A 56,401-nucleotide genomic window follows, 5' to 3' on the forward strand; every position below is an offset into this window, starting at 1 on the left:
AAGGCGAAATGCGTGTGGGTGGAGAACGCGTTCGACGGCTTGATCCCCGCGTTGCAGGCCCGCAAGTTCGATGCCATCGATTCGGCGTTGAACATCAACGCGAAGCGGGCCGAACTCGTGGATTTCACGGTGCCGCTGTATCTGACGCCGGCCCAGCTCGTCGCCCGCAAGGGCAGCGCGCTGCGGCCGACGCCCGAGGCACTCGCGGGGCATAGCGTCGGCGTGTTGCAGGGGTCGATCCAGGAACAGTATGCGAAGCAGATGTGGGCGTCGAAGCATGTGAACGTCCAGAGCTATCAGACCCAGGACGAGGCGTATGCGGACCTCGCGATGGGGCGGATCGATGCAACGTTCGTGGACGCGACGTCGGCGAGCCTCGGTTTCCTGAGCAAGCCGAACGGAAAGGATTTCGCCTTCGCCGGGAACCCCGTCAATGATGCGAAAATCATCGGCACGGGTGTCGGCATTGCGGTGCGCAAGGGCGACAACCAGCTTCGCGAGGCGCTCAATGGTGCATTTGCCGAACTCAAACGCAACGGCACCTATCGGCAGCTTCTGAACAAGTACTTTACGGTGGACCTGGCCGTGCATTGACCGGCGACGGACGTGTACTGCGTCAGGTCTGCATCGATTCGGAAAAACAGACATGAGCAGAGCACACACGCCCGCCACCAGCGCCACGGGCAAGACCGGCGATCGGACCAAGGCGAGCCCGACGAAGCGCGGCAAGCGACAGGCGGGTATGGGGCAGGTTGCCCCGCACCGCGCGGTTGCCGATGCGATCGCACTGCTGTTCCAGCCTTACACGGAAGTCGTGCTTCACGATCTCGCGACGCAAACGGTCGCCTATGTGGCGAACAATCTGTCGAAGCGGGAGGTCGGCGACGATTCGGCGCTCGAGGAAATCGGGTTCGACGAGCGGGAGAACGTGATCGGCCCGTACGAAAAGCTGGGCTGGGACGGCCGCAAGATCCGCTCGATCAGTGCGGTGTTGCGGACCGAGGCGGGTGAGCCCGTTGGGGTCATGTGCATCAATTTTCACCAGGCCGCGCTCGATCAGGCCAAGCAGGCCCTGGAATTGTTGTTGTCGAGCGCGGTGCTGCAGCCGCAGCCGGAGAAGCTGTTCCGCGACGATTGGCAGGATCGGGTGAATGTCTTCCTCGATCACTGGCTGCAGGAGCGCAAGCTCGCGCTGTCGATGCTGACACGGGAGCATAAGCGCGAACTCGTGGCGGCCTTGTATGCGGAAGGCGCGTTCAACGGAAAGAGCGCCGCGAACTATGTCGCCAAGGTCCTGGCGTTGGGGCGTGCGACGATTTTCAACTATCTGAAAGAGCTAAGAGGTGAAGGGTGACGGAAGATTTGTTTGACCGGATCGAGGAAGCGCATCGCGCGATTCGTCCTCAGGTGGCCGTGACGCCGCTGACGTTCAGCCCGATGCTGTCCGCGGCTTCCGGGTGCCAGGTGTATCTGAAGTGCGAGCACCTGCAACATACCGGCTCGTTCAAGTTTCGCGGCGCGACGAACAAGGTGCGGCTCCTGGATCCGCAGACGCGGCGCAACGGTATCCTGACCGTGTCGAGCGGAAATCATGGCCAGGGCGTGGCGCTGGCGGGCAAGCTGGCGGGTGTCCCGGTCACGGTCTACGCGGCGAGCACGGCCTCTCCGGTCAAGCTCGAGGCCATCCGTGCGCTCGGCGCCGAGGTCGTGACCCTCGACGACTCGAATCTCGGCGTCGAACTGGAAGCCGCCCGCCAGGCGCAACTGAAGGGGATGAAGTTCGTTTCCCCTTACAACGATCTCGACGTGATTGCCGGTCAAGGCACGATCGGCATCGAGATACATGAGCAGGCGCGCGCGGAACACGTGCAACTGGCCGCGGTGTTTGCGTCGGTGGGCGGCGGCGGGCTGATTTCCGGCGTCGGCACGGCCGTCCGCCGCCTGATTCCGGGCGCGGCAGTCGTCGGATGCTGGCCGGCCAATTCGACGGCACTCTACAGCTCGTTGAAAGCGGGGAAGATTGTCGAGAGCGAAGAGCTCGACACGATTTCGGACGGCACCGCGGGCGGGATCGAACCGGACACCATCACGTTCGACATCGGCCGGAACGTGATCTCGGATACGACGCTCGTCACCGAAGAAGAAATCAAGGCCGCCATGAAGCGTGTCGCGCAGACCGACCGCTGGATGGTGGAGGGCGCGGCGGGCGTCGCGTTGGCGTCGATGCTGAAGCGCGCGCCCGAATACCAGGGGCGTGCGGTGGCCGTGATTCTGTGCGGCCGGAACATCGTGCTGGAAAAATTCATCGAGGCGGTGCAATGAAGATCTGGAGCAAAGACGAGATCGTTGCGCGCTTCGACGCCGATCGCGCGGTGCGGATGATCGAGCAGGGGTTCATCGCCTATTCGCGGAAGGCGGTGCTCGTTCCGCCGATTCAGAACTTCTATTTCGCCGCGGCCAACGGCGATTGCTGCGTCAAGTCGGCGTATGTCGAAGGCGCGGAGACTTTCGCCGTCAAGGTGTCGGCCGGTTTCTACAACAATCCCGCCGCGGGTTTGCCGACGAACAGCGGCCTCGTGATGATTTTCTCCGCGAAAACGGGCGAGCCTGTCGGCTTGCTCCAGGATGGCGGATGGCTGACATCGGTGCGCACGGCGATCGCCGGCCAGCTGGCCGCCCGGGTATTGGCGCCACGCGAGGTGCGCGGCATCGGCATCATCGGGACGGGCGATCAGGCGCGGTTCCAGCTCGAATACCTGAAGCCCGTCACGACCTGCCGCGACGTCCACGCGTGGGGGCCGAACGCCGGACGGGGCGAGCGCTTCGTGGCCGATATGTCGGCGCAAGGTTTCCACGTCACGTTGCACGACAGCCCTGAGTCGGTTGCGCGACACGCGAACCTGATCGTGACGACGACGCCGTCGCGCGAAGCCCTGCTGAAGTCCGAATGGATTGCCGCAGGCACCCACATCACCGCGGTCGGTGCCGACGGCCCGGGAAAACAGGAGCTGGATGCGCGGATCGTCGCGAGCGCGCATGCGATCGTCGTCGATTCGATCGCGCAATGCAGCAAGTACGGCGAGATTTCGCATGCGTTGTCCGCCGGGTTGATTCAGGAAAGCGCGCTGCTGGAACTGGGCGATGTGCTCGCGCGAGGCGGGCGTGCGCGAGATGACCGGGATACCACGCAAATCACCGTTGCCGACCTGACGGGCGTCGCGGTGCAGGACGCTCAGATCGCGGATAGTGTCGTCAGCCACGGCAATTGAGTGCCCCGATTTTCCGGCGCAAGGTGTCCTCCGCACCTCTCGCCGGAAAGCCCCGTATTTCCGCGTGACGCGATGCGCGACACCATTTCGTTATCCTGGATGACGAGCGTCGCGACGTCCGCTATGCGGATCGATCGGAGGATCGCGCGCACCACTTCAACGCGGTCTCGTTATCCGCTGCTGGCGTCGTCGGGCAAAGCGGCCGCCTGATAGCGGAAACGGCCGCGACTTGATCGGAGAGTGCGGAAGCCGCACGGCGCTTCCGCACACGATTGAATGACATGTCGATGAAATACACCCTTCCCGACAGAAACATTCCATCGTAATTATTTGATTGAAAAGCGATTTTGATAAAAATCAAAAATATATCGCACGAATGATCTGGTGTATTGAAACCCTCAATACAATGATTCGCGACTGCACATGCGTGCGGACTGCTCCTCCTGTTTATTGGCTCGCGGCAGAAAGGTAAATCGACCTTTCTATAGTTTCGCGCAGTGAAAAAATACGACCCGAGGTTTCGCGATGACGAATCACGACGTGCGCGAGTCGCACGTGTCCGGCAATGGCATGCGGCCCCTTGAAGGCAAAAGGGGAATCGTCGTCGGCATGGCGAACGAGCAGAGCATCGCGTGGGGATGTGCGCGAGCTTTTCACGCAGCAGGCGCCGAGCTGGCCGTGACCTGGCAATCCGACCGGGCGTTGCCGTTTGTCGAGCCGCTGCTGGAACAGCTGAAGCCGGCGATTGCGATGCCCGTCGACGTGAGCCGGGCCGACCAGATGCACGCGGTGTTCGACATGATCGGCGAGCAGTGGGGCGGCCTCGATTTTCTGCTGCATGCCGTTGCCTATGCACCGAAGGCCGATCTGCACGGGCGGGTTGTCGACAGCTCGCCGGAAGGGTTCGCGCTCGCGATGGATACCTCCTGCCACTCGTTCATCAGGATGGCAAAGCTTGCCGAGCCGTTGATGACGTTCGGCGGCAGCCTGATGGCGATGACCTATATCGGCGCCGACCAGGTCATCGCGGAGTACGGCGTGATGGGGCCGGTCAAGGCGGCGCTGGAGGCCACCGTCCGCTATCTGGCGGTCGAACTGGGGCCGGCCGGCATCCGCGTGCATGCGGTTTCGCCCGGCGCGTTGCCTACGCGGGCGGCCTCCGGGCTGCCGAACTTCGATCACCTGCTTGACGACACCGCACGGCGCGCGCCGTTGCGCCGGCCGCTCGACATCGACGACGTCGGCGCGTTGTGTACCTTTCTTGCCAGCGATGCCGCACGTGCGATGACCGGCGGCGTTCACTACATCGACGCGGGGATGCACGTGCTCGGCTGACGCGAGGCGGCCGCTCCCGGAATGCGTCGAGACTTACCTTGCCCCTCTGGAGAACAGTGTTATGGATGCTGCCACGCAACTGGCGCGCAGTCATGAGATCGCCACGGAGATTGCCCACGTCCTGCAAAAGCGCACGCAGCACGCGCTGGAACAATACGGGAAACGGTTGGGCGAAGCGCTCGACGGCAGCGAGGGCCCAAGTCACGACTCGGGCACTGCCCCCTTTGCCACGCCTTTCTCGCCGCTCAGCGCGTGGCATTACGCGGTCGACGCCGTACAGCGCTCGCTGCTGTTCTGGGACACGCTGCGCGAGCGCGGCACGCAATACGTCGAGCGCACGGCCCAGGGGCTCAAGCCGGTGCTTCATTTCGACTACGAAGTCGTGCTCGACGGCCGGCAGTTCGAACGGCCCGTCAATTACGCGCTCGTTCACATCCAGCCGCCGGACGGCGTGATCGTCGACGCCAGCAAGCGGCCTTACCTGATCATCGATCCGCGCGCGGGGCATGGCCCGGGTATCGGCGGCTTCAAGGACGATTCGCAAGTCGGCGTGGCGTTGCGCGCGGGGCATCCCGTGTACTTCGTCGTGTTCTTCCAGGAGCCCGAACCCGGCCAGACGCTGCTCGACGTGTGTGCGGCGGAACAGGCGTTCGTCCGGAAAGTGCGGGCGCTGCATCCGGACAGCCTCAAGCCGGCCATCGTCGGCAATTGCCAGGGCGGGTGGGCCGCGATGATGCTCGCGAGTTCGTCGGCGGACGATACGGGCCCGATCGTCATCAACGGCGCCCCGATGTCGTACTGGAGCGGTGCGTGGAGCGACGGGCCCGGCGACAATCCGATGCGCTATGCCGGCGGCCTGCTCGGCGGTACCTGGCTCGCGTCGTTCTCGTCGGACCTGGGCAACGGCAAGTTCGACGGCGCCTATCTCGTGCAGAACTTCGAGAACCTGAACCCGGCGAACACGTTGTGGGACAAGTATTACCACGTGTACGACAACATCGACACCGAGCCGCCGCGCTTCCTCGAATTCGAGCGCTGGTGGGGCGGCTACTACCTGATGAACCGCGAAGAGATCGAGTGGATCACGCGCAACCTGTTCATCGGCAACAAGCTCTGGTCCGGCGAGGTGCGGGACGGGGCAGGCAAAGCGTTCGACCTGCGCGAGATCCGCTCGCCGATCATCCTGTTCGCGTCGATGGGGGACAACATCACGCCACCGCAGCAGGCGTTCAACTGGGTCGCGGACATCTACGGCAGCACGGAGGAGATCAAGTCGCGCGGGCAGGTCATCATCGGGTTGATGGAGGAGGATGTGGGGCATCTCGGCATCTTCGTGTCGGGCAAGGTCGCGAAGAAGGAGCACGCGCAGATCGTCAGCGTGCTGGATGCCGTCGAAACGCTGCCGCCCGGCCTCTATGCGATGTCGATCGAGGAGGTGAAAGGCGCCGACGGGAAGATCGCTTACGAGGTCACCTTCGCCGAGCACCGTCTCGAAGAGATCGCGCAACACTTCAACCGCTTCGGGCGCAAGGACGAACATGCGTTCGAGGCTGTCGCCGAGCTGTCCGAATTCACGCAGCGCGCCTATGAACTGTTCATGCAGCCGTTCGTGCAGCAGGCATCGAACGAGACCACGGCACGCCTGTTGCGCGATTTTCATCCGCTGCGCTATCAGCGCTGGGCGTTTTCGGATCTGAATCCGTGGCTTGGCTGGCTGAAGCCGGCCGCCGACACGGTCAGGGCTCACCGCCAGCCGGCCGACGATATCGAGCCGTGGCGCAAGCTCGAACATCGCGGCTCCGATATCGTCAGCGCGTCGCTCGATTTTTTCCGCGCGATGCGCGATGCGAGTACCGAGTCGCTGTTTTTTACGCTGTACACGCAGCCCTTCATGCTGCATTTCGCTGAGCAGTATCGTGACCATCATGCCGCTTCGCCGGTGGCGACGGATCCCCGCGATCTGCCGTTCGTGAAGGAGGCGCTCGCATCGATCGACCGGGGCGGCTACACCGAAGCGGTGGCGCGCGCAGCGTTTCTGCTCGAACGCAGCGGCGAACCGTTTCCGCTGGCGCAGCTGGCGACCGAGCGCGAACTCGCGGAAACCTACGCCGAGTATCTGCCGGACCTGCCGGCCGATCAGTGGCGGCGCATCTATGGCGAGCAGGAGATCATCGCGACTTACGAGCCGCAGCAGGCCGTCGCCACGCTGCCGGCACTGCTTGCCAGGCCCGAGGACCGCCAGCGGCTACTGACGTTGCTCGACAAGCTGCTCGGCGATCCGCGCGTGCAAAGCGCGTCGGTGAGCGAGCAGCAGTGGGCGGCCCTGCAACGCATCCGCGCGGTGCTGGGCGCACCGCCCGCGAAGCGGCCGGCCAAGGGGCCGGTCGCGGCCCCCGATCGTGTGCAGTGACAGCCGGCAAGGAACCGAGATGGAAAACAGACACGAGAAATATCAGCGCCTCATCGAACACTGCCAGACGCTGGCGCCGATGCCGACCGCCGTCGCGCATCCGTGCGATCGAAGCTCGCTCGAGGGGGCGCTGGAGGCGGCGCGCAAGGGGCTGATCGACCCGATCCTGGTCGGCCCGCGTGCACGTATCGAAGCGACCGCCGCGGAATTCGGGCTGTCGATCCGCGCGCACGAGATCGTCGATACGCCGTACAGCGAGGCGTCGGCAGCGGCGGCGGTGCGACTCGTACGCGATGGCCGGGCGTCCGCGCTGATGAAGGGCAGCCTGCACACCGACGAACTCATGGCCGAAGTGGTCCGGCACGATGCCGGGCTGCGCACGGGCCGGCGCATCAGCCATTGCTTCGTGATGGACGTGCCCGCCCACGCCGATCCGCTGATCGTGACCGACGCGGCGATCAATATCGCGCCGACGCTCGAGGAAAAGGTCGACATCCTGCAGAACGCCATCGATCTCGCGCATGCGCTGGCGTTTCCGCAGGTGTACGTGGCGATCCTCTCGGCGATGGAGACGGTCAACCCGAAAGTGCCGTCGACGCTCGAAGCCGCCGCGCTGTGCAAGATGGTGGATCGGCGGCAGATTACCGGCGCGCTCGTCGACGGCCCCCTTGCACTCGACAACGCGATCGATCCCGAGGCCGCGCGCATCAAGCAGATCGATTCGCCGGTGGCCGGGCACGCGAACGTGCTGATGGTGCCGGATCTCGAAGCCGGCAACATGCTCGCCAAGAGCCTGTCGTTCCTGGCCGGCGCGGACGCGGCGGGGATCGTGCTCGGCGCGCGCGTGCCGGTCATCCTCACGAGTCGCGCCGATTCGTTGATCACCCGGCTGGCTTCCTGTGCGGTCGCGATGCTCGTCGCGAACGGGCAGCGTGAAGCGGCCAGACGCGCAGGGTGACGCCATGGCAGACGTGATTCTGGTGTTGAATGCCGGCTCGTCGAGCATCAAGTTTTCCGCATTCGACGTGCAGGGCGACACGCTCGGGCTGATCGTGCACGGCCAGGTCGATGGCCTGTACACGGCCACCGCGCACTTCAGCGCGGTCGACCATCACGCGGAACGTCACGAGCGGCAATGGGCCGGCGGCGAGTCGTTCGGCCATCACGAAGGGCTCGCGCAGATCGCCGCGTTCCTGGAGGATCATCAGGAAGGGCACCGTCTCGCCGCGGTGGGCCATCGCGTCGTGCACGGCGGGCAACGCTTCAGCGGCCCGGTGCGGGTCACGCCCGAGATCGTCGCCGAGCTGGAAAAACTCACCCCGCTCGCGCCGTTGCATCAACCGCACAACCTCACGCCGATTCGCATCCTCGAAGCGGTGCAGCCCGGTATCGAGCAGGTGGCCTGCTTCGATACGGCGTTCCACAGCACGCAGCCCGCGGTGACCCAGGCGTTCGCGCTGCCCGCGTCGATCACCAGCCGGGGCGTGCGACGTTACGGTTTCCATGGGCTCTCGTACGAGTACATCGCGAGCGTGCTGCCCGACGTCGCGCCGCAGGCGGCGCGCGGGCGCACGGTCGTCGCCCACCTCGGCAACGGCGCGAGCATGTGTGCGCTCGTGGCAGGCAAAAGCGTCGCGAGCACGATGGGGTTCACGGCGGTCGACGGATTGCCGATGGGCACGCGTTGCGGCAACCTCGATCCGGGCGTCGTGCTCTTCCTGATGGACGAACTCGGGATGGACGTGCGCGCCGTCGAGGATCTGTTCTATCGGCGCTCCGGGCTGCTCGGCGTGTCCGGCCTGTCGAGCGACATGCGGACCTTGCTCGAGAGCGACGATCCGCACGCGCGCTTCGCGATCGAACTGTACATCTACCGCATCGCGCGCGAACTCGGTTCGCTGGCCGCCGCGATGGAGGGCATCGACGCCATCGTTTTCACGGCGGGGATCGGCGAGCACGCGGCGGCGATTCGCGAAGGTGTGCTGCGCCGCGCGGCCTGGCTCGGCGTCGAGATCGACGTCGAAGCGAACCGCGCGGACGGGCCGCTGATCGCGACGGCGTCGAGTCGCGTACCGGCCTGGGTGATCCCGACCAACGAGGAACTGATGATCGCGCAACATACGCGCCGGTTGATCCGGTGACGAACGAACAAGAAAAGGAGCCGTCATGGCCGAACTTTTGCTGGTCAATGTCGAAGAACACGCACGCGACGACGAAGTCGGCGCGTTCCTGAAGCGGCACGGGTTCCCGCTGTTCGATGCGATCGAGCGCGTGCCGGCCGGGATTGGCGATCCCATTGCGTTGCTCAGGTTCAATACGCTGACGTCGGTGGGGCTTTACACGCTGCGGGCGCGGATCGACCACATATCGTGGCGGGGGCGGTCGATTCGGGCGCACATCCTGCCGGATCGGAAGGCGTGAATGGCTTCGTGCATCGGCGTGGTGCTCGCGGTGACGGCGGGCCGGCCGTCAGGTGGCCCGCGTTCACTGGCGATGCCTGACGGCATCACGCATCCGCGATGTTGCCGGCGGACGTCAGGTAGCGCAGTCGCGCCGATACGTGCGGTCATCCTGCATGACCTTGCGCGTCAGAGAACGCGGCAGTCGCTGTGTGAACTCCCCAGCCAGGCGAGCAGTGCCGTGGCGCCATAGACACAAAGCAGCGCAATCAGAAATCGAAGCCACGTGACCCTGAAGCGCTGAAGTCGCCGGACGACCTCGGCGAGCGCGATGCAGGCAACCAGTCCGACCGGCAAGACATCCCGATAGAGCTTGAAGACGCTATAAATGGCGGCGGCCGTGTAGAGCACGACCCAGACCACGGCACCGCCGAGGTCATTGCAATACCCGGTGGAGAAACCGAAGAACGACGCAAGCGAAAGCGCTGCCAGTCCGAACACGGTCAGGATGGTCGCGAGCCAGAGCGGCGGCCTGTTCGGGCTTGCCCGTTGGACGGGGACGCGTTGTTCATTGGCATGGGTCAAACCGATCACCTGAAGTCGAATGGGATGTCACCCCGGTACCCGGAGTATCGCCGCAATCTTGCATGGGCGGCGCACGCGTTTCCGGTCACGCCTTTTCAAGGCGCGAGCATGTGCCCGCGATCGCCGGGTAGTTTCGGCGCGGGCGCCAACGGCGGCGCCACGGGGCCGATGGCGCCTTGAGGCGGGCCGAAAGAGTCGTTCTCCCCGCAATTTTTGAATCCCCGTGTGTCGTATTCGCACACAGATACGTTGGGATACAAAGCCTCCGGATGGATCGGATATAAATCCGGTGAAGCGATTCACACGGCGGCGCAGTGCCAGCGCCGCCACCGCGAACGACGCTTCCCGAGCACCCGCACGTGCCGCGGGGCCCCTTTCTTAGCGATCGACCATGGAGAACGAGTCATGCCTGACACCGTGAACACCCGCCGCCGCCTGATCCTGGGTACGACACTCGCGAGCCTGAGCCTCGCCGACCTCGGCTTCAGCGCCCTCGCGCATGCGCAGTCGGCGCCCGATGCGCCGGCGGCGAAGCGCTCGGCCGGCGTCGCGTCGCTGGGCACGATTCACCAGATCGACGCGGGCGTGCTCAACGTCGGGTATGCGGACCTCGGGCCGAAGAACGGCCCCGTCGTGTTCCTGCTGCACGGCTGGCCGTACGACATCTACAGCTATGCGGAAGTCGCGCCGCTGCTCGTCTCGGCCGGCTATCGCGTGATCGTGCCGTACCTGCGCGGCTACGGCTCGACGACGTTCCGCTCGGCCGACACGGTGCGCAACGGCCAGCAGGCCGTGACGGCCGTCGACGTCGTCGCGCTGATGGATGCGCTGAAGATCGACCGCGCGGTGTTCGGCGGCTACGACTGGGGCGCACGCACGGCCGACATCATCGCGGCGCTGTGGCCGCAGCGCGTGAAGGCGCTGGTGTCGGTGAGCGGCTACCTGATCGGCAGCCAGGAGGCGAACCGCAAGCCGTTGCCGCCGCAGGCCGAATTCCAGTGGTGGTATCAGTTCTATTTCACGACTGAGCGCGGCGAGCTTGGCTACGCGGCGAACCGCGACGCGTTCAACAAGCTGATCTGGCAACTCGCGTCGCCGAAGTGGCAGTTCTCCGACGAAACCTATGCGCGCTCGGCCGCGTCGTTCCAGAACCCCGATCACGTGGCCGTTGTGATCCACAACTATCGCTGGCGCCTCGGGCTCGCGAAGGGCGAGGCGCAGTACGACGACATCGAGCGGCGTCTGGCGGCCGGGCCCGCGATCACGGTGCCGACGATCACGATGGAAGGCGACGCGAACGGCGCGCCGCATCCGGAGCCGGCCGCGTATGCGAAGAAGTTCACGGGCAAGTACCAGCACCGGACGATCACCGGCGGGATTGGCCACAATCTGCCGCAGGAAGCGCCGCAGGCGTTCGCGGATGCGATCCTGCACGTGGAGCATCTGTGAGGCGGGCTCGCGTTGGGGCGGTGCGTCGCGGCGCGCGGCGTGCGTTGGTCGCGGGCGTGCTGCTGGCTGGCGCGCTGTCGGCGAGCGGCCCGGCCGCGTTCGCGGAGCAGCCGAAGCCGGCCGCTGCCGCGTCGCCGATCTACGGCGTGACGATTCCGCCCGGCTACCGGAAGTGGGAAGTGGTTGCGCCGGCCGAGGAAGCCGCTCCCCTCGATGAACTACGCGTGGTGCTCGGCAATCCCGTCGCGATCCGTGCGCTCGAACAGGCGACGCTGCCGTTTCCGGACGGCACGATCCTCGTGAAGCTCGCGTACAAGCGCAAGCAGTCCGACGAGTTCGCGCCGGCCACGGTGCCCGGCCAGGCGACGACCGTGCAGGTGATGGTGAAGGACTCGCGCCGCTATGCATCGACGGGCGGCTGGGGTTTCGGGCGCTTCGTCAACGGCGTGCCGGCCGATATCGGCCAGCATCAGACGTGCTTTGCGTGCCACCAGGCGCGTGTGAAGAATCACGACTACGTGTTCACGCGGCTCGCGCCGTGACGTCCGCGGTGTGATGGGTTCGACGGAAGGCGTGCCGTGCGTGGCACGCCTTTTTTCATGGCGGGTGTGCTTGAGGGGGAGCACTTCAGCAGACAGCGTAAACGAACGATGCGGCAGCCGGGTTTGTATCGCACTGTATCTGCGGCCGCTCCTGAAAAACTGGCATGCAGAAAGCACCGGTTCTGGAAACATGGCAGATACGTGCGCGGGTTCTACTGTCGACATGCAGGAAACGTTCGATGCCAGACGAACTGGATCGGATGCCGAATGATCGACTGACTACCTTCCTTCAAGGAGAACCCTCATGAAAGCCGCTCGACTCGTCGCCGTTGCAGTCCTCGCCGCTATCCCCGCATTGTCGTTCGCCGATACCGGCCACGGCCTCACGCGTGCCGACGTGCGCGCCGAACTCGTCCGTCTGGAACAGGCCGGCTACAACCCGGCCCGCAGCGAACCGCATTACCCGGAAGACATCGCCGCCGCGCTGCAGGTCGCGCGTTCCAACCAGAACGGACCGTCGAAGTCGCAAGGCGACAACGTGGCTGACGCGTCGACGCCTGCCGGTCATCGCGATGCAGCGCAATCGCGCTCTGCACGGAATGCTGCGGACGACCTGTACGCGCATTCGTAATCCGGTGCCGCGCCTGCTGCATGGAGGCGCGGTCGCCAATGCGGCACTTCATTTGAACAACACGACAGAGAAAGGAGCATGACGATGGCCGGTTCGATGAAACGCGTTCTGGTATCCGCCGCTGTGATCGGCGGACTGTTCGGTGCAGTCGCCGCGCAGGCCGCGCCGAAGGAAGACCTGAAGGGGACGAACGTCGTGCTCGTGCACGGCGCATTCGCCGACGGGTCGAGCTGGAACCGCGTGATTCCGCTGCTCGAGGCGCGCGGGCTGCACGTGGTGTCGGTGCAGAATCCGCTGAGCTCGCTCGCCGACGATGCGGCCGCGACCAGGCGCACGATCGACGAGCAGAAGGGGCCGGTCGTGCTGGTCGGCCATTCGTGGGCCGGCGTCGTGATCAGCGATGCGGGCAACGACGACAAGGTGAAGTCGCTGGTGTACGTCGCGGCATTCGCGCCCGACAACGGCGAGTCGATTGCCGACGTCACGCAGGGACTGCCGGCGCCGTCGTGGGCGGGCGAGCTGCGCAAGGACGCGGACGGTTTCGCGCGGTTGTCGAACAAGGCGATCGCGCAGGATTTCGCACCGGACCTGCCGCCTGCGCAGCAGCGCATCGTTGCGGCGACCCAGGGGCCGTGGTATAGCGGTTGCATCTCGGAGAAGGTCACGCAGGCCGCGTGGCATGCGAAGCCGTCGACGTTCGTCGTCGCCACGCAGGACAGGATGATCGACCCGAAGGTGCAGGAAACGATGGCGAAGCGGATCGGTGCGACGGTCGCACGCGTGAACGGTAGCCATGTCGCGATGTTGAGCCAGCCGAAAGCCGTGGCCGACGCGATCATCGCGGCCGCCGAGCGCGCGAAGCAGGATACGCAGTGAGTGAACGGGGCGCCGCGTCTTCGTGAAGAAGCGTGGCGCCGTGAGGGATTGTGATGTCTTTCCACCAGGAGAGGTCATGACCGAAATCTGGCAACTGTCGGCCACCGAACTGGCGAAACGTGTGCGGCAACGTGAAGTGTCCGCGCGCGAAGTGGCGAACGCCGTGCTCGATCGCCTCGACGCCGTGAATCCGGCGATCAACGCGGTGGTCGAGCACCGCCCAGACGACGTGCGGCGGCAGGCCGACGAAGTCGACCGCGCAATTGCGCGCGGCGACGATCCGGGCCCGCTTGCAGGCGTGCCCGTCACCGTGAAGATCAACATCGATCAGGCGGAATTTGCGACGACCAACGGCACGCGCCTGCAGGAAAACCTGATCGCGCACGCCGACAGTCCGGTGGTCGCCAACATCCGGAAGGCCGGTGGCATCGTGCTCGGCCGCACCAATTCGCCGGCGTTCGCATTGCGCTGGTTCACGTCGAATCTCGTGCATGGCCACACGCGTAATCCGCGCAATCCGTCGCTGACGCCGGGCGGATCGAGCGGCGGCGCGGCCGCGGCCGTGGCGGCCGGGATCGGCCTGCTTGCAGTAGGCACCGACATCGGCGGCTCGGTGCGTTACCCGGCCTATGCGTGCGGCGTGCACGGCATCCGTCCGTCGCTCGGTCGTGTGCCGGCGTTCAATGCGTCATCGCCCGAGCGGGCGATCGGCGCGCAGCTGATGTCGACGGCGGGGCCGGTCGCACGCACGATCGACGATCTCTCGCTTGCGTTGCGTGCGTTCGCCGCGCCGAACCCGCGCGATCCGTGGCACGTGGCGGTGCCGTTCGACGGGCGCGAGGTGCCGAAGCGCGCGGCGCTGTGCGTGCGGCCGGGCGGGCTGCAGGTCGTGCCCGAGGTCGAAGCCGCGTTGCGCGATGCCGCACGGCGATTGCTCGATGCGGGCTGGAGCGTCGACGAGATCGACGATACGCCGCCGATGCGCGAGGCGGCACTGTTGCAGGAGCAACTCTGGCTCGGCGATGGATTCGACGCGTTGACGAGCGCGGTCGTGAAGGACGGCGATCCGGGTGCGGCAGCCGTGGTCGAGGCGGTGCGCGGCAAGGTGCGCGATCTGCCGGCCGACGTGATCAGCCGCGCGCTTGTCCGGCGCACGACGTTGACGCGGCAGTGGCGGCTGTTTCTCGACGAGTATGCGGTCGTGTTGCTGCCGGTGTCGTCGGAGTTGCCGTTCCCGGACGATCTCGACCGGCAGGGGCAGGACGGGTTCGATCGCGTGTGGGAGGCGCAGCTCACGTTGCGCGCGCTGCCGGCGATGGGGCTGCCGGGGCTGGCTGTTACGACTTCGCTCGTGAACGGCATACCGGTCGGTGTGCAGGTGGTTGCCTCGCATCATCGCGAGGATCTGTGCCTGCTCGCGGGGCGCGATATCGAGGCGCGCGGCGTGCCGGTCGCGCCAGTCGACCCTGTGCAGTAACCGGTTGACGGACCCGCGAATGCATCGGCAATGCCTGTCCGGCATCGTGCGGATGCATTCCGCCAGCCAGCCGGATTTCATCAGTCGTCGACGCATGCGCATCCGCGCATGCGTTCCATTTCGGATTCCGTCATAACGCGCCGAACGCCGCGTTGATCGGCTCCCGCAATGCCTTTCAAAGTCCTTCGATGCGAGACATCGAACGGTCACCCTCCCGCCTGTCCTGCTCGCCAGCGACCCCGCCCCGATAGCGCACGTCTGCTATTGCATTCCCCGCGCCGCTGATTAGGAAATGAATTTTTATTGGTTCTGCTTCCCCCGCCGCACTCGCATAGTGGCGCTGACGGCTATAGACAGCACGCAAGCTGCGACGGCCGAATTCCCGGTGTTTTTGTTCATACGAATCTACGAAAACAAGGAAGTGTCATGACGGTTGCATTGGAAGAACGAACCGCTGCACAGCAGGCGCTCGAAGACGCGCGCGCGGCGGCAGCGGCGGCCGGTACGCCCTATGCGGGCGGCGTCGCGCCGCAAGCCGCGTGGGCGTTGTTCTTGGCTGGAGACGCATTGCTGGTGGACGTACGCACGGCGGAGGAACGGAAATTCGTCGGCCGCGTGCCGGAGTCGCTGCACGTACCGTGGGCGACCGGCACGAGCCTGACGCGCAACCCCCGCTTCGTGCGCGAGCTGGAAGCGAAGACGGGTAAAGAGGCCGTCGTGCTGCTGTTGTGCCGCAGCGGCAACCGCTCGGCACAGGCAGCCGAAGCCGCGACGAAGGGCGGCTTCACACAGGTATTCAACGTGCTCGAAGGTTTCGAGGGCGACCTCGACGAGCGGCAGCATCGCGGTAGCCACAACGGTTGGCGCTTCCGCGGCCTGCCGTGGGCGCAGGACTGATTGATTCACGGCCGTTACAGGGAGAAAGCAGCATGGCCGCATTCGACATCGACGACATCGTTCAATCGCTGCAGACGGTGCGCCGCGCATGGCGCGAGAAGCAGCGGCGCTCGCTTGAACCGGGCGGGCGCGATTTGCCGGCGCGCGAGGCGCTCGCGCAGATCATCGGCGCGCTGAAGGGCGTGCTGTTCCCGATGCGGCTCGGACCGCCGGATTTGCGGCAGGAGAGCGAGAACTTCCACGTGGCTCATGCGCTCGATGCGGCGCTGAATGCGCTGCTCGCGCAGGTGACGCTCGAATTGCGTTACGCGGCGCGCCAGCGAAATGAGGACGGGCCGCCGCTCGATAGCGTCGACGAAGTCGCGTCGAAAGCCGTGCAGGCGTTCGCCGCGCGTTTGCCCGAGATTCGCCGGCTGCTCGACAGCGACGTGCTGGCCGCATTTCACGGCGATCCGGCGGCCGGCAGCGTCGACGAGGTGCTGCTGTGCTACCCGGGCATTCTCGCGATGATCCATCACCGGCTCGCACACGAGCTGTACGGGCTCGGCCTGCCGCTGCTCGCGCGGATCATCGCCGAGCAGGCGCATGCGGAAACGGGCATCGACATTCATCCGGGCGCGCGCATCGGCGCGGGTTTCTTCATCGACCACGGCACGGGCGTCGTGATCGGCGAGACGGCGATCATCGGCGAGCGCGTGCGCGTGTACCAGGCCGTCACGCTCGGCGCAAAACGCTTCCCGCGCGATGCGGCCGGCCATCTGGAGAAAGGGCTCGCACGCCATCCGATCGTCGAGGACGACGTCGTGATCTATGCGGGCGCAACGATCCTCGGCCGCGTGACGATCGGGCGCGGCGCGGTGATCGGCGGCAACGTGTGGCTCACGCAGGACGTGCCGGCCGGCGCAAACATCACGCAGGCGGTACTGCGCAGCGAAGCGAACGCCGCGCCGCGCGCGGCGGCGCGTGTCGCCTAGGAGGCGCGATGAGCGACCTCATCCATCACTTCGGCGCCAACGTGCGCAAGCTGCGCGAAGCGCGCACGTGGTCGCAGGAGCAGTTGGCCGAACACGCGGGGCTGAACCGCTCGTATGTCGGCGAGATCGAGCGCGGCGAGGCGATCGCATCGATCGTCACGGCCGACAAGATCGCGCGCGCGTTCGACGTGTCGATCTCGACGCTGCTGCCGGGCATGTACGTCACCTGAGGCCGCCCCGTTTCGTTTCCCTTTCGGTTGCACGCGACATGACGGCTATAGCATGTTGAGCCGGCAGGTGTGTGCTTCCGATAATCACCGAGCGTCATAAGCAATCCCGTTTTTCATCTTAAGAACCCGGAGCCACACATGTCGACCGTTGCAAGCGGCACGGCCGCGCTGAGCGATCACGCCGCCCGCCAACTAGCGAACGCTACCAAGACCGTCCCCCAGCTTTCCACGATCACGCCGCGCTGGCTGACCCATCTGCTGCAATGGGTGCCGGTCGAGGCCGGCATCTATCGGCTGAACCAGGTGAAGAACCCGGAGGCCGTGCGCGCCGCGTGCACGCAGCTCGAGGACGAAAGCGTGCTGCCGCAGACCTTCGTGCCGTACGAGGAACAGCCGCGCGAATACTTCCTGAACGCGGTGAGCACGGTGCTCGATGTGCATACGCGGATCTCCGATCTTTACAGCAGTCCTCACGACCAGATCAAGGAACAGCTGCGCCTGACGATCGAGACGATCAAGGAGCTGCAGGAAAGCCAGCTGATCAACAACCCCGACTACGGGCTGCTGGCCAACGTGACCGACGACCAGCGGATCTTCCCGCTGACGGGCGCGCCGACGCCGGACGATCTCGACGAGCTGTTGACCAAGGTGTGGAAGGAACCCGCGTTCTTCCTCACGCACCCGCTCGCGATCGCCGCGTTCGGCCGCGAATGCACGCGTCGCGGCGTGCCGCCGCCGACGGTCAGCCTGTTCGGCTCGCAGTTCCTCACGTGGCGCGGCATTCCACTGATCCCGTCGGACAAGGTGCCGGTCGCGGACGGCAAGACCAAGATCCTGCTGCTGCGCGTCGGCGACAAACGGCAGGGCGTGGTCGGCCTGTATCAGCCGGGTGTCGCGGGCGAGCAGGGCCCGGGCCTGTCGGTGCGCTTCATGGGGATCAACAACCAGGCGATCGCGTCGTACCTGATCTCGCTGTATTGCTCGCTCGCGGTCCATTCGCCGGATGCGCTGGCTGTCCTCGATGACGTCGAAATCGCCAAGTTCCATGACTATCCCGACACCTACCGTTAATTCCGGCCTGGCCGGCGGCGACGCGCACGCGTTGCCGCACGCGCCGCTGCCGGCCGGCTTGCCCGATCCCGTGACGCTTGCGCGGCTCGCGTCCGAGTTCTTCGCGACGCCACCCGGGCAGGCCACCGCGCCCGGGCTGTCGGCGGGCAGTGGCGCGGTTGGCGGCGTGCCGTCGGCGTTGCCGGCCGCCGCGCCGATCCTCGCGTCGGTGAGCAACCCGGTACCGGGCGGCTCGCCTCTCGCGGGGCCGGGCGGCGCGGGCACCGGCGTGCCGGGCCTCGCGCTTCCGCAAGGGAAAGTGCCCGGCGCGAACCTCGCGCCGTCCGCCCCGACCCACGTGCTGTCGCTCGGCAACCGCGCACCGGCGCTCGCGCCGCATGCGGCCGCGCAGAACGGGCTGCCCGACAACGTCGTGTCGATCGCGCCCGCGCTCGAACCGCGCGTCGGCGGTGCAGCGCTCGGCGTGCCGCAAGTGAGTGCGCCGGCACCGGAGCGCGCGGCAAAGGCATCGCCGTACTACTTCACCGACGGTTCGCTGCAGGGCTGGCAGGCGACGCCGCAGGATATCGTCGTGCCGTCGAACGGCCGCGCATCGCCGGAAGCATTCGGGTTGCCGGGTGACGATGCGCTGCGCGAGTTGCTCGCCGTGCATCGCGACGTGCCGGTGTCGCGCGCATCGGGTGCCGACGTGCCGCGTTACTTCATCGACGATGCGCACGCAGCCGAGCCGCAAGGCCCGCTGCATCGCGGCGCGCATCCGCCGTTCGACGTGAATGCGATCCGCCGTGATTTTCCGATCCTGCAGGAGCGCGTGAACGGCAAGCAGCTCGTGTGGTTCGACAACGCGGCGACGACGCACAAGCCGCAGGCCGTAATCGACCGCCTCGCGTACTTCTACGCGCACGAGAACTCGAACATCCATCGCGCGGCTCACGCATTGGCCGGCCGCGCGACGGATGCGTACGAGCATGCACGGGAAACTGTGCAGCGCTTCATCGGCGCATCGTCGCCGGACGAGATCGTGTTCGTGCGCGGCACCACCGAGGCGATCAACCTGATCGCGAAGACGTGGGGCGTGCAGAACGTCGGCGAAGGCGACGAGATCGTCGTGTCGCATCTCGAGCATCACGCGAACATCGTGCCGTGGCAGCAGCTTGCCGCGCTCAAGGGCGCAAAGCTGCGCGTGATTCCGGTCGACGATTCGGGGCAGGTGCTGCTCGACGAATACCGGAAGCTGCTCAACGACCGCACCAGGATCGTGTCCGTCACGCAGGTGTCGAACGCGCTCGGCACGGTCGTGCCGGTGCAGGAGATCGTCGAGCTTGCCCATCGTGCCGGCGCGAAGGCGCTGGTCGACGGTGCGCAGTCGATTTCGCACATGCGCGTGGACGTGCAGGCGCTCGATGCGGATTTCTTCGTGTTCTCGGGGCACAAGATCTACGGGCCGACCGGGATCGGCGTCGTGTACGGCAAGCGCGCGATCCTCGACGACATGCCGCCGTGGCAAGGCGGCGGCAACATGATCGCGGACGTGACGTTCGAGCGCACGGTGTTCCAGCCGCCGCCGAACCGGTTCGAAGCCGGCACCGGCAACATCGCGGATGCGGTGGGGCTCGGTGCTGCGCTCGACTACGTGAGCCGGGTCGGCATCGAGAATATCGCGCGCTACGAGCACGACCTGCTCGCGTATGCGACGAGCGTGCTCGCGCCGGTGCCGGGTGTGAGGCTCGTCGGTACCGCGCGGGACAAGGCGAGCGTGCTGTCGTTCGTGCTGAAGGGCTATGAGACCGAGGAAGTCGGGCAGGCGCTGAACGAAGAGGGCATCGCGGTGCGCTCGGGGCATCACTGCGCGCAGCCGATCCTGCGGCGGTTCGGGCTCGAGGCAACGGTGCGGCCGTCGCTCGCGTTCTACAACACGTGCGACGAGGTCGATGCACTGGTGAGCGTCGTGCGGCGGCTTGCGACGCGGCGTTGACGTCATTCGCTTGCGGCGGCCCGTGCGGGTCGCCGCAAGCGCTTGATCGCTACACAAGTCAGAACCGCACGACCTGCTTCTGCTCGACGCTGAAGCCGTCACGCAGCACGCTTGCCGAATCCGCGAAGTAGCGGCGGGTTTCCGACAGCAGATCGGTGTTGCCGCGACGGCAGAACACCACGCCCGATCCTTCTTCCGTCAGCAGTTCGTCGATCAGCGATTCGGGTTGCCCGATATCGGCGAGATGGACGTTCTGCACGCCATGCGCGAGCGCGTCGAGCGCTTCGCGCACGCAGGGTGCTGCGGTGGCGGCCGGATGCTCGGCCAGCCATTGCTCGAGTTCCGCGATGCCGTAGAGCCCGGCGAGCTCGCCGAGTTCGTGCAACAGCGTGCTGTCGACCATCATCACCAGCGTCACGGCGCCCGTGCGCTGCGCGAAGAGGCTGCCGAGCCGTTCCGGGGGCAGCAGGTGATCATGGCCGGCGTCGTCCGGGGCGACCGGCATCACGACGGGCACCAGCCCGTTCGCGAGAAACGCGTTCAGCGCGGCGCCGTCGAACCGTGCGACCGCGCTCGTGCCGATGCGGTCGGAATCCGCGCTCGCGACCAGCAGGCCGCCGTCGTGACCGTCGATGCCGATTGCCTTGGCGCCGTGACTGCCGATCAGGCGCACCAGTTCGTGATTGACGCCCGCCATCGCCGCGTGAACGACGTGGACCGATTGCGTACCGGACGCGGCCGGACCACCCTGGACGACGATCGGGCGAACGCCGGTGAGGGCGAGCAGCGCGACATCCTGCGCGAATGCCTGACGGGCGCGCGCGTCGCGCGCGGCGCCGCCCTCGACGATGACGACGGTTTGCCCATGCAGGGCCTGCATGAACGGCAGCGAGCGGGCCAGGCCGGCCACGCGACGGGACGTAAGGGTGGGACTTTCAGGGTCTGGGAACATGGGAATCCGAATGGATGAAGGGAGTGCCAGTCGCCGCACGGTGCGGCATCAATGCGGGCGTTGCATCAGCTGGTGAATGTCGTCGGGCGTCTGCGCGTCGCGCGATGCCTGCCGGAACGCGCGCTCGCTGAAACACCGCGCCGCGTCGGCGAGCAGTTCGAGGTGGGCGCGATCGTCTTCTTTCGGCAGGACCAGCACGATGAATTCGCGCACGGGCTTGCTGTCCGGTGCGTTGAAGGTGAACGGATACTGCGCGCGAACGAACAGCGCGATGGCCGAGCGAAGACCGTCGACACGCGCATGCGGAATCGCGACGCCCTGGCCGAGGCCGGTCGAGCCGAGTTGTTCGCGCTTGATCAGTTCAGTCCTGATCCGTTCCGCGGTTACTCCACTGCTGTGCTCGATATATCGCGCGACAAGATCGAACAACTGGATCGCGCTTTCGACCGGCACGTCGAGCAGGATGTTGTCCGGTGGGCAGGCGTCGGCCAGCCGGGTCGCGGCGGGCATGCCGCCGCGTCGGCGGGGAAGGTCGGGTTGGCCGCCGATGGCGGCCTGCTGCGTTTGCATGCGGATCTCTCCGTGTCGGGATGACAGGGAAATCCTAGACAAAAGCGCGTAAAGACGGTGTCAGATACGCGGGGGGCCGGCATTAAAATTGTGTATCGATGGCGTCGCGGCGTGCGCGACGCGTTCGATACGTACCGTTTCAGGTACCCGACAGGACGAACGGCAGCGTCGTCAGCAGAAAGACCGAAATGCCGATGACCGGTGCACCGAACGCGATCGCCGCGAACGCCACCGCGGCGCTGGTCAGCACGAGCGTCCTCGACACCCGTCGGTGCCGGTCGTGTGCAGCCGCCCTGTCATCGCGGATTGCATCGGTCCGCGCGCCGATCACGTGTTTCCAGAACGTCAGGCCAAGCATGATTGCTCCTGTATGAAAGATGACCGGAACGGGGCGCGCGAGGCGCCTGTCAAGCGGGTCAGCAGCGCTTGAGCTTGAGGACGCGCGAGATCTGTCCTGACGTGAAGCTGCTGTTGCGCACGTAAGGCGCGCAGTCGAGCGGTGCGGTGAGCGATTCGCTGACGACGTACTGGCCGACGAAGCGGTACGCGTCGGTTGCCATGCGGATGAACACCGGAATCGCGTCGCGTTGCGCGGCGAGCGTCCTGCCGGCCGCCCGCGCGGACGCGCTGCCGTCGCAGAGGATCACGTCGGGCGCGTGCGGGTTGAGGTCCGTGCGCAGGCAGGCGGCCACGACCTTGCCGTTTTTCGTCGGCAGGAACGCCTGCTTGCTGCCGCCGCAGGCGGTGTGGATGAATTCGCGGGTGTACTGCTTGTCGATCTCGAACATGACCGGGCTCCGGTATCGGAAACTTCCGTTGGTTAAATCAGGTATGCGAAGTAACTGGGCTGGATCGACATGCGGGATGCGAGGCATGCCAGTCGATCATTGCCGGGGCGGCGGATCGATGACGCGTCGTGATTCGATAATTCCGCACGAACACGCTTGCCGGCACGATGCGCGATCAACGCATCGACGTCGTGTTCAAGCGTGCACGGGAAGGACTACGGCGCGCACCGTCCGCCTGCTGGCAGGACGGTGGCTCGGGAACAGAGAGACGCAGGCGTCCTGCCTGTCAGGCAGAAAAGCAACTCGGGGGGCGAGGACTTCGGATGCGCATGTGCGTACTCGGTGATGGATGGATTGCGAACACATTCTAGTGAACGCAAGCGCGGGCGCAAGTAAAAAGGTCGTAAAGGTTACGCGGCCCGTGCGGGATCGCGCCGTGTGCTACGTGCACTGCCAGAGATGCGCGCTGGTGCGGCACGGCGCGCACCAGAACGTGTAGTTTGCGCCCCCGCTGCCCCACAGCCATTCGCCGCCGTCCGTTTGCGGAAGCTCGGAATCGAGCTGCATGACGAACGACATCTTGCGGCCGCAATCCGGACAATCGGGATACTGCGCCGACTGTACCCACGACGGCGCGCCGCCGACACGACTCAGGTTCTGCCGGCTGTTCGACAGGCCCCATTCCTGCCGCGTCCAGCGTGCGGGTGCGGCGAAGAGTGCAACGTCGGCCTCCACGAACGGGGCCGCCGTATATTCCGGCTGGATGGCGGCGTCGCGTTGCTGAGACGGGTGCGCACAGGCGTTGCCGGCGTCGTCGTGGCGGTGGAATATCGGGCCGTCGCTCTCCCAGCCGACACACGACAGGCAGGTGTCGAACGACACGGGCGTTGAGCTGTCGATGCCCGCTTCAGCGGGTTGCGGCAGTGTCAGCAACCGATGCAGCGGTGCGTGACACAGGCCGCATCGATGCGACGATACGCCGCCAAAGCGCGCGTCCAATCGATGCGAATCGCCGGCGCGCCAGGTTGCATGATGCGCGAGAACCCCGCGTTGCCATTTCGGCTGGGCGCGGAGTATCGGTGCGCCCAGCGTCGGCCCGAAGTCGATGTGCAGCGGCGTTTCGCCGTGCAATGCGCGCAATGTGTCGTGTTCCTGAACGTAGCCGGCGGACATGAGCCAGTTGGCGCGCGTCCCGGGATCGTCCGGAAACAACCACGCTGCCGCGTCGCGAACGGCCGCAGGCTGTCGCGAATGGAGCAGCGCGACGGCACGTGCATGCTCTACCTTGCTACCGGAAGGGACGTCGGCAAGCCGGCCGCGCCATCGTTCGACCGTCGCCGGATCGAGCATCCGCCACACGTTGTCCTCGACGTACAGGCGCGGCGACTGCTTCGTGGTGCAAATGTCGACGAGCATGTCCCAGTGACCGGAAAACACCTGCGGCATCTGCGTTGCCACGCTCGACAACACGCTCGCGAGCCGATCGTTCCATGCGCCGTTGCGGACGTCTTGCCACGCTTCGGTGGCGACCTTCGCGAACGCGGTGTCGTCCATCAGATCGAGCGCGGCGTCGAGGAACGTCGCGTGCGGAAACACGCGATCGAACGATGCGATCACGAGGTCGGCGAGTGCCGCCGGGTCGTCGTGCCGCAGCGCCAGCATCTGCGACATCGGATCGTTGTTGGTCCAGCCGAGGCGTTCGTAGTCGTCGAGAATGGTCTGGATGGTCGGCATGGTGGGCGCGGTGGAGGTTCGAAACGTGTGTGCCAGCGGGAATGGAAACGCAGCGGATCAGCGTCCGGCGAGCATCCGCCCGCCAACACCCATCAGCAGCAGGCCGGCCGTCGTATCGAGCACGGCCTTGCGGCGAACCAGCAGCGCGCGCACCGATGGGTGCGAGGCGAGCAGCGCCATCGTGCAATACCACGTGGCCGAGATGGCTACCGACAGCGTGACGACCGCGAGATCGAGCCAGGCCGGCGCGTGGGCTGGCACCATCAGCGCGAAGATACTTCCGTAGAACGCGACCGATTTCGGATTCGTCATGCTGACGACATAGCCCTTCCTGGCGGCGTGCCAGTTGGACGCGGCGGCCGGCGCGGCAACGGGCAACGGCTTGCGGGCGGTCACGATCATCTTCAGGCCGAGCCAGATCAGGTACGCGGCGCCCGCCAGCCGCAGCGCCGTGTGCACCCATGCGACATGCGTGACGAGCAGGCTGAGCCCGGCGATCGCGATCGCCGCCCAGGTGCCGGACGCGGCGGCCAGGCCAAGGCCCGTCATCACGCCGGCACGGCGCGACGCGACCGCGGTCGACGTGACGATCACGAAGTTCGGGCCGGGGCTGGCGACGCTCAGTAGAAGGACGCCGGCAAGCGGCAGCAAGGTGGTGACGGTGGTCGACATGGCGTGGAAGGCAGTGCGACGGGACGGGCGTTCATCTTACCCGAGCGCGTTGGCGGGCTGGCACGCCGCTCTTTTTCGCCCATCCAATGCAACAACGCGTGACGACTTCCATCGCCACGCGTTGCATACGCTGCGTATTGCTGCACGTATGCCGGCGAACCGGCACACGCACCGCACCGTCAGAAATCGAACCCCGGCCCGCCCGCACCCGGGCCGCCCGGCGCGGCTGCCGGCGCCGCATCCTTCGGCGCTTCGAACACGGTCGCATCGGTCGTCAGCAGCAGCCCCGCGACCGACGCCGCGTTCTGCAATGCCGTGCGCGTGACCTTGGTCGGATCGAGCACGCCCGATTCGACGAGGTCGCCGTATTCGCCTGTCTGCGCGTTGTACCCGAAGTTGCCCGAGCCTTCGGCCACCTTCGCGACGACGACGCTCGCTTCCTCGCCCGCGTTCGTGACGATCTGGCGCAGCGGTTCCTCGAGCGCGCGCAGCACGATCTTGATGCCCGCGTTCTGGTCGGCGTTCACGCCCTGCAGTTCGCGGATCGCCTGCCGCACGCGGATCAGCGCGACGCCGCCGCCCGGCACGATGCCTTCCTCGACGGCCGCGCGCGTCGCGTGCAGCGCGTCGTCGACGCGATCCTTCTTCTCCTTCACTTCGATCTCGGTCGCGCCGCCGACCTTGATCACCGCGACGCCGCCCGCGAGCTTCGCGACGCGTTCCTGCAGCTTTTCACGGTCGTAGTCCGACGTGGCTTCGTCGATCTGCACGCGGATCTGCTTCACGCGCGCTTCGATGTTCTTCGCATCGCCCGCGCCGTCGATCACGGTCGTGTTTTCCTTGCCGACCTCGATGCGCTTCGCCTGGCCGAGTTCGGCAAGCGTCGCCTTTTCGAGCGTCAGGCCCGTTTCCTCGGCGATCACCTGCCCGCCGGTGAGGATCGCGATGTCCTCGAGCAGCGCCTTGCGGCGGTCGCCGAAGCCCGGCGCCTTCACGGCCACCGTCTTCAGGATCCCGCGGATGTTGTTCACGACGAGTGTCGCGAGCGCTTCGCCCTCGACATCTTCCGCGATGATCAGCAGCGGCCGGCCCGACTTCGCGACCTGTTCGAGCACCGGCAGCAGGTCGCGGATGTTCGAGATCTTCTTGTCGTGCAGCAGGATGTACGGGCTTTCGATCTCGGCGATCTGCTTGTCGGGATTGTTGATGAAGTACGGCGACAGGTAGCCGCGATCGAACTGCAGCCCCTCGACGACATCGAGTTCGTCCGCGAGCGACTTGCCGTCCTCGACGGTGATCACGCCTTCCTTGCCGACGCGGTCGATCGCTTCCGCGATGCGCTGGCCGATCGACTCCTCGCCGTTCGCGGAGATCGTCGCGACCTGCGCGATTTCCTTGCTCGTAGTGGTCGGCCGGCTGATCTTCTTCAGCTCGTCGACGGCCGCGGTGACGGCCTTGTCGATGCCGCGCTTCAGGTCAAGCGGATTGAGCCCGGCCGCGACGTATTTCTGGCCTTCGCGGACGATCGCCTGGGCGAGCACGGTCGCCGTGGTGGTGCCGTCGCCGGCCGCATCGCTGGTGCGCGACGCGACTTCCTTCACGAGCTGCGCGCCGATGTTCTGCAACTTGTCGGCCAGTTCGATTTCCTTCGCGACCGACACGCCGTCCTTCGTGACGACGGGCGCGCCGAAACTGCGTTCGAGCACGACGTTACGGCCCTTCGGCCCGAGCGTGACCTTCACCGCGTTCGCGAGAATGTTCACGCCTTCGGTCAGCCTGGCCCGTGCGACGTCGCTGAAAATGATTTCCTTCGCTGCCATGATTGCGCTCCGTTATTGATTGACGACCGCGACGATGTCTTCTTCGCGCAGCACGAGAAACTCGTTGCCGTCCACCTTGACGGCCTGGCCCGCGTACTTGCCGAACAGCACGCGCTCGCCGACCTGCAGGTCGGGCACGATGCGCTGGCCGTCCGCATCCTTGCGGCCGGGGCCGACGGCGATCACTTCACCCTGGTCGGGCTTTTCCGCGGCGCTGTCGGGGATCACGATGCCCGACGCGGTGGTGGTTTCCTGGTCGAGTCGCTTCACGATCACGCGGTCGTGCAAGGGGCGTAGGCTCATTTGTTCGTCCTGTACTGATCTGTTCTGTCGAGATGGGCTGGCACTCTTTTTCAGAGAGTGCTGACGAGTATAAAAATGCACGGCGGCGCGATCCAATAACGGATTCGGAAATGCATTCGCGCCGTCGTGCAAAGCGTGCGGTGCCGGCTATTGCGACACGGCCTGCTGCGCGGCGGGCGTGCAGACCGGGTGGATTTTTTCCCCGGCGAGCACGCGCTTCACGAACGGAATCGAATCGGCGAGCGATGCGTTCACGGTGCCGTTGTGTTCGCGGCCCGCATACAGGTGCGCCTCGACCGTCGTACCCGCCGCGCACGCATCCTTCGCGAGTGCGAGTTCGAGGGGCGCGAGCCCGTCGTCCGCACCCGCGCCGATGAAGACGGGCGTCGCGATCTTCAGCGTCGGATACTTCAGATAGTCGTCCCACCATGTCTTCAGCCGGGCATCGCCGCCGGGCTTCACGGCGTTCGCGTGCGTGAGGTGCGCGAGCGCCGCGTCGTCCTCGAGCGACGCGAGGCAACTGATGCGCGCCTGTTCGAGGAGCGGCAAGGCCTGCTCGGTCAGCACTTCGTCTGCGCGCAGCGACGGGTCGATCTGCTGCGCGGAGAGCACCGAGTAGAACTGGTACGCGAGCGTCGGATCGACGCGGTCGGGGTCGCGCCGGTACGCGCTCTCGAACTTCGGCAGCGACGCGAGCGTGGCGGGCGATGCGTTGTAGATCGTCCCGGTAGCAACGGTCGCGCGGATCGCGAGTTCGGGCGCGTAGGCGGGTGCATAGCCGGCTGCCGCGAATACGGCCGAGCCGCCTTGCGACTGTCCGACGAGTACGACCTCGTTCGCGAGGCCCGGCACGCCGCCGAGCACCGCGCGCACGCTGTCGAGCACCGTGTAGCTGTTCGAGCGGTTGTTGAGCTGTGGATTCGGGCCTGGCGTGCCGAGCCCCTGATAGTCGGTCGCGACGACCGCGAACCCTTGTTGAAGCCACGCGTTCAGGTAGCGCACGTCGCGATACGAGCGGCCGAACCACGACGGCGCGCAGATGTCGGCCATCCCGAACGTGCCATGTGCCCATGCGACGATCGGCCAGCCGCCCGCCGGCGGCGTGCCGCGCGGCACGAACAGCGCACCCGACACGGCGATCGGCGTGCGGCCGCCGACGCCATCGGTCGATGCATAGAGGATACGCAGCTGGCGCCCGGCGCTCGCGAGCCCGAGTGTCGCCGGAAGGGGTTCGGAGCGCAGCAGCACGCCGGGCGTCGCCGGAATGTCGCGGTCCCACGTGTAGAACGCGGACACGCGGCCGTCGCCTTGCAACGGATCGGGCGCGGGAACGCGGCCGGGCGAAGCCGCGTGCGCGAGGAGAGACGATACGGCGAGTGCGGAAGCCAGCAGCGTGCGCGCGGTGTAGCCGCGCAGGGGGAGGAGCGTCATGGTCGGATGGGTGTCGGTGAAGTCGGATCGGACGCGCGGGACATCGCGCGGCGCGGGCCGACCACGATGCAAGTTTCGAACCAGCGCATCCGTTGGGTGCGTGGCGCGCGGCACGACGGGCCGCTGCGTCTTCCGGCGTGCCCCGCACGCATTCAGCGGCTGTGTGTCGCGCAGCAATCCGGGCTGGCGGGCTGTTGCTCCCGCAACAGAGGCACACACGTGGATCGCACGGCTCGCGTCGTGCAAGGCGCACACGCACCGTGGCGCGGGCCTTCGACGCATGCATGCGCGGCTGGCACGATTGCTGCTGATCCGGTGGCCGTGCGTCGCGGCGTGTCGACATCGCGATGCGAGCCCATCCGTCCACCCGATCAAGGAAACCCTCCTCATGTCCGTCACTTCAACCATCGACAGCGGTGAACTCGTGGCATTCGTCGAGCGCGCCACCCGCGAATTCACGCAGGCCGCGCGCGTGCTGAAGGACACGCGCACACTGTCCGCCACCAACACGTTCCAGGCGTTCCAGCGCGTGCCGGGCACCGAGCTCGTTGTCGCGCTGTCGGCGCCGAGCCCATGGGCCGCGTCGCAGGAGATCCAGCCCGTCGTCGTCACGTTCGACGGCGACGTGCTGCACGGCGACGCGCGCGCGGGCGGCAACGGGCCACGCTATGCGGACGTGTTCCGCGAGGCGCCGGAAGTCGGTGTCGTGATCCACGTGCACGGCCCGTACCTCGGCGCTTGGGCGAGCGCGCATCGTCCGTTGCCGATCCGCTACGCGCCGGCTGCGCGCTACACGCGCGCCCGCGAGATTCCGGTGTATGTCGATCGTCGTCCCGGCGAGCCGCGCTTCATCGTCGACACGATCCGCCGCGCCCCCGACGTGCCTGCAATCATCGAGGCGAACGGCGGTGCGACGTTCTGGGGCCAGTCGATCCTCGATGTATCGAAGTACATCCTGATCCTCGAGGAAGCCGCGTATTTCCAGGCGCTCGCGGAACCCCTCGGCGGTTCGCTCGAATTCGGGCCGGGCGCGCTCGAGCAGCAATGGAAAATGACCGGCCTCGCATGACGTCGCGCGGCGGCCTGCGCAATCCGGCCGCCGTCATACCGATAGCTCGATGAATTGGTTCGTGGCCGGCGCGAGCCTTGTTATCGTCGAACCTTCCCCGTTCAACACGCCGGTTGTGCCATGGCCATCTTCAGCTTGCCGGACCCGACTTCGCATGCGATCACGATCCGCGCGAAGGCACTGACGTTCGACGATCCCAAATCGCGGGTGCTGCTCGAGCGCATCCAGCTCGTCGCGCCCAGCGACGCGACCGTGCTCGTCACCGGCGAAAGCGGCACTGGCAAGGAGCTGATCGCGCGCCTCGTGCATTCGCTGAGCGAGCGCCACGAGGGCCCGTTCGTCGCAGTCAACTGCGGCGCGTTCTCCGAAACGCTGATCGAAAGCGAGCTGTTCGGCCACGAGCGCGGCGCGTTTACCGGCGCGATCAACAGCCAGCCCGGCTGGTTCGAATCCGCGAATCGCGGCACGCTGTTTCTCGACGAGGTGGGCGACCTGCCGCTGTCCGCGCAGGTCAAGCTGCTGCGCGTGCTGCAGGAGCGCGAAGTGACGCCGGTCGGGTCGCGCAAGACCGTGAAGATCGACGTGCGGCTCGTCGCGGCGACCAACGTGAATCTCGAAGCCGCGGTGCGCGCAGGCAATTTCCGCGAGGACCTGTACTACCGGCTCAACGTCGTGAAGCTGAGCCTGCTGCCGTTGCGCGAGCGGCCCGGCGACATCGCGCCGCTGATCGAGCACTTCATCGACACCTATGCGAAGCGGCTGCGGGTGGCCGCGCCGACGCTGACGGACGCCGCGCGCGCACGGCTGCATGCGCACGCGTGGCCCGGCAACATCCGCGAACTCGAGAATGTGATCCACCACGCGATGCTGATCTGCGCGGGCGGCGCGATCGAGGTGGGCGACCTGCAGTTTTCCGCGCTGTCGCTCGCCCCCGATGCCGGCGACTCGCGCGCCACGGCGGAGGCGCCGCGCCGTGCGCGCGATGTGGCCGAAGCGACCGACGCGCTGCGTCACGCGGTGATCGAACTGCTGGATCTCGGCACGCCGGCACTCTGGCAGCACATCGAGGACACCGTCTACCGCAGTGTGTTCGACTACAGCGAGCACAACCAGCTGCGCATGTCGCGCCTGCTCGACCAGTCGCGCAACATCGTGCGCGCGCGGCTCGCACAGCTCGGCATCCTGAAGCCGCGCGACGTGGGCGACGCCGACGCGCGGCTGCGCCGTCAGGCGTGATCGCGCCAGCGCAGCGCGCGCTGCGCGATCCGCTCGCATAGCGCACTCATGCCGACGGCGAGCGTCGTCACACCCAGCACGCATACCAGCAGGACGTCGGCGCGCGCGCCGGCTTGCGCGTTTTGCATCAGACTGCCGACACCCGCGCCCGCGTTGAACAGCAGCTCGCTGCTGGTCGCGGTGATCCACGCGAACGGCACGGCCTGCAGCACGCCGGCGAACAGGTCGGGCAACGCACCCGGAATCAGCACGTCGCGCCACAGGCCGACGCGCGTCAGTCGATACGACTGCGCGAGTTCGACATAGCGCGGATCGACGCGGCGCAGCCCGTCGAAGCTGGCGGTGGTCATCGGATAGAACGCGGCGAGCGCGATGATGAACACCTTCGCGAATTCGCCGGTGCCGGCCCACAGGCTCAGCAGTGGAATCAGGCCGAGCAGCGGCACGTAGCGCAATGCCTGGAACGCCGGCTCGCCGAGCTTGCGCGCAAGCGTCGAGCGCGCCATGGCCGCACCGAACACGAGCCCGAGCGCGACGCCGGCCACGAGGCCGAGCGTCGTGCGGCGCAGGCTCGCGCCGAGATCGGTCGCGAGTTCGCCGCTGCGCGCGAGTTCGACGAGCGCGGCGCCGACCTGCTGCAACGGCACGAACGCGTATTGATGGGCGGCGTCGCCGGACGATGCGTATTGCCATGCGGCCACCAGCAGGGCCGGCACGACGAGGCCGCACGCGCGGCGGCGCAGCGTGGCGAATGAGGGGAGGAGCGTAGCGAGGGTCATTCCGAAGTCTGTCCGTTCAGCGCGCGGGCGTTTGCCAGCGCAATGCATGGCGTTGCACGAGCGCGATCGACCGGTCGATCGCGAAGCCGATCAGCCCGATCAGTGCGACGTCGATGAGCACGACGTCGAGCCGCAGCATCTGCCGCGCCAGTTCCATCATCTGGCCGATCCCGCTGTCGGCGCTGAGCAGCTCGACCGCGACGAGCGCGAGCCACGCGCGCGCGAGCGCGATCCGTACGCCCGTCAGCAGCGGCGGCAACGCGGCCGGCAGCAGCACGTCGCGCAGCAGCGCGAAGCGGCCGAGTCCGTAGTGCCGCGCCATCTCGACGAGGTCGCGCGGCGCGTCATGCACGCCCGTGTACGCGGCCAGGGCAACCGGGAAGAACACGGCCTTGCCGACCACGACGAGCTTCAGCGGCTCGTCGACGCCGATCAGCAGGATCAGCAGCGGAATCAGCGTGAGCGTCGGCACCTGCCGCAGCAGGTCGAAGGTCGGCCGCAGGTAGTCGGCGAACAGCCGGCTGCGCGCGAGCAGGATGCCGAACGCGGCACCGCCCGTCGCGCCGATCGCGAAGCCGAGCGCGAGGCGATGCAGCGTGATCAGCAGGTTGTCGCGCAGTTCGCCGGTGTCGAGCAGCGTGCGCAGCGTCGCCGCGAGCCGGTCGGGCGGCACGACGAGCTGCGGCGGGAACCAGCGCTGCGCGCTCGCGAGCCACCACAGCGCGACGAACGCGACGGGCGTGGCCCACCACAGCGCGAGCCCGCCGAGCCGTGCCATACCGGGCAGGCGGAGCGCGCGTGCGCCGTTCGACGCGAGGGCATGCATCGGCATCAGCGGCTCGCGACGCGCGCCGCATCGGCGCGCCAGTAGCCGTCGAGGCCGAGCTGCTTGAGTGCGGTCGACACGAAGGTCGGCGCGAGCAGCGCGTTCACGTCGACCGGCGTGGACGTCAGGCCGGCCTGGCGGCTGTACGCGACGACGTCGCGGTAGTGGCCGGTCAGGGCCGACGTGAAGAGCGGCGTCCATTGCTCCTTCCACGGCGTCGATTCGTCCGCGTATTCGCGCCGCACGACGCTTTCGGGCTGGCCCGATGCGCTCAGGATCTTCACGTACGCGTCGCGGTTCTGCGGTTGCGAGATCCAGTGTGCGGCACGCACGTAGGCTGTCGCGACAAGCTGCGTGATGTCGGGGTAGCGCCGCACGAAATCGTCGGATGCCCACAGTTCCGCGCGCATCTTCCAGTCATCGGGTGCGGTCTTGGTCGACCAGATGATCTTGCCGACGTGCTTGTCGACGAGCGAATACGCGTCGGACAGCGTGAAGAAGCCGTCGACCCGGCCGGCTGCGACGGCCGCCGCACCGGCCTGCGGGTCGAGGTTGTAGATCTTGAAGTCGGACAGCTTCAGCCCGTTCTCGGCGAGCAGCTTGCTGAACGTGACTTCCCATGGCCGGCCGCGATTGAGCGCGATGCGCTTGCCTTTCAGGTCGACGATCGACTTCGCGGTCGAACCGGCCGGCACGACGAGATACGTGTTGCTGCCGACGCCACCCGGCACGATCAGGCGCGTGGGCGTGCCCGATGCGTTGACGACGACCGACGGCAGGTCGCCGTAGCCCGCGAAATCGATGCTGCCGTTCGTGAATGCCTCGTTGACGAGCGTGCCGACTGCCGCGGTCGACACGGGTACCCATTGCAGTTTCACGTGCCGTGCGGCCAGTGCCTTTTCGAGCGACTTGTCGGCGTCGATCAGCGCGGACGCGCCCGCGTATTGCGTCTTGCCGGCGCTCGAATACGCGACGACGGCGATCCGTACGACCTTGGGCGCATCGTCCGCATGCGCGGCCGGCGCGGCGAGCGATGCGGCGGCGAACGGCAGCACGGCGAACAGCGCGCGCAGCGGGCGGTGCAGCGAGGCGAGGGAGAGCGTGTATTTCATGATGATCCGGAGCAGGGGGCGGAAAAGGGGCTCACGCGCGTTTCTGCAGCGACGGCCGCAGCACGTCGGCGAGCGGGCGCGGGTCGATCCAGTCGGCGACGTCGAAGTCGGCTTCCAGAAAGCCCTGGTCGTGCAGGAACGTCTTGAAGTCGTCGAGCGCGGCGACCGATTCGTCGTCGAGGTTGACGCCGAGATGCCGGTGCAGCTGGTTGCCGTACGCGGCGCGGACCCAGTCGATCGACGACGCGGTTTCGCCGGCCACGTAGTGCGCGGTTTCGTCGGGATGCGTGCCGGCCCATTCGCCGGCGGCGACCACGAGCTTCAGGAAGCCGGCGACGATGTCCGGATGGTTCGCGAGCACGTCGGCGTTGACGGTCAGCGGGCGCGGCGTGCCGTTGTTGTTGCGGATCGAACGCTCCGGATGAAAGCCGATGTCGATCACGACGTGCGCGCCGATCAGCTGCGCGATCTCGAGGCCGGTCGAGCCCTTCACGTAGATCGCGTCGACTTCGCCGCGCAGCAGCGCGCCGGCTTCGGCCGCATACAGCGCGCGGCTCGAAAAGCCGTGCGGTGACGCGAACAGGTCCGCCGCGCGTGCGGGCCCGACGGCCTGCAGCGTGCGAGCCTGCACGTCGACGAGTTCGACGTCGCGTGTGGTCAGCCCGTCGAGGCTCAGCGCGTTGCCGAAACCGCGCAGCGCCGACGCGCGAAAGATGTCGATGCGGTCGTCGGGGCGGCTCGGGATCGCGATGCGGCGCCCGCGCAACGCCTTCACGGAGCGGATACCCGACTCGGGCCGCGCGAGGATCAACTGCGATTCGTCGACCCACGACAGCCCGATCACGCGCGTGTTCGCGCCGTTCGAGCGCGCCCACATCGCGGGGATGCTGCCGCCCTGGCGAAACGACCGCGTCAGCGTGTGATCGCTGATCGACGACACGTCGTGCCGCGTGGCGCCGCGCGGCGAGCGGATCGCGACGCCGTCGGCCGACGTTTCGCCGTTGAGCCAGCCGAGATGCACGGCGATGCCGAGCGGGGTCGGCACGGGCGATCGGGCGTACCAGAACGTCTGCTGCTTGTCCGATGACGAATCGGGCCTGTCTGTCATGGGTGAGATTCCCTCTCTGCATAAGCATGGTTGAAGCCCGGTCGCGCACGATGTCGGTGTCGCACGCGCGGGCCGGTCAACGTTGCAAGTTCCGGGCCAGTGAACGGAAGCGGCGCGGCCGCACGCGGCGCGGGCGTCGCGCGGGAGGTGCGATGCACGTGCCGATGCATCGCCTGTTGCGTCAGCAACAGTCGCGTCGGCCGCTGTTGCGCGCGCAGCAGCGGTGCGGCCGGTGCAGCAGCGCGGTACGGGCGTGTTTCGGTGTGCCCAGCACCAGCCGGCGCGCGCTGCGCGATTGCCGCTGATGCCCGACCGGCAAGGCGCCGTGCGCATTCATCGACGGCTCGGCACGCGCGGTGGCGAGCGCGTTGGCACACCGCGTGCTTTACAGCGCAGCACACGCGCGGCACGCCGATGCCGCACGCAATCCGAATGGCCCGACCAGGAGAACTCCGATGGCTGTTGAATTTCTGTGGCGCCTGCCGATGCATGGCGACGGCCGGCGCGCACACGACCTGCATACGCGCGGCGAATGGAACCGTCAGCGCGCGTCGCGCGTCGCGCCGAAAGTCGACGACGACGATTTCGGCTACATCGACTATCTGTCGCAGGTCGCGCGCGCGGCCGACATCGCCGGTTTCCACGGCGCGCTGATTCCGATCTTCCGCTTTACCGAGGAACCGTGGGTCGTGGCCGCCGCGCTGGCGCGCGAGACACGCCGGCTGCGGCTCCTGATCGCGCTGCAGCCGCATTTCGTGCATCCGGTCTATGCAGCGCAGATGGCCGCGAGCCTGCAGCGGATCAGCCGCGGCCGTGTCGAGTGGAACGTCGTCACGGGCGGTGGCGGCCCCGACCAGCGCGCATACGGCGACTTCATCGATCACGACAGCCGCTATGCGCGCACCGACGAATTCCTCGATGTCGTGAAGGGCGTCGCGGCCGGTGAGCCGTTCACGTTCGACGGCCGCTTCTACCGCGTCGAAGCCGGCGGCCTGCTGCCGCCGCTGAGCGGCCAGAAGCCGCCGCGCATCTACCTGGCCGGCGCGAGCGATGCCGCGCTCGCGGTCGCCGCGAAGCATGGCGACGTGCACCTGAGCTGGGGCGAGCCGCCTGGAAAACAGAAGGAAGTGATCGATGCGGCGCGCCGCGCGCTCGAGCGCCAGAACGCCGAGCGCGACCTGCGCTTCGGCATGCGCATCGACATCCTGGCGCGCGAGACCGAGGAGCAGGCGTGGGCCGAGTTGCGGCAGATGTTCGCGACGGTGGGCGACGCGACGCGCAACGGCTTCGGCGGGCGCGGCGAGTCGTCGGAATCGGTCGGCGCGAAACGCCAGTTCGCGCTGCACCAGGGCAACACGCAGCACTTCGACGACCTGATCGTCGGCCCGAACCTGTGGGCCGGGATGTCGCAGATTCGCGGCGGCCCCGGCTGCGTGATCGTCGGCAGCCACGAGCAGGTGGCCGAGCGGCTCGCGGAATACGTCGACATCGGCGTCTCGACGTTCATCCTCGCGAGCAACCCGCATCTCGAGGAGGCGTACCGCGTGGGCGAGGAAGTGCTGCCGCTCGTCGACGGCGCGCTGAACGCGCGCGGCACGCGGGCGGCGCTGCGTGTAGCCGGCGCATGAGCGCAACGGCAATCCCGCGCAATCCAACGACATCGACAAGGACATTCACCATGACGACACTCGCTGCGCAGGCCACGGCCTGCGACGCACTCTGGTACACGCGCTGCCCGGTGCCGACCGCGCTCGGCATCGCCGTGCACCGCGGCTGGTTCGAAGAGGAGTTCGGGCCGGACGGCATCGCGCTGCATTCGCTGCAGGAGACGGCCGACGCCGGCAAGCGTGAATCGCACTTCGATCACAGCATGCCGCACTCGTTCCGGCAGGGCGGCAACATTCCGGCGCTGTGGGCGCGGGCGCGCGGCGCCGATACGCGCGTGATCGGCCTGTCGTGGACCAACGAATTCCAGGCGATCGTCACGTTGCCCGATCGCGGCATCCGCACCGTGCGCGACCTGCGCGGCCGGCGGCTCGGGTTGCCGCGCCATCCGATCAGCATCGACTTCTGGCGCGCGGCCGCGCTGAAAGGCTTCCTGAGCGCGCTCGAACTGGAAGGGCTCGGGCACGGCGACGCCGAATGGGTTGACCTGCCCGACCAGCGCGAGCGCCGCACCGGGCCCGCTTCGTTCACGCGCGGCCCGCACGAGTACGGGCTCGAGATCGCGGCGCTCATGCGCGGCGAGGTCGACGCGGTGTTCGTGAAAGGCGTCGAGGGGCTCGAAACCGTGCATCTGATCGACGCGCAGGTCGTCATCGATCTCGGTGCGCACCCCGATCCGCTTGTGCGGATCGGCAACGGCACGCCGCGCACGCTGACCGTCGACCGCGCACTGATCGACGCGCGCCCCGATCTCGTCAGCCGTTTCCTGTCGGTCGTGGTGGGGGCCGGCGACTGGGCCGCGCGCCATCCGGCGGAGACGGTCGCCTATATCGGCCGCGAAACGCGCGCGTCCGACGAATGGGTGCGCTATGCGTACGGTGCGGATGTGCACCGCCATCTGGAGACGGGGCTCGCGCAGACGTCGATCGACGGGCTGGTCGCGTTCAAGGACTTCCTCGTCGAGTGGGGCTTCCTCGAACAGGATTTCGATGCGCGCGCATGGATCGACCCGGCGCCGTTCACGCGGATCGACCGGCAACGCCATGCGTGGGTCGCGTAGCGCGCCGCGGCGCGTCACTGCAAGGAGTCGAGCATGACAGGTCTGACGATCGAATACGGGGTGCCCCCGGCGCGCCGGCATGCGGCGCGCGCGGCGCCGCGTGCGGGTGCGGGCGGGGTGGCGGGCAGGGCGGTGGCGCGTCCGCCGTCCGCTTCACCTTCGGCACGGCCGGATGCGCCGAAGGCGAAGCCGGGCGCGTGGCGCGTCACGGGGGCGATTGCGCTGGCGGTCACGGCGCTGCACGCGGGCGTCGCGCTGCTGGCCGCGCGCGCGCCTGCCGCACCGCCCGTGCAGCCGCCGCGGCCGGTGCCGATGACGGTCGAACTGACGCGGCCGCCCGAACCGTTGCCGCAGGCCGCGCATCCGCCGCCACCGGTGGTGCCGCCGAAGCCGCTGAAGCAGGCGCCGACCCCGCCGAAGCCGCGTGCGGCCATCGCACATCCAGCGCCGGTGCCTGCGCCGGCTGCCACGCCGCAAGTCACCCGCGAGGCGGCACCCGCGACGGTGGCACCGGCCGCCGCCGCGCCAGCCGCGCCGGCTCCCGCGCCGGCTGCGCCGGCCGCACCCGTGCGCGAAACCGCACCGATCGGCGACGCGGCCTACCTGCGCAACCCGGCGCCCGACTATCCGGCGTTCGCGCAGGACCAGGGCTGGGAAGGGCGCGTCGTGCTGCGCGTGCACGTGCTGGCGAACGGCACGCCCGATTCCGTCGACGTCCGCACGAGCAGCGGCCGCCGCATGCTCGACAACGCGGCGGTGGCCGCGGTGAAGCGCTGGACGTTCGTGCCCGCGAAGCGCGGCGACGAAGCGGTCGACGGCTGGGTCAACGTGCCGATCGATTTCAAGCTGGGCTGACCCGCCGGGCGGCCCGTCACATTTTCCAAGGAACTCACATCATGAACGGTATCCCGACCACCTTCATCGTCCAGGGCGCGCTCTGGCTGCTCGTCGTCTTCTCCGTCGTCACGTGGACGCTGATCGTCGTGAAGGCGATCCAGAGCCTGCGGGCGAGCGCGCGCAACCGGCGCTACACGAGCGCGTTCTGGGCCGCGAACAGCTTTCACGAGGCCGCCTCGCTCGACAGCGCGAACAGCCCGGTGGGTGAACTCGCCGCGACGGGCTTCGACGCGCTGCGGCGCGCCGACGAGAGCAGCGCACACGATCTCGAACACAGCTGGAGCCGTCACGACCTGCTCGAACGCCATCTGCGCCAGCAGATCCACAACGCGCGCCGGCGCGAGGAGGCGGGGCTGGCGGTGCTCGCGTCGATCGGCAGCACCGCGCCGTTCGTCGGCCTGTTCGGCACCGTGTTCGGCATCATCCACGCGCTGACCGCGATCGCGCACAGCGCGTCGGCGAGCATCGACGTCGTCGCCGGGCCGATCGGCGAGGCGCTGGTCGCGACCGGGATCGGCATCGCGGTCGCCGTGCCGGCCGTGCTCGGGTACAACTTCTTCGTGCGCCGCGTGAAGGCCGCGTCGGCCGACCTCGATGCATTCGCCACCGATTTCGTCACGCTCGCACAAAAGGCCGGCTTCCGCGTGCCGGCCGCCACCGCGGCGCCCGCACCGGCACGCCGTGCCGACGACACCCGTCAGGAGGCGTTCGCATAATGGCTTTCTCCTCTTCCTCCGACAACGACGACGTGCTCAGTGAAATCAACATCACGCCGCTCGTCGACGTGATGCTCGTGCTGCTCGTCGCGTTCATCGTCACGGCGCCGCTGCTCAACAACGCGGTCCACGTGAATCTGCCGAACACCGTTGCCACGGCGCCGGCCGATCGCAAGCCGAACGTTACCGTGAGCGTCGACGACAAGGGCGTCGTGTATCTCGACAAGCGCGCGGTCGCCCTGGCAGCGGTGCCGGCCGAGCTGGCCGCGCTGAAGGCCGGCCGGCCCGATGTCGCGCTCGACCTGCAGGCCGACGAGCACGTGCCGTACGGCACCGTCGCGAAGCTGATGGCCGCGATCGAGCATGCGGGCATCACGCGGCTATCGGTGCTCACCGCGCCGCGCGGCTGATGCGCGGCTTACGACTCCTCTTCCGAACGCATCCATGAGCATCACGGCCTCACACAACGTCCAGTCGATCTGGTACACACGCTGTCCGGTGCCGACGCCGCTCGGCATCGCCGCCCATCTCGGCTGGCTCGACAGCGAATTCGCCGGCGACGGCATCACCGTGCGCGCGCTGCAGGAAAGCCGGCACGCGACGCTGCATCACGCGCACGTCGATCATTCCCTCGACAACGCATTCCGGCAGGGCGGCAGCATTCCGGCGCTATGGGCGCGCGCGGCCGGCGCCGACACGCGGGTGGTCGCGCTGACCTGGATCGACGAGGCGCAAGCGATCGTCGCGCTGCCGGAACGCGGCCTGAAGCGGCCGAAGGATTTGCGCGGGCGCCGCATCGGCCTGCCGCGTCGCGACGGCGAGCGCATCGACATCTTCCGCGCGGCGGCGCTGCGCGGCTTCATCAGCGCGCTGTCGGTCGACGGGCTCGGCCCCGCCGAAGTCGAATGGGTCGACGTGCCCGCGTCGAACCTGCGCGCCCCCGTATCGACGCCGCTCACGCGCGACGCGGCATTCACCCATCCCGCGAGCCTGTCCAGCCGGCGGCTCTATGCGGCCGAAGCGGCCGCGCTCGTGCGCGGCGAGGTCGACGCGATCTACGTGAAAGGTTCGCTCGGGCTCGAAACCGCGTACCTGATCGGTGCGCAGCCGGTCGTCGACATCGGCTTTCATCCCGATCCGCAGATCCGCATCAACAATGGGTCACCGCGGCCGCTGACCGTCAATGCGTCGACGCTCGACAGCCATCCCGACATCGTCAGCCGCTTCCTCGCGCGCGTGACCGAGGTCGACGGCTGGGCGCGCGAGCACGAGCAGGAAGTGCTCGGCTATCTCGGCCGCGAGACGGGATCGGGCCATGACTGGCTGCGGCTCGCCTACGGCGCGGACGTCCATCGGCGGCTGCGCACGGATCTCGACGAAGCGTCGATCGCCGCACTCGACGATTTCAAGCGTTTCCTCGTCGAATGGCAGTTCCTGCCTGCCGACTTCGACGTGCGCGCATGGATCGACCGGCGCGCGCTCGACGGCATCGCGACGCGGTCTCGCGACGCCGCGCGGTGAGCGCGCCGCCACGCGTCGCCGACGCCTGGCGGCGCGAGCGCTTCACTGGCGGCTTCATGCTGCTGGCGCTCGCGAGCGGCACGACGATCAGCATGGCGCAGCTCGCGACGACGCTGTACGCGCTCGCACTTGGGGTCGACAGCGCGCGGCTCGGCATCATCGCCGCGATGGAGCCGCTCGGCATCGCGTTGATGACGCTGCCGGCCGGGCTGCTCGTCGCGCGCTACGGCGCACGGCGCGTGTACTTCGTCGCGAGCATGGGGCCGATGCTGCTCAATCTCGTCGTGCCGTTTGCCGGCGCATGGCCGCTGATTGCGCTCACGCAAGTGTTGATCGGGCTGTGCATCCCGTTCCGGATCGTGTCGATCAACGGCGTGTTTCTCGCGCGTCTCGCGCAGATCGGCCTCGCACGTGCCGGCTGGTACCGCGCGGCGATGTCGGTCGGAACCGGCATGGTCGGGCCGTGGCTCGCGAGCGGGCTGATCGGCGCGCATGGCGTGGTCGCAACGTTCTGCGCGGCGTCGGCGAGCTTCGCGGGCATGGCGCTGTTCAGCCGGACGCTGCTCGGCGACGCGGAGCCTGCGCCGCGCGGTGGGCAACCGGAAACCGGTGGCCTGCGCGCTTTGCTGACACTCGCGTGGAGCCACGACGTGCGCGAGCAGCTCGTGCTGGAGGCCGTGAACAGTGCGACGCGTTCGCTGGCCGGCGCATACACGGTGGTGCTCGCGATCCAGTTGCTCGGGCTGTCCCAGACGAAAGCCGTCGCGCTGCTGACGCTGCAGGGTGTCGTCGCGGTGATCGCGCTGTTCGGGCTGGGGCATGTCGCGCAGCGGATGACGGCGCGCCGTTGCCAGGCGCTCAGTCTTGCCGGCGGCGTGGCCGGGTTGCTCGCGCTGGGTCTCGCGCATGACGCATGGATCGTCGCCGCCGGGCTCGCCGCGCTGTGCGCCGGCTCATCGCTGCTGCATCTCGTCAACATGCAGCGTCTCGGCCGGCACCCGGCCGACAAGAGCCAGGTGTCGAGCCTCTACAACCTCGCGTCGATGACGGGCGCGTTCTGCGGCCCGCTGGCCGGCAGCGCGCTCGTGCCGGTTGTCGGGTTGCAGGCCGTGTTTCTGTGCTGGCTGCCCGTCGTCGTGCTGGTTGCGTTCGCGTTGCGCATCGCACATGGGCGGCGCGATGCATCGCAGCGCGTGACTGCAAAGCTCTCCTGACGACCGTCTGACCGGGTATGGCGTGATCCGCGCGGTGTTGCGTGACAAGCAGTTTGCTTCCCTTCACAGATGCGCATGCAGCAACACCTGCACCGCACGCGCGCCGGAAGCCCCGTGCGACGGGTTTCTCGATGCTGGCATCCGAATTGCAATAGGTACCCCGTGCGTCGCGCACGCACGTGCGTTCAACCGATCAAACAGGATGACTCATCGATGTTCAGGAAAAAACTAATCGTCACCGCGCTGGGGGGACTGCTGACGGGCGGGGCCGTATCGTTGCCCGCATGGGCGGAAGAGGGCGCGGTAACGGCGGCACCGGACGCGAAGCCGGAACAACAGGGCACGGCGGATGCCGCCGTGGCCGCACCGAAGGCGGCCCGCGCGACGCGCGGCACGGCCGCGCGCGAAACGAACCTCGGCACGGTGACGGTGACCGCGCGCCGGCGCAAGGGAGCGCATCCAGGACGTGCCGGTCGCGGTGAGCGCGCTGAGCGGCGACGCGATCAAGAACAACGAGCTGCGCGTGATCAACGACGTGACGAAGTACGTGCCGAACTTTACCGGACAATCGACCGAGGGCCGCGAGCGGCCGCGCTGGTTCCTGCGCGGCGTCGGCAGCAACGATCCGTCGGACCTGTCGCTGAGCCCGGTCGGCGTGTACTTCGACGACGTCTACATCAACAGCGTATTCGGGCAGGGCTTCCCGCTGTTCGATCTCGATCACATCGAAGTGCTGCGCGGCCCGCAGGGCACGCTGTGGGGCAAGAATACGGTCGGCGGCGCGCTCAGCATCACGTCGCAGAAGCCGACCTTCGATGTGAGCGGCTACGGCAAGATCGGGCTCGGCCAGTACAACAGCCGGCTCGCGGAAGCCGCGATCGGCGGGCCGATCGGCAAGAACGACGTGCTGGCCGCACGCGTGTCGGTGTATCACGAGAACGCCGACAGCTTCTACACGAACACCGTGCAGCAAGGGCGCTTCGGCGGCTTCCACGACAACGCGGTGCGCTTCCAGGTGCTGGCCGTACCGACGTCGGATACCGACTTCCTGTTCAACATCCACGGCCGCAACTACACGGGTGGCGGCAACGCATGGCATGCGCAGGGTGCGGGGCCGGGCGGCGCTAACCAGTTCGGCTTCGTCGGGTCGAGCGATCCGTACACGGTGTCGCTCAACGCGCCGTCGAGCGATCACATTTCGACCTGGGGCACGTCGCTCACCGCGCACTGGCGCATCAACCCGGCGGTGACGCTGACGTCGATCACCGCGTTCGAAGGGCTGCACCGCTGGTACCAGGACGACGAGGACTATTCCGCGTTCGACGCCGCACGCTCGCACGATCGCTTGTCGAGCCGCCAGTTCTCGCAGGAATTCCGGCTCGAATCGCCGCAGAGCGACCGGCTGAGCTGGCTTGTCGGCACCCACCTGTTCACCGAGCAACTGGCCGAGCAGGGCGCCGGCGGCGGCCTGCCGGGCTCGCCGTCGCCCGCGTTCTACCACCTGACCGACCTCACGCAGCATACGCAGAGCGCGGCGATCTTCGGCAGCGTGAAGTACCGGTTCACCGACCGCTTCAACGTGACGGGCGGGCTGCGTTACACGATCGAGCGCAAGAACATCAACCTGACCGGGCTGCAGGACACCGGCAACGTCACGTTCAGCAATCCGGGCAGCTGGTGGGAGCCGTCGTCGGTGTCGTCGCCGCTGGCGGTCAGCGCAAGGCAGAACCAGACGAACACGTGGCGCGCGCCGACCTGGGATCTCACGCCCGAATACGCGCTCAGCAGCAACGTGCGTGCGTATTTCCGCTATGCGCGCGGCTTCCGGTCGGGCGGCTACAACGGCAACGCATATACGCAGAGCACGGTGTCGACCGTATCGCCCGAGTACCTGACCGATTACGAGGCCGGCATCAAGAGCGAATGGTTCGACAAGCGGCTGATCGTCAACGCGAGCGTGTTCCACTACGACTATCACGACATCCAGGTGTTCGCGCTCGCGCCGAACCCGTTCGGCGGCCCGCCGGTATCGACGCTGTCGAATGCGGGGCAGGGGCGCGCGGATGGCTTCGAGCTGGAGCTGAAGGCGCAGCCGGTCAACAGCCTCTACCTGTTCGCGAACCTCGGGATGCTGAACACGCGCTACACGGAGTTCCGCAACGTGCCGACCGCCGTCGGCAACTCGTTCGCGCGCGCGCCGCATACGACGCTCAACGCCGGCTTCGACTATCGCGTGCCGGTGTCGTTTGGCACGCTGACGGCCGGCGGCGACGTGAATTACCGCAGCCGCGAATACTTCAGCGCGACGCGGCAGACGATGCCGCAGCTCTGGCAGGGCGGCTACACGGTGCTGAACGCGCACGTGTCCTACACGACGCCGAACCAGAAGTACATCGTGACGGGCTACGTGACGAACCTGACCAACAAGGTCTACAAGAAGCTCGAGCTGCTGCCGTCGTATGGCGCGTATCCGGCGCTGTACGGCGATCCGCGCACGGTCGGGATCACGCTGACCGCAAAGATCTGACGGGCGGCAGGCGACGCGGTGGCGAGCCGCGTTTGCCGCGCGTCAGATCAGCAGCGACAGTGTCCTGAACAGCGCGAGATCCGCCTTGCGTGCCGATCGCGCATGGCGGCGGATCACGTGCAGCAGGCAGTCGATGAAGCAGCGCGCGGCGTCGCTCAGCGTGCTGCTGCGCCGCGTGACGATCCCGAGGTCGCGCGGCTCGAAGGTTTCCTTCAGCTGCAACGCGCGCATCCGTTCGCCGAACGGCGGCACGGCCGCGAGGATCGTCGGGCACCAGGTGCACATGTCGGCCTGTTCGAGCATCGTCTGCAGCATCGCCACCGACTGCGCGCGCACGATGCGCCGTTCGTCGATTTCGGCACCATGGCGGGTGAACAGGTAGTCGACGAGCGCGGCCTGCCCGTCGGCGGCGAAATTCAGCACCCAGTCGTTCTCGACCAGGTCGTGGATCGACCGCGCGTGCTCGCGCGGATGGCCGGCGCGAACCATCACCGCGGTTTCGTAGCGCAGCATCGGCTCGAACGCGAATTCCTGCGTGCCGCCGGGTTGCACGTGCCCGAGCGCGAAGTCCATGCTGCCGTCGCGCAACAGCGGCTGCGCGACGGCCATCAGCGCTTCGTAGAGTTCGAGACGCACGTCGGGCATCTGCTCGCGAAAGCGCAGCACCGTTTCCGCGAGGAAGGTCATCGTGAGCCACGGTGTCACGCCGATGCTCAGCCGGCCTTCGACGCGGCCACGCATGCGTTCGAGATCGCTCTGCGCGTGTTCGAGCTGCTTCAGCACGAGCTTCGCATGCGTGAGCAGCGTCTTGCCGTAGTCGGTGAAGCCGATCCCCTCCGGTGCGCGGACCAGTAGCGGCAGGCGTTCGCTGGCCTCCAGTTCGCGCAGCGCGCGCGTGACGGCCGCCTGCGACAGCCCGAGGGTGCGCGCCGCGCCGCGAATACTCCCGGCCTCCGCGCTCGCGACGAGCGCCTGCAGCTGATGCAGCTTGATCGTGCTCATGGTGCGATACCCGACAACGAAAGGTTGTCATCATAACGAAACCGCGGCTGTTCGCCGGGATTTTCGCTGCCTACGATGCGGTCACGATCGGTCATTCGGGCGATCGGCAACCGGAATGCATCGAGGAGAATCGGGGTTGGACCACAAACCTATCCTGCCGGAAATGGCGGCCATCGAGACGGAAATGATCGCGCTGCGCCGCCGGCTGCACGCGCATCCGGAGCTCGGCTTCGAGGAACATGCGACGAGCGACCTCGTGGCCGGCTGCCTGACAACGTGGGGTTATCGGGTGACGCGCGGGCTCGGCGGCACGGGCGTGGTCGGCACATTGACGCGCGGCGCCGGGAAACGGCTCGGGCTGCGCGCGGACATGGACGCGCTGCCGATCCGCGAGACGACCGGACTGCCGCATGCGAGCCGGTGCGACGGCGTGATGCACGCATGCGGTCACGACGGCCATACGGCGATGCTGCTCGCGGCGGCGCGCTGCGTGGCCGAGCGCGGCCGCTTCACGGGCACGCTGAACCTGATTTTCCAGCCGGCCGAGGAAGGGCTCGGCGGTGCGAAGCGGATGATCGACGACGGGCTGTTCGAGCAGTTTCCGTGCGATGCGGTGTACGCGATGCACAACGTGCCGGGCTTGCCGGCTGGCGTGCTCGGTTTCTGCGACGGCCCGGCGATGGCATCGGCCGACGAGGTGCGCGTGCGCGTGATCGGGCGCGGCGGGCATGGCGCGGCGCCGCATACGACGATCGATCCGGTGGTCGTCTGCGCGTCGATCGTGATGGCGCTGCAGACCGTCGTGTCGCGCAACGTGAATCCGCAGGAGCTGGCGATCGTGACGGCCGGCTCGATCCATGCGGGCACCGCATCGAACGTGATCCCGCCGCATGCGGAACTCGCACTCAGCGTGCGTGCGCTGTCGCCGGACGTACGCGCGCTGCTCGAACGGCGCATTCGCGAGATCGTGCACGGGCAAGCCGCGAGCTATGGCGCGACGGCCGAGATCGACTATCGGCACGCGTACCCGGTGCTCGTCAATCACGCGGCGGAAACCGCGTTTGCGCGCGACGTCGCCCGAGAATGGGGCGGCGATGGCGCGCTGATCCCGCATCTGCGGCCGATCGCGGCCAGTGAGGACTTCGCGTTCATGCTGAACGCGTGCCCCGGCAGCTATCTGTCGATCGGCAACGGCGACGGCGCCGCGGGATGCGGGCTGCACCACCCCGGCTACGACTTCAACGACGCGTGCCTCGCCACGGGCGCGAGCTACTGGATTGCGCTGGCGGAACGCTACCTCGCGTGACGGGCCTGCACGATTTTGACTGACGATTCACACAAGGAAGGAGACTGGCAATGAAGCAATGGAAACGGATGGCAGTGCTCGCGATGGCGCTGGCGGCAAGCGCGGCGCACGCGGGCGACTGGGCGGGCAAGGAGATCCGCCTCGCGGTCGATCCGACTTACCCGCCGCTCGAATACAAGCTGCCCGACGGCACGCTGACGGGCTTCGGAATCGACATCACGAATGCGTTGTGCGCGGAGCTGCATGCGCGCTGCGTGTGGGTCGAGTCGAGTTTCGACGGGATGATTCCGGGGCTGCTCGCACGCAAATTCGACGTGATCGCGTCGTCGATGACGATCACGCCGAAGCGGCAGCAGCAGATCGCCTTCACGAACCGGATCTCGAATGCGCCGGCGCGCCTCATCGCGCGCAAGGGTTCGCCGCTGCTGCCGACGGCCGACGCGCTGAAGGGCAAGCGCGTGGGTGTCGAGCAGGGCTCCGCGCAGGCGGACTACGCGGTCGCGAACTGGCAGCCGGCCGGCGTGCAGATCGTGTCGTACCAGAACCAGGATCAGGTCTATGCAGATCTCGTGACGGGCCGGCTCGACGCCGCGTTCCAGGCATCGATCGCAGCCAGCGACGGCTTCCTGAAGAAACCGCAGGGCAAGGATTTCGCGTTCGTCGGTGCGGCGATCGACGACGTGAAGTATTTCGGACAGGGCGACGGGCTCGGGCTGCGCAAGCAGGACAACGACCTGCGCGACGCCTTCAACCGCGCGCTCGCGACGATCCTCGCGAACGGCACGTACCAGCGCATCAACAAGAAGTACTTCGACTTCGACATCTACGGCGCGAAGTAAGCTGCGATGCCCGCCAAGCGGGCAGTCACGAAAATATCAATAAGGAAAACGAATGAACTGGAGATCGTTATTCGTCGCGATTCCGGCGCTGTGTGCAGCGCCCGCGTTCGCGCAGGGCAGTGTCACGCTGTACGGCCTCGTCGATGCAGGCATCGACTACACGAACAACGTCGGCGGCCACAGCGCGTGGCAGATGGCGAGCGGTTTCGCGCAAGGCAGCCGCTGGGGGCTGAAGGGCACCGAGGATCTGGGCGGCGGCTACAGCGCGCTGTTCCAGATCGAGAACGGCTTCAACGTGAACAGCGGCACGCTTGCACAGGGCGGCCGCATGTTCGGGCGGCAGGCCTACGTCGGCCTCGGCAGCGCGCGTTTCGGCACGTTGACGCTCGGCCGGCAATACGATGCGGTGGTCGACTATCTCGCGCCGACGACCGCGAACGGCAGTTGGGGCGTCTACCCGTTCTCGCATCCGCTCGACAACGACAACACCGGTAACACATTCCGCGTGAACAACACGGTCAAGTACGCGAGCCCGGATTTCGCCGGCTTCTCGTTCGGCGGCACGTACAGCTTCAGCAACGACACGGGCTTCGCGAACAACCGGCAGTGGAGCATCGGCGCGCAATATGAGCAGGGCGGGCTGCTCGTCGGCGCGGCCTTCCTGAATGCGGACAACCCGGGTGCGACGTCGGGCGGCGCGATCGCGGGGTCGGGATCGGTCGGCGCCGATGCGAACTTCGCGTCGGCGCGGCTGCGGATCTTCGGTGCGGGCATCAACTACACGGCGGGACCCGCGACACTCGGGTTCGCGTACACGAACGGCAACGTCACGCGGCCGACCGCGAATGTCGGCTACCTGTTCGGCGACGAAACGATCGAGCCGGTGACCGGCCCGCTCGCGGGCGGCACGGTGTCGTCGATCAAGTACCAGAACTTCGAGGTGAACGGCAAATACCAGTTCACGCCATCGCTGTTCGTCGGTGCGCAGTACGTGTACACGACGGTGCGCTACGACGCGACGACGGGCAGCGCGAAGCCGAAGATCCATTCGCTCGGGCTGATGGCCGACTACAACCTGTCGAAGCGCACGGACGTGTACCTGATGGGCGCGTATCAGCGGGTTGCGGGCGATGCGACGGGCTCGTCGCTCGACCAGGCCTATATTCCCGGTGCGGCGGACTTGTCGTCGACGTCGAAGCAGCTGATGGTTCACGCGGGGATTCGTCACAAGTTCTGACGGGGCGATGCGGAAGAGGCGTTGAGGCGGCGGGCCAAACGGCCCGTCGCCTCGACGCGCTTACTGCGCGACGCGAATCACCACCTTGCCGAAGTGCTGCCCCGACTGCAGGTACGCATACGCCTGCGGCGCTTCGTCGAAGCCGAACACGCGATCGACCACCGGCTTGATCTGCTTTGCGTCGACGAGCCGCACGACGTCGTCGAGCATCGTGCGGCTGCCGACCATGATGCCGTGCAGCTGCCGGATCCCGCCGATCAGCGACAGCAGCCCGAGTTCGGGGCCGCCGAAACTGCTGAGGCCGCCGATCACCGATACGATGCCGCCCATCTTCGTCGCGGCGACCGAGCGCGGCAGCGTATCCTTGCCGCCGACTTCAACGACCAGATCCGCCCCTGCGCCGCCGGTGAGCCCCAGCACTTCGTGCTGCCATTCGGGCGTCGCGCGATAGTTGATCGTTGCGTCCGCACCAAGTGCGCGGGCGCGTTCGAGCTTCGCATCGCTCGACGACGTGACGATCGTGCGCAGCCCCGCCGCATGCGCGAGCTGCAGCGCGACGATCGACACGCCGCCCGTGCCGAGCAGCACCACGGTGGCGCCAGGCCCCAGGCCGCCGTCTTCGAACAGCGCGTTCCAGGCGGTGATGCCCGCGCACGACAGCGTCGCCGCCTCGTCGTAGTTCAGATGCGCGGGAATCGCGACCAGCGCGGCTTCGTCCGACACGAAATGTTCGGCCAGCACGCCGTCGAATTGCGCGCCGGGCGACCCGGAGACTTTCTGCGGCGTCGGCGGCCCGTCGAGCCAGTGCGGAAAGTACGTGTTGATCACGCGATCGCCCGGCTTGAAGCGCGTGACGTCGCGGCCGGTTTCGATGACTTCGCCGGCGCCGTCGGCAACCGGAATCAGCGCGTCCGTGCCGATGCCGAGATAGTCGCCGCGCGCGAACATCAGGTCGCGATAGTTCAGTCCGGCCGAGTGGATCTTCACGACGACGTCGGTCGGCCCGACCGCGCGGCGCGGCGCGTCGATGCGCCGAAGCCCGGCCACGCCGTCGCTCGGTTTCAGTTGCCATGCGTTCATGTCGGCTCCTTTTCGAGATAGAGCGGACTATCATAGTGTTGCGCACGGGGACGCATTGGCGATAAATCGGCCGATGACTGTCGCCTGTACGGACACAAACCTGTGACCCAATGGAGCGTAATCGCATGGATGAGCGGCTGAGAGGCGTGGCCGAATTTGTCGACGTGGTGGAGTCAGGCAGCTTTGCGGCGGCGGCGCTGCGGCTCGGCGTGACGCGCTCGGCCGTCGCGAAGGTCGTCGCGCGGCTCGAACGCCGTCTCGGCGCCCGGCTCCTGCAGCGCACGACGCGCCAGCTCGGCCTGACCGACGAAGGGCTCGTCTATTACGAGCAGTGCCGGCGGCTGCTGGCCGAACTCGGCGAGACGGAGGCCGCGCTCGACGCGGGGCAGCGCGAGCCGGCGGGGCGGTTGCGCGTCAGCGTGCCCGTGCTGTTCGGGCGGCAATGCGTGGCGCCCGTCATGCGGCGCCTCGTGGAGCGCCATCCGCGGCTCGAAATCGACGTGTCGTTCAGCGATCGCGTGGCCGATCTGGTCAACGACGGCTTCGACATCGCGGTGCGCATCGGCGAGCTGGCCGATACGAGCGCGCTGGTCGGCCGGAAGCTCGGCGTGCAGCGCATGGGCATCTGCGCGTCGCCCACGTATCTCGAACGTCATGGCCGACCGGCGGGGCTCGACGCACTCGCGTCGCACGTCGGCATCGCGTATTCGCGCGGCGGGCAAGCGACGCCGTGGCGGGTCGTCGGCGCGGACGGCGCGGTGCACGACCATCGCCCGGCCGGCCGCCTGCGGCTCGACGATCTGCAGGCGATCGCCGATGCCGCCGCCGCCGGCGCGGGCCTCGCGTGGCTGCCGTGCTGGCTGATGGCGCCTTACCTGCGCGACGGCCGCCTCGCGCTCGTGATGGACAGCAACAGCGTGTCGGGTGCCGAGGTGTCCGCGGTGCGGCCGGCATCGCGCCAGGTGCCGTCGAAGGTGCGCGTCGTCATCGATGCGCTCGTCGACGAGATACCGCGCATGCTGGCGTCGGACGATTGAGGCGTGACGCGTCGAGCCGTGGCGATCGCGACATCCCCACGACGCATGATCGGCTGGCGCGGCGTATGATCGTCGCAGCCGAATATCCGGGGGGCACGTCGTCATGAAGCGGGAACCGCAGGTTGTCATCGTCATCGGCACGGCAGTGACCGTACCGAGGCTCGCCTGTCATCCGGCCCGCCGGTGATGCGCGGGCCCGCACGCGGCCCCGGCGCGAGCGGGGCAGACTTCCCTCCGGCCACCCGACGCGAGCGCGCATGACGACGATCGATACCCCGAAGGCCGCACGGCAACCGGGCTGGTTGCGCATCGCACCCGCGCTGTTCCTGCTCCTGTGGGCAAGCGGCTTCGTGTTCCTGAAGCTCGGCTTGCGCTATGCCGATCCGCTCACGTTCCTCGCACTGCGCTATGCGTGCGTCGTCGCGCTGCTCGCCGGCCCGTTCCTTTGGCTGCGCCCCGCGTTGCCGCGCACGAGGCGCGCATGGCGCGATCTTGTCGTGGTCGGCCTGTTGCTGCAGGCCGGTTATTTCGCGTTCACGTACCTGAGCCTCAAGCTCGGCATGTCGGCCGGCGCCGTCGCGCTCGTCACGTCGCAACAGCCGATTCTCGTCGGATTGCTCGCGCCGATGATTGCCGGCGAGCGCGTTGGCGTGTTGCGCTGGATCGGCCTCGCGCTCGGCGCCGCGGGCGCGGTGCTGGTGATTCTCGCGCGTTCGTCGGTCGACGTCGCGTCGCCGTGGGCGCTCGCGTTCGCGCTGTTCGCGCTCGCGTGCATCACCGGCGGCACGCTGTGGGAAAAACGCTTCGGCACCGACGTCCATCCGGTCACCGCGAACCTCGTGCAGTACGCAGTCGGCCTCGCGGTCACGGCACCGCTCGCGTTCGCGCTCGAACCGATGCACGTGCAATGGACCGCCGGGCTCGCCGGTTCGCTCGCGTACCTCGTCATCTGCAACTCGCTGATCGCGATCTCGCTGCTGCTCGCGATGGTGCGCTATGGCGAGGCGTCGCGCGTGTCGGCGCTGTTCTTCCTGATTCCGCCCGCGACCGCGCTGATCGCGCTGGTGGCGCTCGGCGAGACGATCGGCGCGCTCGCATGGCCGGGCATGGCGCTCGCGGCCGCAGGGCTGTTTCTCGTGATGCGCTACTGAACGCACGCGGGACGCAACTCGCCGCGCGCATCTCACATATCGAGACGACGTCCCGGTCATTGACGCGAAATTCACACGGCTCCTAGACTGGCCTGGATGACGCCGCGCTTCACGCGGCGCGACGCCGCCGCCGTGCGCGCGGCGACCGTACCGTCCCGCGAGACGGGCGAGACGAACCAGGAGACACACCGATGACCGCTGCCGCCCCGCAGTTGCACGCCGCGACGATGCGGCGCCTGAACCTGCGCCTGATTCCGTTCCTGATGCTGCTGTATCTCGTCGCGTATATCGACCGCTCGAACATCTCGGTCGCGGCGCTGCAGATGAACGCCGACCTCGGGTTGAGCGCCGGGATGTACGGGTTGGGCGCGGGGCTGTTCTACGTGACCTACATCCTGTTCGAGGTGCCGAGCAACCTGTTCCTCGCGCGCGTCGGCGCACGCCGCTGGATCGCGCGGATCATGATCACGTGGGGCATCGTCGCAGCCGCGATGAGCACCGTCCATACGCCGGGGCAACTCTATGCGATGCGCCTGCTGCTCGGCGCGGCGGAAGCGGGGTTCACGCCGGGCATCATCTACTACCTGTCCGCGTGGTATCCGCCGAGCGACCGTGCACGCGCGATGTCGTTCTTCTATATCGGCGCGACGCTCGCGTCGGTGATCGGGCTGCCGCTGTCCGGCGCGCTGCTGAACCTGAACGGCGTGCTCGGCATCGAGGGCTGGCGCTGGCTGTTCCTGCTCGAAGGCGTGCCCGCGCTGCTGCTCGGATTCGTCGTGCTGCGCCGCCTGCCCGACACGCCCGCCCATGCGCGCTGGCTGCCGGCCGACGAACGCGCGTGGCTCGAAGCGACGCTGCGCGACACCGCGCCGCGCGAGCACCTGTCGCACGGCGTCGCGCTGCGGCGTGCGTTCGGCGACGGCAAGGTGTGGGCGCTCGCCGCGTTCTGGCTGCTGCAGGCGTTCGGCACGATCGGCCTCACGCTGTTCCTGCCGCTGCTCGTGAAGAGCCTGTCGGGACAATCGAGTTTCGCGGTCGGCAGCCTGTCCGCGCTGCCGTTCCTGTTCGCGTGCGTCGCGATGTACGTGAACGGCCGGCGTTCGGATCTCGGCGGCGAACGCGCGTTGCATCTCGGCGTGCCGATGCTGCTGGCCGGCGCGTTGCTGATTGCGGCGATCTATACGCCGACGCTGCCCGTCGCGTATGCGCTGCTCGTGCTCGCGGTCGGCTTCAACTGGGCCGCGACGCCCGTGTTCTGGGCCGTGACGACCGAATACGTGTCGGGTCTCACGGCCGCCGCGTCGATCGCGCTGATCAACGCGGTCGCGAACATCGCGGGGCTCGCGTTGCCGCCGGTGATGGGGCGGATCAAGGACGTCACGCAATCGTACGACCTCGCGCTGCTGCTGGTCGCGGTCGCGCTGCTGGCCGGCGGCGTGCTCGGATTGCGGGTCGCGTCGCGGCGTGCGATGCAGGTGGCGGCGGGGCGGGTGGGCTGACCACCGCCGCGTGCGCCGATGCCGGATGCGTCACGCGGCGGGCGCGTGCCTGGCAAGTGCTGTGACGCGCCGATTCAATTCGCCCCCCGGTCCGGATTACGGTCCACCGAATACTCCGCTTGCTCGCCGTTGACGTGCAGCACCAGCGTCGCGTTGCAGATATCGCTCGAGTCGACGCTCAGCCGCAGCGTCGCGAGCGGCCGATCCTCGCCGCCGGCGAGCCGCGATTCGCCGGCGCGCGTTAGCGATGCCGAGCCCGTGCCGCCAGTTTTCGTGATGCGCAGGCTGAACGACACGTCGACCGGCGTTGGAAACGACTGGCGATGCGGAAGCGGAGCGAACATACCGTGTTGCTACAGCCGCACCCGTAGCGACACGACGTCATTCCCGTTACGCACGTAGAATCGTCCAGCGAAAGCGCAGGTTCCGGGCTTCCGCCCCCGGAAACGCGCTTCCACGCCATTCATGTGAACGGACTTCGGGAGCACTCATGTCATCTCGCACGTATCTCGTCACCGGCGCATCGCGCGGCATCGGCTTTGCGGTCAGCGCATTGCTTGCACGGCGCGGCCATCGCGTCATCGGCCTCGCGCGTCACACGCAGGACATCGGCTTTCCCGGCGAATTGCTCGCGTGCGATCTCGCCGACGTCGAGCGGACCGCGGCAACCCTTGCGCGCATCGGCGAGCAGTATCAAGTCGACGGCATCGTGAACAACGCCGGCATCGCGTTGCCGCAGCCGCTCGGGCAGATCGACTTCCAGTCGCTGCAGGCGGTGTTCGATCTCAACGTGCGGGCTGCGATCCAGGTCACGCAGCACTTTGCGGATGCGATGAAGGCGCGCGGCTACGGACGCATCGTCAACGTGTGCAGTCGCGCGATCTTCGGCAGTCTCGATCGCACTGCGTATTCCGCCGCGAAGAGTGCGCTCGTCGGCTGCACGCGCACGTGGGCGCTCGAATTGGCCGAGCATGGCGTGACCGTCAACGCGGTGGCGCCGGGGCCGATCGAGACGGAACTGTTCCGGCAGACGCGGCCCGTCGGCAGCGAAGCCGAGCGCAAGGTGCTCGCGACGATTCCCGCGCGCCGGCTCGGCACGCCCGACGACGTGGCGGCCGCGATCGCGTTTTTCCTGTCGGACGAAGCCGGCTTCGTCACGGGGCAGGTGCTGGCCGTGGATGGCGGCGGCAGTCTCGGCGGGCGTAGTTGAAGCAGCGGTTGAAGCATTCGGCTCGGTAGACGCGAGGCTCGGCAGCGGCCGGCTTCGACACGCAATCCGGGCGCGCGCATACGCGTGCGCTGATGGCGCGCATGCGGCCTGCGCGCATATTCCGCCACCCCGATAGCATGTGACGAATCCGACTTTGGGCGCCGCGCGCGCGACGCTAAGATCGCCGATCCTGTAGATCGAGCGTTCCAGAGCAATGAAAAAGTCCGCTTCGCCGTTGCATGCTTTTCGTTTCCGTGTCGTCTGCGCCGCGATTGCCGGTGCGCTGTCGCTCGCATCGTGCGGCGGCGTCGACAGCGATCCGCCGTCGTCACCGGCCAGCACCACGCCGCCGCTGGCTCAGAAACGCCCGAACATCCTGTACATCATGGCCGACGATCTCGGCTATTCCGACATCCATGCATTCGGCGGCGAGATCAACACGCCGAACCTCGACGCGCTCGTCGCGTCGGGCCGCATCCTGTCGAACCATCACACGGGCACCGTCTGCGCGATCACGCGTGCGATGCTGGTGTCCGGCACCGACCACCATCTCGTCGGCGAAGGCACGATGGGCGTGCCGACCGACGAACGGCGCGGGCTGCCCGGCTACGAGGGCTACCTGAACGATCGCGCACTGTCGTTCGCACAACTACTGAAGGACGCCGGCTACCACACGTACATCGCGGGCAAGTGGCACATCGGCTCGGGAATCGTCGGCAGCGCGACGGGCAGCGGGCAGACGCCCGACCAGTGGGGTTTCGAGCGCAGCTACGTGCTGCTCGGCGGCGCGGCGACCAATCACTTCGCGCACGAGCCGGCCGGCTCGTCGAACTACACCGAAGACGGTCGCTACGTGCAGCCTGGCCAGCCCGGACAGCCGGGCGGTGCGGGCGGCAGCCCGGCCGTGTTCTATTCGACCGATTTCTATACGCAGAAGCTGATCTCGTACATCGACTCGAACCAGCGCGACGGCAAGCCGTTCTTCGCGTACGCGGCCTACACGTCGCCGCACTGGCCGCTGCAGGTGCCCAATCCGTGGCTGCACAAGTACGCGGGCGTGTACGACGCCGGCTACGACGCGATCCGCAACGCGCGGATCGCGCGGCAGAAGGCGCTCGGCCTGATCCCCGCCGACTTCAAGCCGTTCGACGGTCTGCCGGAAACGACGGCCGCGTCGCCCGCGACCGCGAACAACGGCACGGCCGGCGCGAAGTACGTCAGCGCGGTGCATTCGGCCGCGGACGGCTACAGCGATTATGGCCCGGGCAAGGTCGACAAGCTGTGGTCGAGCCTGTCGCCGGCCGAGCGCAAGGCGCAGGCGCGCTACATGGAGATCTATGCGGGGATGGTCGAGAACCTCGACTACAACATCGGCCTCCTGATCCAGCACCTGAAGGACATCGGCGAATACGACAACACGTTCATCATGTTCCAGTCGGACAACGGCGCGGAAGGCTGGCCGATCGACGGCGGCGCCGACCCGACCGCGACCGATACCGCGAACGGACAGGAGCCGATCTACTCGACGCTTGGCACCGACAACGGCAAGCAGAACGCGCAGCGCCTGCAGTACGGGCTGCGCTGGGCCGAGGTGAGCGCGTCGCCGTTCCGGCTCACGAAGGGCTATTCAGCCGAAGGCGGCGTATCGACGCCGACGATCGTGCACCTGCCGGGCCAGACGCAGTCGTTGCCGACGCTGCGCGCGTTCACGCACGTGACCGACAACACGGCGACCTTCCTCGCGGTCGCGGGCGTCACGCCGCCGTCGCAGCCGGCGCCGCCGCTCGTCAACACGCTGACGGGTGTCGACCAGAACAAGGGCAAGGTGATCTACAACAACCGCTACGTGTATCCGGTGACGGGCCAGTCGCTGCTGCCGGTGCTCATGGGTTCCGCGACGGGCGAGGTGCATACGACGCC

At 67.5% G+C, this 56,401-nt stretch carries 54 protein-coding genes (2 of these 54 cut by a window edge); 37 read left to right on the forward strand and 17 right to left on the reverse strand.

Annotation, left to right across the window (positions count from 1 at the left end; translation table 11 throughout):
• The 9 genes from QZM67_RS13935 to QZM67_RS13975 all read left to right on the forward strand — a co-directional run.
• Positions 1–594: the 3' portion of an ABC transporter substrate-binding protein gene (locus tag QZM67_RS13935; RefSeq protein ID WP_301803983.1), read on the forward strand. It extends 201 nt beyond the left edge of the window; only the last 594 of its 795 coding nucleotides appear in the window; its start codon lies off the left edge, out of view; it ends in the stop codon at positions 592–594.
• A 148-nt stretch (positions 595–742) separates the two neighbouring features.
• Positions 743–1,354 carry a transcriptional regulator gene (locus QZM67_RS13940; RefSeq protein ID WP_175022413.1) on the forward strand — a complete coding sequence of 204 codons (612 nt, stop codon included), beginning with the start codon at positions 743–745 and terminating at the stop codon, positions 1,352–1,354.
• Positions 1,351–2,322, forward strand: coding sequence for a threonine/serine dehydratase (locus QZM67_RS13945; RefSeq protein ID WP_175022323.1), 972 nt, complete (start codon positions 1,351–1,353; stop codon positions 2,320–2,322). Before QZM67_RS13940 ends, QZM67_RS13945 begins: the two co-directional genes overlap by 4 nt.
• Positions 2,319–3,269, forward strand: coding sequence for an ornithine cyclodeaminase family protein (locus QZM67_RS13950; RefSeq protein ID WP_175022322.1), 951 nt, complete (start codon positions 2,319–2,321; stop codon positions 3,267–3,269). The genes QZM67_RS13945 and QZM67_RS13950 overlap by 4 nt, the downstream gene beginning before the upstream one ends.
• A 570-nt stretch (positions 3,270–3,839) precedes the next feature.
• Positions 3,840–4,604 (forward strand): enoyl-ACP reductase FabI, encoded by a 765-nt coding sequence (gene fabI / locus QZM67_RS13955; protein ID WP_301804282.1) that lies wholly within the window; start codon positions 3,840–3,842, stop codon positions 4,602–4,604.
• Positions 4,605–4,665: 61 nt separating this feature from the next.
• The gene (locus tag QZM67_RS13960) at positions 4,666–7,014 is read left to right on the forward strand and encodes a DUF3141 domain-containing protein (protein ID WP_301803985.1); all 2,349 of its coding nucleotides are present in this window, start codon (positions 4,666–4,668) and stop codon (positions 7,012–7,014) included.
• 19 nt (positions 7,015–7,033) lie between these two features.
• Positions 7,034–7,972: a phosphate acetyltransferase gene (locus QZM67_RS13965; RefSeq protein ID WP_043178464.1), complete on the forward strand. Its 939-nt coding sequence runs from the start codon at positions 7,034–7,036 to the stop codon at positions 7,970–7,972.
• 4 nt (positions 7,973–7,976) lie between these two features.
• Positions 7,977–9,155: an acetate/propionate family kinase gene (locus QZM67_RS13970; protein WP_301803987.1), complete on the forward strand. Its 1,179-nt coding sequence runs from the start codon at positions 7,977–7,979 to the stop codon at positions 9,153–9,155.
• A 25-nt stretch (positions 9,156–9,180) separates the two neighbouring features.
• Positions 9,181–9,435 carry a hypothetical protein gene (locus QZM67_RS13975; protein ID WP_089453693.1) on the forward strand — a complete coding sequence of 85 codons (255 nt, stop codon included), beginning with the start codon at positions 9,181–9,183 and terminating at the stop codon, positions 9,433–9,435.
• Positions 9,436–9,602: 167 nt separating this feature from the next.
• On the opposite strand, the gene QZM67_RS13980 is transcribed toward QZM67_RS13975, so the two are convergent.
• On the reverse strand, positions 9,603–9,998 hold the full coding sequence (locus QZM67_RS13980) for a hypothetical protein (RefSeq protein ID WP_301803989.1): 396 nt from the start codon (positions 9,996–9,998) through the stop codon (positions 9,603–9,605).
• 405 nt (positions 9,999–10,403) lie between these two features.
• Here QZM67_RS13980 and QZM67_RS13985 point away from each other — a divergent pair, with 405 nt between their 5' ends.
• From QZM67_RS13985 to QZM67_RS14030, 10 genes are all read left to right on the forward strand, one after another.
• Positions 10,404–11,447, forward strand: a complete 1,044-nt coding sequence (locus QZM67_RS13985) for an alpha/beta fold hydrolase (RefSeq protein ID WP_301803990.1) — start codon at positions 10,404–10,406, stop codon at positions 11,445–11,447.
• Positions 11,444–11,989 carry a cytochrome P460 family protein gene (locus tag QZM67_RS13990; RefSeq protein ID WP_175022315.1) on the forward strand — a complete coding sequence of 182 codons (546 nt, stop codon included), beginning with the start codon at positions 11,444–11,446 and terminating at the stop codon, positions 11,987–11,989. The genes QZM67_RS13985 and QZM67_RS13990 overlap by 4 nt, the downstream gene beginning before the upstream one ends.
• Before the next feature lie 304 nt (positions 11,990–12,293).
• A complete protein-coding gene (locus tag QZM67_RS13995) occupies positions 12,294–12,620 on the forward strand; it encodes a DUF4148 domain-containing protein (protein ID WP_301803991.1) in 327 nt (108 codons plus the stop codon).
• A gap of 84 nt (positions 12,621–12,704) precedes the next feature.
• On the forward strand, positions 12,705–13,496 hold the full coding sequence (locus tag QZM67_RS14000; protein ID WP_301803993.1) for an alpha/beta fold hydrolase: 792 nt from the start codon (positions 12,705–12,707) through the stop codon (positions 13,494–13,496).
• 76 nt (positions 13,497–13,572) lie between these two features.
• On the forward strand, positions 13,573–14,973 hold the full coding sequence (locus tag QZM67_RS14005) for an amidase family protein (protein ID WP_301803995.1): 1,401 nt from the start codon (positions 13,573–13,575) through the stop codon (positions 14,971–14,973).
• Positions 14,974–15,399: 426 nt separating this feature from the next.
• On the forward strand, positions 15,400–15,870 hold the full coding sequence (locus tag QZM67_RS14010; RefSeq protein ID WP_175022312.1) for a rhodanese-like domain-containing protein: 471 nt from the start codon (positions 15,400–15,402) through the stop codon (positions 15,868–15,870).
• Positions 15,871–15,902: 32 nt separating this feature from the next.
• Positions 15,903–16,844, forward strand: coding sequence for a serine O-acetyltransferase EpsC (epsC, locus tag QZM67_RS14015; protein WP_301803996.1), 942 nt, complete (start codon positions 15,903–15,905; stop codon positions 16,842–16,844).
• 8 nt (positions 16,845–16,852) lie between these two features.
• Positions 16,853–17,074, forward strand: a complete 222-nt coding sequence (locus tag QZM67_RS14020) for a helix-turn-helix domain-containing protein (RefSeq protein WP_301803997.1) — start codon at positions 16,853–16,855, stop codon at positions 17,072–17,074.
• Positions 17,075–17,212: 138 nt separating this feature from the next.
• Positions 17,213–18,145, forward strand: coding sequence for a family 2A encapsulin nanocompartment shell protein (locus QZM67_RS14025; protein WP_021156739.1), 933 nt, complete (start codon positions 17,213–17,215; stop codon positions 18,143–18,145).
• A complete protein-coding gene (locus QZM67_RS14030) occupies positions 18,120–20,120 on the forward strand; it encodes a family 2A encapsulin nanocompartment cargo protein cysteine desulfurase (RefSeq protein ID WP_301803999.1) in 2,001 nt (666 codons plus the stop codon). Before QZM67_RS14025 ends, QZM67_RS14030 begins: the two co-directional genes overlap by 26 nt.
• 58 nt (positions 20,121–20,178) lie before the next feature.
• On the opposite strand, the gene QZM67_RS14035 is transcribed toward QZM67_RS14030, so the two are convergent.
• From QZM67_RS14035 to QZM67_RS14075, 9 genes are all read right to left on the reverse strand, one after another.
• Complete coding sequence (locus QZM67_RS14035) at positions 20,179–21,072, reverse strand: acetylglutamate kinase (protein ID WP_301766914.1); 894 nt, start codon at positions 21,070–21,072, stop codon at positions 20,179–20,181.
• Positions 21,073–21,120: 48 nt separating this feature from the next.
• A complete protein-coding gene (locus tag QZM67_RS14040) occupies positions 21,121–21,642 on the reverse strand; it encodes a PTS sugar transporter subunit IIA (RefSeq protein ID WP_301804001.1) in 522 nt (173 codons plus the stop codon).
• Between the two features lie 139 nt (positions 21,643–21,781).
• A complete protein-coding gene (locus QZM67_RS14045) occupies positions 21,782–22,000 on the reverse strand; it encodes a hypothetical protein (protein WP_241020478.1) in 219 nt (72 codons plus the stop codon).
• Between the two features lie 58 nt (positions 22,001–22,058).
• A complete protein-coding gene (locus QZM67_RS14050; protein WP_043178447.1) occupies positions 22,059–22,430 on the reverse strand; it encodes a DUF6697 family protein in 372 nt (123 codons plus the stop codon).
• Between the two features lie 441 nt (positions 22,431–22,871).
• Positions 22,872–24,164, reverse strand: coding sequence for a hypothetical protein (locus QZM67_RS14055; RefSeq protein WP_301804006.1), 1,293 nt, complete (start codon positions 24,162–24,164; stop codon positions 22,872–22,874).
• A 57-nt stretch (positions 24,165–24,221) separates the two neighbouring features.
• Positions 24,222–24,836: a LysE family translocator gene (locus tag QZM67_RS14060; RefSeq protein ID WP_175022306.1), complete on the reverse strand. Its 615-nt coding sequence runs from the start codon at positions 24,834–24,836 to the stop codon at positions 24,222–24,224.
• A 179-nt stretch (positions 24,837–25,015) separates the two neighbouring features.
• Entirely contained in the window at positions 25,016–26,656 is a 1,641-nt protein-coding gene (gene groL, locus QZM67_RS14065) for a chaperonin GroEL (protein ID WP_175022305.1), read from the reverse strand.
• A 12-nt stretch (positions 26,657–26,668) separates the two neighbouring features.
• A complete protein-coding gene (locus tag QZM67_RS14070; protein WP_011356207.1) occupies positions 26,669–26,959 on the reverse strand; it encodes a co-chaperone GroES in 291 nt (96 codons plus the stop codon).
• Positions 26,960–27,106: 147 nt separating this feature from the next.
• Positions 27,107–28,390: an alpha/beta fold hydrolase gene (locus QZM67_RS14075; protein ID WP_301804010.1), complete on the reverse strand. Its 1,284-nt coding sequence runs from the start codon at positions 28,388–28,390 to the stop codon at positions 27,107–27,109.
• Between the two features lie 388 nt (positions 28,391–28,778).
• On the opposite strand from QZM67_RS14075, the gene QZM67_RS14080 reads away from it, so the two are divergent.
• Both QZM67_RS14080 and QZM67_RS14085 read left to right on the forward strand, forming a co-directional pair.
• Positions 28,779–29,459 (forward strand): class II aldolase/adducin family protein, encoded by a 681-nt coding sequence (locus QZM67_RS14080; protein WP_301804012.1) that lies wholly within the window; start codon positions 28,779–28,781, stop codon positions 29,457–29,459.
• Between the two features lie 120 nt (positions 29,460–29,579).
• The gene (locus QZM67_RS14085) at positions 29,580–30,695 is read left to right on the forward strand and encodes a sigma-54-dependent Fis family transcriptional regulator (RefSeq protein WP_175022302.1); all 1,116 of its coding nucleotides are present in this window, start codon (positions 29,580–29,582) and stop codon (positions 30,693–30,695) included.
• On the opposite strand, the gene QZM67_RS14090 is transcribed toward QZM67_RS14085, so the two are convergent.
• Genes QZM67_RS14090 through QZM67_RS14105 form a run of 4 tightly spaced genes read right to left on the reverse strand, consistent with a single transcriptional unit; the run spans position 30,686 to position 34,520 of the window.
• On the reverse strand, positions 30,686–31,474 hold the full coding sequence (locus QZM67_RS14090) for an ABC transporter permease (protein ID WP_301804015.1): 789 nt from the start codon (positions 31,472–31,474) through the stop codon (positions 30,686–30,688). The two genes, QZM67_RS14085 and QZM67_RS14090, sit on opposite strands and share 10 nt — an antisense overlap.
• Positions 31,475–31,490: 16 nt before the next feature.
• The gene (locus QZM67_RS14095; RefSeq protein ID WP_301804017.1) at positions 31,491–32,306 is read right to left on the reverse strand and encodes an ABC transporter permease; all 816 of its coding nucleotides are present in this window, start codon (positions 32,304–32,306) and stop codon (positions 31,491–31,493) included.
• Entirely contained in the window at positions 32,306–33,412 is a 1,107-nt protein-coding gene (locus tag QZM67_RS14100) for a PhnD/SsuA/transferrin family substrate-binding protein (protein WP_301804018.1), read from the reverse strand. The genes QZM67_RS14095 and QZM67_RS14100 overlap by 1 nt, the downstream gene beginning before the upstream one ends.
• A gap of 31 nt (positions 33,413–33,443) precedes the next feature.
• On the reverse strand, positions 33,444–34,520 hold the full coding sequence (locus tag QZM67_RS14105) for an ABC transporter substrate-binding protein (protein WP_175022298.1): 1,077 nt from the start codon (positions 34,518–34,520) through the stop codon (positions 33,444–33,446).
• 455 nt (positions 34,521–34,975) lie between these two features.
• On the opposite strand from QZM67_RS14105, the gene QZM67_RS14110 reads away from it, so the two are divergent.
• The 8 genes from QZM67_RS14110 (at position 34,976) to QZM67_RS14145 (ending at position 44,120) form a co-directional block, all read left to right on the forward strand.
• Positions 34,976–36,148 carry an LLM class flavin-dependent oxidoreductase gene (locus QZM67_RS14110; protein ID WP_301804019.1) on the forward strand — a complete coding sequence of 391 codons (1,173 nt, stop codon included), beginning with the start codon at positions 34,976–34,978 and terminating at the stop codon, positions 36,146–36,148.
• 50 nt (positions 36,149–36,198) lie between these two features.
• Positions 36,199–37,245 carry an ABC transporter substrate-binding protein gene (locus QZM67_RS14115; RefSeq protein ID WP_175022296.1) on the forward strand — a complete coding sequence of 349 codons (1,047 nt, stop codon included), beginning with the start codon at positions 36,199–36,201 and terminating at the stop codon, positions 37,243–37,245.
• A 33-nt stretch (positions 37,246–37,278) separates the two neighbouring features.
• Complete coding sequence (locus QZM67_RS14120) at positions 37,279–38,100, forward strand: energy transducer TonB (protein WP_301804021.1); 822 nt, start codon at positions 37,279–37,281, stop codon at positions 38,098–38,100.
• Positions 38,101–38,141: 41 nt separating this feature from the next.
• Positions 38,142–38,858, forward strand: a complete 717-nt coding sequence (locus tag QZM67_RS14125; RefSeq protein ID WP_175025656.1) for a MotA/TolQ/ExbB proton channel family protein — start codon at positions 38,142–38,144, stop codon at positions 38,856–38,858.
• Positions 38,858–39,268 (forward strand): biopolymer transporter ExbD, encoded by a 411-nt coding sequence (locus QZM67_RS14130; RefSeq protein ID WP_009694203.1) that lies wholly within the window; start codon positions 38,858–38,860, stop codon positions 39,266–39,268. The genes QZM67_RS14125 and QZM67_RS14130 overlap by 1 nt, the downstream gene beginning before the upstream one ends.
• 34 nt (positions 39,269–39,302) lie before the next feature.
• The gene (locus QZM67_RS14135) at positions 39,303–40,379 is read left to right on the forward strand and encodes an ABC transporter substrate-binding protein (protein ID WP_301804022.1); all 1,077 of its coding nucleotides are present in this window, start codon (positions 39,303–39,305) and stop codon (positions 40,377–40,379) included.
• The gene (locus QZM67_RS14140) at positions 40,376–41,593 is read left to right on the forward strand and encodes an MFS transporter (RefSeq protein WP_301804023.1); all 1,218 of its coding nucleotides are present in this window, start codon (positions 40,376–40,378) and stop codon (positions 41,591–41,593) included. Before QZM67_RS14135 ends, QZM67_RS14140 begins: the two co-directional genes overlap by 4 nt.
• Before the next feature lie 478 nt (positions 41,594–42,071).
• The gene (locus QZM67_RS14145) at positions 42,072–44,120 is read left to right on the forward strand and encodes a TonB-dependent receptor (RefSeq protein ID WP_301804024.1); all 2,049 of its coding nucleotides are present in this window, start codon (positions 42,072–42,074) and stop codon (positions 44,118–44,120) included.
• A 42-nt stretch (positions 44,121–44,162) separates the two neighbouring features.
• On the opposite strand, the gene QZM67_RS14150 is transcribed toward QZM67_RS14145, so the two are convergent.
• Positions 44,163–45,122, reverse strand: coding sequence for a LysR substrate-binding domain-containing protein (locus QZM67_RS14150; protein ID WP_043178440.1), 960 nt, complete (start codon positions 45,120–45,122; stop codon positions 44,163–44,165).
• A gap of 184 nt (positions 45,123–45,306) precedes the next feature.
• Here QZM67_RS14150 and QZM67_RS14155 point away from each other — a divergent pair, with 184 nt between their 5' ends.
• From QZM67_RS14155 to QZM67_RS14165, 3 genes are read left to right on the forward strand one after another with little or no spacing between them, the layout of a single operon-like run.
• Positions 45,307–46,428, forward strand: a complete 1,122-nt coding sequence (locus QZM67_RS14155; protein WP_301804284.1) for a M20 aminoacylase family protein — start codon at positions 45,307–45,309, stop codon at positions 46,426–46,428.
• Positions 46,429–46,478: 50 nt separating this feature from the next.
• Complete coding sequence (locus QZM67_RS14160) at positions 46,479–47,267, forward strand: ABC transporter substrate-binding protein (RefSeq protein WP_089453677.1); 789 nt, start codon at positions 46,479–46,481, stop codon at positions 47,265–47,267.
• Positions 47,268–47,319: 52 nt separating this feature from the next.
• A complete protein-coding gene (locus QZM67_RS14165) occupies positions 47,320–48,504 on the forward strand; it encodes a porin (RefSeq protein WP_301804026.1) in 1,185 nt (394 codons plus the stop codon).
• A gap of 60 nt (positions 48,505–48,564) precedes the next feature.
• Here QZM67_RS14165 and QZM67_RS14170 read toward each other — a convergent pair whose 3' ends face one another.
• Positions 48,565–49,584 carry an NAD(P)-dependent alcohol dehydrogenase gene (locus tag QZM67_RS14170; RefSeq protein WP_301804028.1) on the reverse strand — a complete coding sequence of 340 codons (1,020 nt, stop codon included), beginning with the start codon at positions 49,582–49,584 and terminating at the stop codon, positions 48,565–48,567.
• 125 nt (positions 49,585–49,709) lie between these two features.
• Between QZM67_RS14170 and QZM67_RS14175 the strand changes: the two genes are divergently transcribed.
• From QZM67_RS14175 to QZM67_RS14185, 3 genes are all read left to right on the forward strand, one after another.
• Positions 49,710–50,621, forward strand: coding sequence for a LysR family transcriptional regulator (locus QZM67_RS14175; RefSeq protein WP_301804029.1), 912 nt, complete (start codon positions 49,710–49,712; stop codon positions 50,619–50,621).
• 257 nt (positions 50,622–50,878) lie between these two features.
• Positions 50,879–51,772, forward strand: coding sequence for a DMT family transporter (locus QZM67_RS14180; protein ID WP_175025662.1), 894 nt, complete (start codon positions 50,879–50,881; stop codon positions 51,770–51,772).
• A 191-nt stretch (positions 51,773–51,963) separates the two neighbouring features.
• Positions 51,964–53,271: an MFS transporter gene (locus QZM67_RS14185; RefSeq protein WP_301804031.1), complete on the forward strand. Its 1,308-nt coding sequence runs from the start codon at positions 51,964–51,966 to the stop codon at positions 53,269–53,271.
• A gap of 74 nt (positions 53,272–53,345) precedes the next feature.
• On the opposite strand, the gene csgH is transcribed toward QZM67_RS14185, so the two are convergent.
• Positions 53,346–53,615 carry a curli-like amyloid fiber formation chaperone CsgH gene (gene csgH, locus QZM67_RS14190; RefSeq protein WP_175025664.1) on the reverse strand — a complete coding sequence of 90 codons (270 nt, stop codon included), beginning with the start codon at positions 53,613–53,615 and terminating at the stop codon, positions 53,346–53,348.
• A 146-nt stretch (positions 53,616–53,761) separates the two neighbouring features.
• Between csgH and QZM67_RS14195 the strand changes: the two genes are divergently transcribed.
• Positions 53,762–54,481, forward strand: coding sequence for an SDR family oxidoreductase (locus QZM67_RS14195; RefSeq protein ID WP_301804035.1), 720 nt, complete (start codon positions 53,762–53,764; stop codon positions 54,479–54,481).
• A 214-nt stretch (positions 54,482–54,695) separates the two neighbouring features.
• Positions 54,696–56,401 carry the 5' portion of an arylsulfatase gene (locus tag QZM67_RS14200; RefSeq protein ID WP_301804037.1) on the forward strand. It continues 253 nt past the right edge of the window, so 1,706 of the gene's 1,959 nt are visible here — the first part of the coding sequence; its start codon is at positions 54,696–54,698; the stop codon falls past the right edge of the window.

Source organism: Burkholderia sp. AU45251, assembly GCF_030482905.1.
Lineage (GTDB): Bacteria > Pseudomonadota > Gammaproteobacteria > Burkholderiales > Burkholderiaceae > Burkholderia > Burkholderia aenigmatica.

Bases quoted from the DNA above. Each gene is read 5' to 3' on its own strand.
- QZM67_RS13940 (WP_175022413.1), top strand. From the start codon at position 743: ATGGGGCAGGTTGCCCCGCACCGCGCGGTTGCCGATGCGATCGCACTG.
- QZM67_RS13950 (WP_175022322.1), top strand. From the start codon at position 2,319: ATGAAGATCTGGAGCAAAGACGAGATCGTTGCGCGCTTCGACGCCGAT.
- fabI (WP_301804282.1), top strand. From the start codon at position 3,840: ATGCGGCCCCTTGAAGGCAAAAGGGGAATCGTCGTCGGCATGGCGAAC.
- QZM67_RS13960 (WP_301803985.1), top strand. From the start codon at position 4,666: ATGGATGCTGCCACGCAACTGGCGCGCAGTCATGAGATCGCCACGGAG.
- QZM67_RS13965 (WP_043178464.1), top strand. From the start codon at position 7,034: ATGGAAAACAGACACGAGAAATATCAGCGCCTCATCGAACACTGCCAG.
- QZM67_RS13970 (WP_301803987.1), top strand. From the start codon at position 7,977: ATGGCAGACGTGATTCTGGTGTTGAATGCCGGCTCGTCGAGCATCAAG.
- QZM67_RS13975 (WP_089453693.1), top strand. From the start codon at position 9,181: ATGGCCGAACTTTTGCTGGTCAATGTCGAAGAACACGCACGCGACGAC.
- QZM67_RS13985 (WP_301803990.1), top strand. From the start codon at position 10,404: ATGCCTGACACCGTGAACACCCGCCGCCGCCTGATCCTGGGTACGACA.
- QZM67_RS13995 (WP_301803991.1), top strand. From the start codon at position 12,294: ATGAAAGCCGCTCGACTCGTCGCCGTTGCAGTCCTCGCCGCTATCCCC.
- QZM67_RS14000 (WP_301803993.1), top strand. From the start codon at position 12,705: ATGGCCGGTTCGATGAAACGCGTTCTGGTATCCGCCGCTGTGATCGGC.
- QZM67_RS14005 (WP_301803995.1), top strand. From the start codon at position 13,573: ATGACCGAAATCTGGCAACTGTCGGCCACCGAACTGGCGAAACGTGTG.
- QZM67_RS14010 (WP_175022312.1), top strand. From the start codon at position 15,400: ATGACGGTTGCATTGGAAGAACGAACCGCTGCACAGCAGGCGCTCGAA.
- epsC (WP_301803996.1), top strand. From the start codon at position 15,903: ATGGCCGCATTCGACATCGACGACATCGTTCAATCGCTGCAGACGGTG.
- QZM67_RS14020 (WP_301803997.1), top strand. From the start codon at position 16,853: ATGAGCGACCTCATCCATCACTTCGGCGCCAACGTGCGCAAGCTGCGC.
- QZM67_RS14025 (WP_021156739.1), top strand. From the start codon at position 17,213: ATGTCGACCGTTGCAAGCGGCACGGCCGCGCTGAGCGATCACGCCGCC.
- QZM67_RS14030 (WP_301803999.1), top strand. From the start codon at position 18,120: ATGACTATCCCGACACCTACCGTTAATTCCGGCCTGGCCGGCGGCGAC.
- QZM67_RS14035 (WP_301766914.1), bottom strand. From the start codon at position 21,072: ATGTTCCCAGACCCTGAAAGTCCCACCCTTACGTCCCGTCGCGTGGCC.
- QZM67_RS14040 (WP_301804001.1), bottom strand. From the start codon at position 21,642: ATGCAAACGCAGCAGGCCGCCATCGGCGGCCAACCCGACCTTCCCCGC.
- QZM67_RS14045 (WP_241020478.1), bottom strand. From the start codon at position 22,000: ATGCTTGGCCTGACGTTCTGGAAACACGTGATCGGCGCGCGGACCGAT.
- QZM67_RS14050 (WP_043178447.1), bottom strand. From the start codon at position 22,430: ATGTTCGAGATCGACAAGCAGTACACCCGCGAATTCATCCACACCGCC.
- QZM67_RS14055 (WP_301804006.1), bottom strand. From the start codon at position 24,164: ATGCCGACCATCCAGACCATTCTCGACGACTACGAACGCCTCGGCTGG.
- QZM67_RS14060 (WP_175022306.1), bottom strand. From the start codon at position 24,836: ATGTCGACCACCGTCACCACCTTGCTGCCGCTTGCCGGCGTCCTTCTA.
- groL (WP_175022305.1), bottom strand. From the start codon at position 26,656: ATGGCAGCGAAGGAAATCATTTTCAGCGACGTCGCACGGGCCAGGCTG.
- QZM67_RS14070 (WP_011356207.1), bottom strand. From the start codon at position 26,959: ATGAGCCTACGCCCCTTGCACGACCGCGTGATCGTGAAGCGACTCGAC.
- QZM67_RS14075 (WP_301804010.1), bottom strand. From the start codon at position 28,390: ATGACGCTCCTCCCCCTGCGCGGCTACACCGCGCGCACGCTGCTGGCT.
- QZM67_RS14080 (WP_301804012.1), top strand. From the start codon at position 28,779: ATGTCCGTCACTTCAACCATCGACAGCGGTGAACTCGTGGCATTCGTC.
- QZM67_RS14085 (WP_175022302.1), top strand. From the start codon at position 29,580: ATGGCCATCTTCAGCTTGCCGGACCCGACTTCGCATGCGATCACGATC.
- QZM67_RS14090 (WP_301804015.1), bottom strand. From the start codon at position 31,474: ATGACCCTCGCTACGCTCCTCCCCTCATTCGCCACGCTGCGCCGCCGC.
- QZM67_RS14095 (WP_301804017.1), bottom strand. From the start codon at position 32,306: ATGCCGATGCATGCCCTCGCGTCGAACGGCGCACGCGCGCTCCGCCTG.
- QZM67_RS14100 (WP_301804018.1), bottom strand. From the start codon at position 33,412: ATGAAATACACGCTCTCCCTCGCCTCGCTGCACCGCCCGCTGCGCGCG.
- QZM67_RS14105 (WP_175022298.1), bottom strand. From the start codon at position 34,520: ATGACAGACAGGCCCGATTCGTCATCGGACAAGCAGCAGACGTTCTGG.
- QZM67_RS14110 (WP_301804019.1), top strand. From the start codon at position 34,976: ATGGCTGTTGAATTTCTGTGGCGCCTGCCGATGCATGGCGACGGCCGG.
- QZM67_RS14115 (WP_175022296.1), top strand. From the start codon at position 36,199: ATGACGACACTCGCTGCGCAGGCCACGGCCTGCGACGCACTCTGGTAC.
- QZM67_RS14120 (WP_301804021.1), top strand. From the start codon at position 37,279: ATGACAGGTCTGACGATCGAATACGGGGTGCCCCCGGCGCGCCGGCAT.
- QZM67_RS14125 (WP_175025656.1), top strand. From the start codon at position 38,142: ATGAACGGTATCCCGACCACCTTCATCGTCCAGGGCGCGCTCTGGCTG.
- QZM67_RS14130 (WP_009694203.1), top strand. From the start codon at position 38,858: ATGGCTTTCTCCTCTTCCTCCGACAACGACGACGTGCTCAGTGAAATC.
- QZM67_RS14135 (WP_301804022.1), top strand. From the start codon at position 39,303: ATGAGCATCACGGCCTCACACAACGTCCAGTCGATCTGGTACACACGC.
- QZM67_RS14150 (WP_043178440.1), bottom strand. From the start codon at position 45,122: ATGAGCACGATCAAGCTGCATCAGCTGCAGGCGCTCGTCGCGAGCGCG.
- QZM67_RS14155 (WP_301804284.1), top strand. From the start codon at position 45,307: ATGATCGCGCTGCGCCGCCGGCTGCACGCGCATCCGGAGCTCGGCTTC.
- QZM67_RS14160 (WP_089453677.1), top strand. From the start codon at position 46,479: ATGAAGCAATGGAAACGGATGGCAGTGCTCGCGATGGCGCTGGCGGCA.
- QZM67_RS14165 (WP_301804026.1), top strand. From the start codon at position 47,320: ATGAACTGGAGATCGTTATTCGTCGCGATTCCGGCGCTGTGTGCAGCG.
- QZM67_RS14170 (WP_301804028.1), bottom strand. From the start codon at position 49,584: ATGAACGCATGGCAACTGAAACCGAGCGACGGCGTGGCCGGGCTTCGG.
- QZM67_RS14175 (WP_301804029.1), top strand. From the start codon at position 49,710: ATGGATGAGCGGCTGAGAGGCGTGGCCGAATTTGTCGACGTGGTGGAG.
- QZM67_RS14180 (WP_175025662.1), top strand. From the start codon at position 50,879: ATGACGACGATCGATACCCCGAAGGCCGCACGGCAACCGGGCTGGTTG.
- QZM67_RS14185 (WP_301804031.1), top strand. From the start codon at position 51,964: ATGACCGCTGCCGCCCCGCAGTTGCACGCCGCGACGATGCGGCGCCTG.
- csgH (WP_175025664.1), bottom strand. From the start codon at position 53,615: ATGTTCGCTCCGCTTCCGCATCGCCAGTCGTTTCCAACGCCGGTCGAC.
- QZM67_RS14195 (WP_301804035.1), top strand. From the start codon at position 53,762: ATGTCATCTCGCACGTATCTCGTCACCGGCGCATCGCGCGGCATCGGC.